Genomic DNA, 56998 nt, shown 5'->3' with positions numbered 1-56998 from the left:
GACGATATCCGCGCTTACTGCAACCACTGCCGGGCGCACGACCAGCTGCCCGACCTGCTTGCCACGCTGCACAACATCGACGCCGCATATCTCGAGTACCGGCGGTTGCTCAGCGCGGGCGTCAAGCGCGGACAGCAGTTGTATGCCAAGCTCGAAGCGGAAGCAAAGCTGATTCGCACGTACGATCCGCAGATCATTCCAGGCCTGCTGCAAACCGCCGAGTACGCCGAGGCCAAGCTGCGCAGTGTCATCGAGTTCTATCACTTGCCCAACGACATCGACGCTGGCGTGTCCAAACGCATCGAACGGCAGCAAGTCCTGTACCGCAGAGATCACCGGTTCCACTTCGTCATCAGTGAGCGATCCCTCTACACAACCGTTGGCGACGACGATGTGATGCGCGGCCAACTCGATCGACTGCACTCGATTATCGGCATGCCGCGAGTCACGTTGGGGATCGTGCCGCTGACAGCTGAGGCCAAGGTGGTCTTGGAGAATTTCACCATGTTCGACAATCGGATGGTCAAAGTCGAAGGGCACACGGCAGAGTTGACCATCAAGCAGCCGAGGGAAGTCGCACTGTATGGGCGCGCATTCGACGTCTTGTCCAATCAGTCCGTGACCGGCAAACAGGCGCGCGATCTGATCACCGCAGCCCATGAACGACGTACGGGAGCTGTCTGAGCGGGTAGCGAGACAATGACGACCAGCAAGATCAGGAGGACGTTCTAAGGTGCTCTACCTTCAGCATGAGCCGCCGAACTGGTCCGCCCTGTTCCGCGATTGCAAGGCCGAAGCATTCCACCTCGAGGTTCGGGATGCTTACGCCGTGCCGACCGAGTCGGACCGGTTTCGCCGATTTCTGGCCGGAGAGCCCGCATTGTCGGACGAGCACAAGAATCGTTGGAACGATCTCATCCGGGAGACGACCGGCCGGGGTGTGACCGTCAGCCGCGTGCGTGTGGTCACGGTCCCTCACACCGATTATCACCGGTGGTTGTTGTCGGTGACCGATACGAATACAGCGGCAGGTGAGGACATCCGGTACCTGCCGCGGCATCTCGCCGGAGAAGTCTCCCCGGATGACTGGTGGCTCATCGACAACGAGCGCGTTGTCTACAACCTTGTGAACGAACAAGGGAAGCCAGCAGGTCTGGCTATCACCACTGACCCACGCATCGTCGGCCACGCCCGGAGCGTGAAAGAACGACTGTGGGAGCTTGCTACCCCTTACGCGGAGTACGTCAGCCAGTGAGCACTGTCCACGGTGGAGGACTGTTGCCTCGACTCGACCAGCTACAATCTATGTTCGAGTATCTGCCCGAATAAACTGCGGGTCGTGAATCCCTACACGATTTTCGCCGATATCGTCGCCGGGCGAGCGCCGTCGAGCAAGGTCTACGAGGACGACGATGTGCTGGCGTTCATGGACATTCGGCCGATGACGCCGGGGCATCTGCTGGTGGTGCCGAAGGTGGCGGCGCGCAGTCTCGCCGAGCTCGATCCGGTCGTCGGGGGGAAGCTGTTCCAGGTGGGACAGCGGTTGGCGGCGGCGTTGCGGGCCAGCGAGGTGGCGTGCGACGGAGTCAATTTCTTCCTGGCGGACGGGGTGACGGCCGGGCAGGAGGTCTTTCACGTGCATCTGCACGTCATACCGCGCACCCCGGGCGACGGGTTCGGTTTGCGCGGGCGGCCGACCAGTCCTCGGCGGCCCGATCTGGACTATCTCGCCGCCTCGATTCGGGGTGCACTGGACTGAGCTGATCGATGGGCCTGCGGTACCGTCCTGGCCCCGGCCATCCCTCGGGGTCGGCTCATCCTCCGGCAGGAAGTCACCGATCGGCGTGCTGGCCGAGCAGGGTACGCAGAATCGGCTCGGCGTGTACCCAGAGCAGTGCGCCGCCTACATCCGCGACCACGTGGCGGCGTGCACCGGGTATCCGGGTGGACAAGAATGCGCCGCGATCCGGGGAGTGGCTGGTATCCAGTTCGCCGTACCAGATGTCCACCGGCACCGCGATCTTCTCGAGGTCGAACGGCCAGCGGCGCATCGCGAGCAGGGTGTCGTGCACGTATCCCCCGGGCCCTGGCGCGAACGCTTCGGCCAGCGCACAGCGATAGGACGCCGCGAACGCGGCGCTTCGATAGACCGCGACATCGGACGGCGCACTCGCGGCGATCACCATATCCCACATCGCGTCCGCGTCGAACGCCGCGAGATGACGTGCGGCGGCCTCCGGGGCGTGCGCGGCACCGTGTACGAGAGCTCGCACTCCCTCGGGCAGCGCGTCTGCGAATTCGGGGGCGGCGAGCTCGTCCGCGGCGGAGACCAGGGACACCGCCCCGGCCACGCCGGCCACCGCGCACGCGAGCGCGAACGGCGCACCTTGCGAGTTACCTACGACCGCTGGTCTGCCCAGCCCGCGGCGCGCGGACAGCTCGCGGATATCGTCGGCGAACGAGGCGAATGTTCGGTCCGGAGCAGGTGTCGAAGCGCCCAACCCGGGGCGGTCGACGGAGACCAGGCGCACCCCGAGCCCGTCGACGGAGTCGGCGCCGAAGCCGAGCCGACGACTCGTCGCCGCTCCCGGGCACAGCAGCACCGGAGTGCCGTCCGGCGGACCCCATTCGGCCCAGCCCAGCGCCCGTCCGTCCGTGAGGCGTGTGGTCCCGATCCGGTCGGGATCGCGAATCGACACTGACACGCCGATCATCCTGGCGCGCACCGGCCGCGGCCGCAGCTGATTTTCGCTGCTTCCCGGAGCGACGAGTCAGTCGCGCACCAATTCGGCCGCCGACCAGTGGGGATAGTCGCTGTAGCCCTCGGCGGTGCGGCCGTACAGGAGTTCTTCGCGAATGGGCGCAAGCGGGAGGTCGTAGCGGATGCGGTGCACCAGATCGGGATTGGCGATGAACGCCCTGCCGAAGGAGACCAGGTCGGCCAGACCCGCGCGCAGCACCTGTTCGGCGCCCGCCGCCGTGGTGGGCTCGCGGTTCTCGCCGATGTTCGCCATGAGCGTGCCGTGCCAGAGCGGCCGCAAGTCGCGCAGCGCCGGGTAGCGGTCGTTGTCGGTGAGGTGCAGGTAGGCCAGACCGCGCCCATCGAGTTCGGCGACGAGCGCCCGATAGAGCGGGGCCGGGTCGGCTTCGTACATGTTGAACTGCGGGTTGCCCGGCGAGAGCCGGACAGCTGTGCGCTCGGCGCCGATCGCCTCGGTCACCGCGTCCACCACCGCGAGGGGCAACCGCATGCGGTTGGCGATCGATCCGCCGTACTCGTCGTCACGCAAATTGGTGTTGTCGGCGAGGAACTGGTGCAGGAAATAGCTATTGGCCCCGTGGATCTCGACCCCGTCGAAGCCCGCGGCCATGGCGTTGCGCGCCGCGGCGGCATAGTGCCGTACGGCGGCCTCGATACCGGCGCGATCGAGCGCGGCGGGCGTGATGGGATCGGCCTTGCCGCCGTCGATCAGGTGCACCCGATCGTCGTCCAGCACCGCCGACGGTCCGGCGGGCCAGGACCCATCGATCCGCGCCAGCGGGTGGCCCTTGCGTCCGCCGTGCATGAGCTGCGCGAAGATCCGGCCGCCGCGCGCGTGCACCGCCTCGGTGACGCGCCGCCACGCCGAAACGTGCGCGGGCGTCTGCAATCCGGGCACCCAGGCCTCGCTCTGTCCGGTGGAGTGCGGCCAGATGCCCTCGGTGACGATGAGCCCGGCCGTCGCGCGCTGGGCGTAGTAGTCGACGACATCGCCGGTCGGCGATCCGTCGGGCAGCGAGCGCAACCGCGTCATCGGAGACATGACGATCCGGTTGGGCAGGTCGAGCGGAGGGTTGCGGTATTCGGTCAACAGCAGCATGGCTGTACCGTAAAACCTGACATTGATGTTAGGTCAAGGAGCGAATGTGCGGATCGGTGAACTGGCCGAGCGGACCGGTGTGAGCGTCCGGTCGCTGCGGTACTACGAAACCAAAGGTTTGCTGGCCTCGGAGCGGACCTCCGGGGGGCAGCGGGAGTATCCCGAGGCGGCGGTCGATCGGGTCCGTCGCATCCAGGAGATGTTCGCCGCCGGCCTGCACAGCGACACGATCGGCGAACTGCTGCCGTGCATCCACGACGTCGACGGCACCCCCAATGCCCGAGCGACGCCGTTCCTGGTGGAAAGGCTGACCGAGGAACGCGCCAGGATCGATCAGGCGATGTGCGATCTACGCCGGACCAGCGACGTGCTCGACGGCATCATCCGAGCGGCGGGCGCGGGCGCCTCCGAACAGTAGGGTGGACGCCATGGCTCTCGACAGCGGAACGATCTCCGAACCCGGTAGCGGCGCGGTGGCGCCGCCGGTCGCCAAGACGGTGCCCACCGAGCGGGTCCATCACGGCGACGTCTTCGTCGACGAGTACGAATGGCTGCGGGAGAAGGAGAACCCCGACGTCATCGCCTATCTGGAGGCGGAGAACGCCTACACCGAGGCACAGACCGAGCATCTGAGCACGTTGCGCGAGCGAATCTTCGACGAGATCAAAGCGCGCACGCAGGAGACCGACCTCTCGGTGCCGACCCGACTGGGCGACTACTGGTACTACTCGCGCAGCTTCGAGGGCAAGCAGTACGGCGTGCACTGCCGGTGCCCGATCGCCGCGGGCGCCGAGGGCATCGACGCGTGGACGCCGCCGCGGTTGGAGGCCGAGACCGAGGTCCCGGGCGAAGAGGTGCTGCTGGACAGCAACGAGCTGGCCGAAGGGCACGATTTCTTCGCGCTCGGCGCGTTCTCGATCAGTCACGACGGCGATCTGCTCGCCTACTCGGTCGACAACGTGGGCGACGAACGGTACGTGCTGCGTTTCAAGGACCTGCGCACCGGTGAACTGCTCGGCGACGAGATCGAGGGCACCGCGCCGGGCGCGACCTGGTCGCTGGACGGTAGCCACGTCTTCTATCAGACCGTCGACGAGTCGTGGCGGCCGGACACGGTGTGGCGGCACCGGCTCGGCAGCACCGATCCCGACGTCAAGGTGTTCCACGAGCCCGACGAGCGCTATTGGGTGAGCATCGGCGCCAGCCGGTCGGAGAAATACCTCATGATCTGGGTCGGCTCCAAGATCACCAGCGAGGGCTGGGTGCTGGAATCCGACGACCCCGAGGGCGAGTTCCGGGTACTGCTGCCGCGCCGCGAGGGTGTCGAGTACTCGGCCGAGCACGCGGTGATCGGCGGGGCGGACCGGTTCCTGATCCTGCACAACGACGTGGTGGATGGCGTCAAGGCGGAGAACTTCGTGCTCGCCGAAGCGCCGGTCGACGACCCGTCGAACCTGACGCAGCTGATCGGGCACCGCGACGACGTGCGACTCGAGGACATCGACGCGTTCCGCGACCACCTCGTGCTCAGCTACCGGCGCGAGGCGCTCACTCGGATCGCGGTGTGGCCGCTGACCGACTCCGGCTACGGCGAGCGGCGCGAACTCGACATCGACCTGGAACTCTTCGCGGTCGGCGTCGGATCCAACCCGGAGTGGGACCAGCCGACCCTGCGCATCGGGCTGACCTCGTTCATCACGCCGATGCAGGTATTCGACTACGTTCCGGCCACCGGCGAGCTGCTGTTGCGCAAGGAACAGCCCGTGCTCGGCGGCTACGACGCGAACGACTACGAACAGCACCGGGACTGGGCGGTCGCCGAGGACGGCACGCGGATCCCCATCTCGCTGGTGCGGAAGAAGACGACGGCCGTCGACGGCCCGCAGCCGTTGCTGCTCTACGGCTACGGCTCCTACGAGGCGAGCATCGATCCGGCGTTCTCGGTCGCCCGGCTGTCGTTGCTGGATCGCGGCATGGTCTTCGCGGTCGCGCACGTGCGCGGCGGCGGCGAGATGGGCAGGCTCTGGTACGAGCACGGCAAGACGCTCACCAAGAAGAACACCTTCACCGACTTCGTCGCCGCCGCGCGGCGCCTCATCGAGACCGGGGTCACCGCCGCCGACCGGATGATCGCCGACGGCGGCAGCGCGGGCGGCTTGCTGGTCGGCGCGGTCGCCAACCTGGCCCCCGAGCTGTTCGCGGGCATCCTCGCCAACGTCCCGTTCGTCGACCCGCTCACCTCCATCCTCGACCCGTCGCTTCCGCTGACCGTGATCGAGTGGGACGAGTGGGGCAACCCGCTGACGGACAAGGACGTCTACGAGTACATGAAGTCCTACTCGCCCTATGAGAACGTCGAGGCCAGGGACTACCCGGCGATCCTGGCCATCACCAGCCTGAACGACACCCGCGTGTTGTACGTCGAGCCCGCGAAGTGGATCGCCAAGCTGCGCGCCACCGCGACCGGAGACGCGCCGCTGCTGCTGAAGACGGAGATGAGCGCGGGCCACGGCGGGGTGAGCGGGCGCTACGAGAAGTGGCGGGAAGTGGCCTTCGAGCACGCCTGGGTACTCGACACGGTCGGTCTCGCCGACGCGTAGTCCCACCGTCCGGCCGCCCGCGCGAACCGGCGGCCGGACGGTAGCGGCGCGCCGTCAGCGGGGTGAGCGCTCGATACACCCGTGACGGAGTGTTCGCCGCCCCGTCATGCCGCCTGCACGTCGAGGACATGTGCGGCTGGCACCGTAAGTTCATGAACGCTGAGCTGATCGTATCGATTTCCGGGATCAGGGACACCACCCGGGACACAGCGATGGGATTCGCCGAGGAGATGGATCGGCGCGGCGTACCTCTCTCGCTGCTGGTCGCCCCGCGGTTGAAGGGCAAGTACCGGCTGCTCGACGACCCGGCGACGCAGGCCTGGCTGCGCGGGCGGCGGGCGCGCGGCGACGCCATCGTGCTGCACGGCTACGACCAGGCGGCCACCAAGCGGCGGCGCGCCGAGTTCGCCGCGCTGCCCCGGCACGAAGCGCGGTTGCGGTTGACCGCCGCGGATCGGGTGCTCGAACAGGTCGACCTGCGCACCCGCCTGTTCGCGGCCCCGCGCTGGGATGCTTCGGCGGGCGCGCTGGACGCGCTGCCGGAAGTCGGTTTCCGGTTGGCGCTCGGCTCGACCGCGATCATCGACCTGGAGCGCAATATGGCGCAGAAGTCCAGGGTGTACGGCATCGGCGAAGGCTTCCGCGCGGAGCCGTGGTGGTGCCGCGCCCTGATCATGGGCGCCTCGCGCACCGCCCGCCGCGGCGGTGTGCTGCGGCTTGCCGTGTCCGCCGTCCAGTTGGCGCGATCCGGCCCGCGCCAGGCCATGCTCGACGCCGTCGACCTCGCGCTGTTCCACGGCGCGGTCGGCGCCACCTACCGGTGGGAATCCTTCCCGGCCCTGCGCGCCGCATGACTGACGTCGCGGGCGGCGATGCGCCGGCGCCGTCGCCCGCGGCCGGTCGGGACCGCGCTCGCGCGACCGATCGGCGCCGCCGCCCGCGAATGGCGTAGCCGGGCGGCGGCGCTGTCCTGATCAGGACGGCGCGATTTCCGTCTCCGGCACGGCGGGCGTGGCGTTATGCGTGAATCCGCCTGCCTCCTCGTGCGTGAGCGAAGTCGAGAACGGTCGCCGCCGTAGTTGTCCGATGCACCGGTCGAGATCGGCGATCAGCAGGTCGGCCATGTCGATGGTGAAGCCGTGGCGCAGGACCGCGCGCATCACCGTCTCGCCGTCCCGCTCCGAGGGCAGCGGATAGGCCGCGATCAGCCAGCCTCTGGAACGCAGCCGGTCGGACAGGTCGTAGAGGTTGAAGCCGGGATCGCCGGTCAGCCGCCAGCACACCGCGGTGATGCCGCGCTGCGGGTCGCCGTCGTGGATCAGTTCGAAGACCCCGAGCCCGCGCAGCCCCGCGGCCAAGTGCTGCGCCACCCGGTAGATCGCGGCCTGCACCCTGGCGTAACCGGCACGGCCCAAGCGGATGAATTCGTAGTACTGGGTGATCGCCTGTCCGCCCGGGCGGGAGAAGTTCAAGTTGAAGGTGGCCATGCTGCCGCCGAGGTAGTCCACGTCGAAGATCAACTCCTCCGGCAGGTCGCCTGCCTCCCGCCAGATCGCCCAGCCCGCGCCGAGCGGAGCCAGCCCGGTCTTGTGCCCGGAGGCGTTGATCGACTTCACCCTGGGCAACCGGAAGTCCCAGATGAGGTCCGGGGCGGCGAACGGGGCGAGAAAGCCGCCGCTGGCCGCGTCCACGTGGATCGGAATGTCCCAGCCGCGCTCGCGCTCCAGCGTGTCCAGCGCCGCGCTGACCCCGGCGACGTCTTCGAACAGACCGGTGTAGGTCTGGCCGAAGGTGGGCACGACCATCATGGTGTTCGCGTCGCAATGTTCCGCGACATCGTCGGGGTGCATGGTGAGCCGGTCCCCGCGCAGCGGAATCCGGCGGATCTCCACGTCGAAGTAGCGCGCGAATTTCTCCCAGCAAACCTGGACAGGCCCGCAGACGAAATTGGGTGTGCCGGTGCCGCCACGCTTGCGCCAGCGGAATTTGGCCGCGAGTCCGCCGAGCATGGCCGCCTCGCTGGACCCGATGGTCGAGGTGCCGTGCGTGGTGGCCGGGTCCGGCGCGTGCCACAGGTCCGCGACCATCCGCATGGCGCGGCGCTCCAGCTCGGCCGTCTGCGGGTACTCGTCCTTGTCGACGATGTTCTTGTCCAGGCATTCGGACATCAGCCTGCGGGCCTGGTCGTCCACCCAGGTGGTGCAGAAGGTGGCCAGGTTCATCCTGGAGACGCCGTCGAGCATCAGCTCGTCGTGCACGATTTCGTAAGCGACCTGCGGAAACATCTCGTGCGCCGGGAATCCGGATCGCGGCGCGGATCGGCTCAACCCCGGTAGGGCGAACAGATCATCGGCTCCTTCGGACATGAGTACGGCCTCCCGATTCGACAGGTGTGCGGGTATGCCTCGTCTCTCCTGGAGGATGCCACTCGATTGCCGGCATCCTCCCCGCCCACCTTGACACACGGCGACCGACTTCTGGACGCACTTCGTACTCGCCTGGGAATCGCCCCGGATCACAGGCCGCGCCCGGACACCCGACTCGTTGCACGACCTCCTGTTCCAGGGCGGGAGATAAGGTTGGGGAATGACGGAGGATGTGCGTGTCGCGGCGCTGCGCGGTGCGGTGGCAGGCTTGATGGAGCAGGCGAAAACCGATCTGGCGCAACTTGTCTCGTTCAAGTCGGTAGCCGATCCGCGGCAGTTCCCTCCCGAGGAGTGCGATCGTGCGGCGCAGTGGGTGGCCGACGCGTTCGCCGCCGCGGGGCTCACCACGGTCGGCCTGCACGAAACGCCGGACGGCACCAAGGCAGTCGTCGCCTCACGGGCCGCTCCCGAGGGCGCGCCGACGGTGTTGCTCTACTGTCACTACGACGTCCAGCCGCCGATGGACGAGGCCGCGTGGCGTACCTCGCCGTGGGAGCTGACGGAGCGCGACGGCCGCTGGTACGGGCGCGGCAGCGCGGATTGCAAGGGCAACATCGTCATGCACCTGACGGCTTTGCGTGCGCTCGGCCCGGACCTGCCGCTGGGTGTCACCGTGGTCGCGGAGGGCTCCGAGGAGCAGAGCACCGGGGGACTGGAGCGGTTCGTCGAAGCCCACCCGGACCTGCTGCGCGCGGACGCGATCGTGATCGGCGACTGCGGTAATTTCGCCGCGGGCCTGCCGACGCTGACCGAGACGCTGCGCGGTGGCGTGAACGTCGTGGTCACCGTCGAAACGCTCGCGAGCCCTTTGCATTCCGGCATGTTCGGCGGCCCGGCCCCCGACGCGCTGGCCGCGCTGATCCAGCTGCTGGCCTCGCTGCGCGACGAGCGAGGCAACACCACGATCGACGGCTTGGCCAACGATCAGGTTTGGCCGGGCGTGCGGTACCCGCGCGAGCAGTTCCACGCCGACGCGGGCGTCCTGCGCGATGTCGAACTCATCGGTGACGGCGACGTCGCCGATCTGCTCTGGGCGCGACCGGCGCTGACGGTGCTGGGCATCGACGCGCCGCCGGTGGTGGGATCCGCGGCCGCGATTCCGCCGATCGCGCGGGCCCGCCTGAATCTGCGGATTCCGCCGGGCACCGATCCGGATCAGGCGCACCGGGCTCTCGTGGCGCATCTGCAGGCGCATACGCCGTGGCGCGCCCAGCTGACCGTGGAACTGGAAGGCATCGCCGCGCCGTTCCGGTCTCCCGCCGGGGGACCGGCGCGCGCGGCGATGGAGGCGGCGCTGGCCGCATCCTATGGACGCGCGCCGACCACCCAGGGGCAGGGCGGCTCGATCCCGCTGTGCAACGTCTTCGCCGCCACCTACCCGGACGCGGAGATCATGCTGCTCGGAGTCGAAGAACCGAAATCTCTGATCCACGCGCCCAATGAGAGCGTCGATCCCGAGGAGATCGAGCACATGGCGCTGGCCGAAGCGCTGTTCCTCGCGACCTATACCGGCTAGACCTACAGCTCGGTGGCGTCCTCCGGTGCGAGCACCCGGAATTCGGTCCCCTCGGGCGCCATCTCGTTCAGCCGGCCGAAGTAGATGCCCTGTGCCTCGGGCCGGATGATGCCGAAGTGGATGGGCAGCGCTACCCGCGGCGCGACGGCGCGCAGGTAATCGACGGCCTCGCTGATCCGCATCCACGGTGCGACCGCCGGAGCGGCCAGCACGCCGACCGGGACCGGCGGCACCCACAGCGAATCACCGGGGTGTACCAGCTGCGCCGGGTCGGCCGGGGTGCCCAGCAGGAAGACCGTGTTGTCGATCACGGGAATCTCCGGGTGGATGACGGCGTGCCTGCCGCCGCCGCCGGTGATCTGGAGACCGTCGAGCGTCAGGATGTTGCCCGCGCGCACCGGTTCCCACGGCTCGCCGCGCTGCTGGGCGGTCTGCGGATCCGACAGCAACCGTGCGCCGGGGTTCGCCTCGATCAGCGCCTCGATCCGGTCCGGGTCGATGTGGTCGGGATGCTGATGGGTGACCGCGATCGCGTCCAGGCCGGTGAGGCCCTCGAAGCCGTGCGAGAAGGTGCCCGGGTCGAACAGGATCTTCTTGCCGTGCAGCTCGACGAGGAGGCAGGAATGACCGAAGTGGGCTATGCGCATGCCGTCATGCTATCCACGCCCGGTGTGTTCTCCGTGACATCGCCGATGTCTTGGCCGACCCCGCGGATGCCGTGCCCGACCTGCACAACTACGCTGCTGAGGTAACCCCCCAACCACATGAGGAGCAACGCGTGGCACGAGTCGTGGTCGAGGTGATGCCGAAGGCCGAAATCCTGGATCCGCAGGGGCAGGCCATCGTCGGCGCACTCCCGCGCCTGGGATTCGAGGGCGTCTCGGACGTTCGGCAGGGCAAGCGATTCGAACTCGACGTCGACGACAGCGTCGATGACGCGGCGCTCGAGCAGATCGCCGAATCGCTGCTGTGCAACACGGTGATCGAGGAGTGGAAGGTGGTCCGCGTTTCATGACCGCGCGCATCGGGGTCATCACGTTTCCCGGCACGCTCGACGACGTCGACGCGGCCCGGGCGGTGCGCCTGGCCGGCGCCGAGGCGGTCAGCCTGTGGCACGCCGACGCCGACCTGAAGGGCGTCGACGCGGTGATCGTGCCCGGCGGCTTCTCCTACGGCGACTACCTGCGTGCCGGCGCCATCGCCCGGTTCGCCCCGGTGATGGGCGAAGTCGTGCGCGCGGCGGGCGCCGGACTGCCGGTGCTGGGTATCTGCAACGGTTTCCAGGTGCTGTGCGAGGCCGGGTTGCTGCCCGGCGCGCTGACCCGCAACGAGGGCCTGCACTTCATCTGCCGCGACGAGTGGCTCACCGTGGATTCGGTGTCCACCGTGTGGACCTCCCGCTTCGAGCCGGGCGCTCAGATCCTCATCCCGCTCAAGTCCGGTGAGGGGCGCTACCAGGCGTCGGAGGCCGTGCTGGACCAACTCGAAGGCGAGGGCAGGGTCGTCTTCCGCTACTCGAGCGACAACCCGAACGGCTCGCAGCGCGGCATCGCGGGCATCGCCTCGGCCAACGGTCGCGTCGTCGGCTTGATGCCGCACCCGGAGCACGCCACCGAGCCGCTGACCGGACCCAGCGACGACGGCCTGGGCCTGTTCCTCTCCGTGCTGGACACCCTGGTCGCTGTGTGATCCGGCCGCCGGGCCACGAACGGACGACGCTCGGTCTCGGCGTTTGTCGACTTCAGCTGATGCGGTCGATGATGTCGAAGTCGACGCCTTTCGCGCGGGCGATATATCCGCGTTGAATCGCCTGGTTGCCGCGGAAACCCCGCACCCCGGCGGGGGTTTCGAGGAACAGGCCGTGATCGAGGGCATCGAGTATCTCGGGCACTTCCAATGATCCGACCGCCCGTGCGAGCGCGCCCAGCGTGTGGATGGCTTCGTAGGTGGCGTTGCTGAAGCTGGTCAGCGCGGGGGCGAACGCGCCGTGGCGCGCGGTGTAGCGGGTCATCCGGTCGCGTCCGTCGGGCGTGCGGTCGTCGAGGAAGAAGCTGGACGCCACGAAGAAGTCGCGGTTGGCCTCGGGGCCCGCCGCCAGCAGCACGTTCTCGTCGGCGGCCGGGCTGACCCGCAGCTGACTCGCGGCGCGGCCGGTGGCCGCGTACTGCCGGTTGAAGCGGGCGACGTCGGCGCCGACCATCAGGATCACCACCGCGTCGGCCAGGTCGAGTGCTGGATGATCGAGGAAGCCGGAGAAACTCGGCGACCCCAGCGGCACGAACTGTTCCAGCACGATCGCCGCCGGATCGGACAGGCTCGCGCGGATCGCGGCGGCGGAACGGCGCGGCCAGATGTAGTCGTTGCCGATGACGGCCCAGCGCCGCACGCCGTACTCGCGTTCGAGCCAGTGCACGGCGGCCACGGTCTGCCCGGCCGGGTGCTCGCCGAGCATCAGCACGCCTGGCAGTTCGTCGGTCAGGCCCTCATGGCTGGTGGCGTACAGGTATGGCACCCGGCCCGCGCCCGCTCGCGCCACAGCCCGCCGGACCGCGGAGGTGTGCCACCCGGTGATGGCGTGCACCATGCCGGTGGACAGCAGCGCGGAGACCTCGGCGGCGACCTCGTGTGGCGGGCGGCCCCCGTCGATATTCGTGGTACGAATTTCCCGCCCCAGAATTCCCGCACTCCGGTTGATTTCGTCGACCGCGAGCGTTACCGCCGCATCGCAGGACGGCGCGACGATACCGCCCGGTCCCTGCCGCGGAACTATGTTGAGGACCTCGATTGTGCCCTCGGGGCTCTCGAACGGCGTCGACATTCGGTACTCTTCTTCTCGTTCGAGCGAAATTCATGGCAGGCAGGGAATAATGACGTCCATTGTAAGCGGAAATTCGACGCTGCATGGCGCGCTGCGTGCCGCGGAGCGCGGTTGGGTGCGGCACTTGGACACGGCGTTGTGCGCCAGGCAACTCTCCCCGGATCAGTGGTCGATGCTGTCGAATCTGTGTGGTGACACGGGTATCACGATGACCGAGCTGGCAGCCAAATCGCAGCTCGCGCCGTCCTCGGCCACCCGGCACGCCGACTATCTGGCCGAGCGCGGCCTGATCTTCCGGCTCGCCGCACAGGACGATCGGCGCCGCATCCTGATCGGCCTCAGCAGGCTCGGAGCCGATCTGGTCGCGGAGGTGCGTGCGGAGGAGGCGCGCGCCGAGCAGGAGTTGCGCGGACGAATCGGCGCGCGCCGATATACCGAACTCATGCGATTGCTCGACCTGGTTTCCATCGCCTCGGAGTAATACTCCGCAGTACCGGACATTCATCCGATGAATGCCCCGAACGTCCGATTTGTGATCGTCCGGCAAACCATTCTTGCCGTCATGTTCCACTGTGAATAGCCCGCGCGGCGGGGCCCCGCGCGAGCGAATTCTCCGCGATAACAGCAAGGCTCGTACCGTCTCGACCGATATCAGGCGCACGCGCGCGCCGACCGGGACACTACGGTCGCGGCTCACTTGCCTAGGATCGCAGGCATGCCCGTCTCCTCCACCGCTGCCACGGCCGCCGGGCTGTGCGCGTTCATCGATGCGTCTCCGTCGCCGTTCCACGTCTGCCGCACGGTCGCCGCGGAATTGGACGCGCGCGGGTTCACCCGGCTCGCCGAATCGGAGACCTGGCCCTCGGACGGTCCGGGTAGGCACTACGTGGTTCGCGGCGGGTCACTGGTCGCCTGGGCTGCCGGAGACGCCGCGGGCGCGACCCCGTTCCGCGTGGTAGGGGCGCACACCGACAGTCCCAACCTGCGCGTCAAGCAGCATCCCGATCTCACCTCGGCGGGCTGGCAGCTCGTCGGGTTGGAGCCGTACGGCGGCGCGTGGCTGAACTCTTGGCTGGACCGGGAACTCGGTGTCTCGGGGCGGCTGAGCGTACGCGAGGCGAACACGGTGCGTGAGCGGCTGGTTCGCATCGATGAGCCGATCCTGCGGGTGCCGCAGCTGGCCATCCACCTGTCCGAGGACCGCAGGGGCGTCACGCTGGATCCGCAGCGGCACGTCAACGCGGTGTGGGGCGTCGGGTACGAAGCGGCGGCGTTCATCGATTTCGTGGCCGACCGGGCCGGGGTCGATCCCGGCGAGGTGCTCGGCTGGGAACTGATGACCCACGACCTGGCCCCGAGCAGGCTGATCGGTCGCGACCACGACCTGGTCAGCGCGCCGCGCCTGGACAACCAGGGCACCTGTTTCGCGGGTTTGCACGCGTTCCTGGCCGCGATCGACGATCCGGGCGCGGCGATCCCGGTGCTGGCCATGTTCGACCACGAGGAGGTCGGCAGCCAATCCGACCGTGGCGCGCAGTCGGATCTGCTGCCCGCGGTGCTGGAACGCATCGTGCTCGCGCGCGGTGGTGGGCGCGTCGATTACCTTGCCGCGCTGGCCGGTTCGGTGTGCGCGTCCGGTGACATGGCGCACGCGACGCACCCGAATTATCCGGAGCGGCACGAGCCCGCGCACCGGATCGAGGTCAACGGCGGGCCGGTGCTGAAGGTCAACCAGAATCTGCGCTACGCCACCGACGCCACCGGCGCCGGGGCGTTCGCGCTGGCCTGTGCTCAGGCCGGAGTCGCGTTGCAGCGCTACGTGCATCGCGCAGACCTGCCCTGCGGCTCCACGATCGGCCCGATGACCGCCGCGCGCACCGGCATGCCCACCGTCGACGTCGGCGCGCCGCAGCTGGCGATGCATTCGGCGCGCGAGCTGATGGGCGCGTTCGACGTTCCGGCTTATGCCGCGGCGCTGGCCGCCTTCCTCACACCCGAGACCGCCGGGCGGTAGGTGACCACCGCGACGACGAGGACGGCGAAAGTGGCCAGAACGTAGCTGCTTCCGATGATCTGCTGCCACCAGGACCACTCCAGCTCGCGGTCGCGCGAGTGCGGCAGCAGCCAGTGCGGACCGATCAGGAACAGCACGGTGGCCGCCGCGACCGCGCCGATCACCCGCGGGCTGCGCGCGCCGCGCACCACGAGATCGGCGGTGACCACCAGCGCGGGCGCGATCCACACCCAGTGATGCGACCAGGACACCGGCGAGACCAAGAGCACCACCGCGGCGTTCACCAGCAACGCCGCCACGGTCGCGCCCGCGTCGATCAGCCTGCGCATCCATACCGCGGCGAGCGCGACGGCCAGCGCCGACAGCGCGATCCACAGCACGGTGGCCACCGTGTCGTCGACGCCCAAGCGGAAGGCCATGCCCTTGATGGACTGGTTGCCCGCGAAGTAAGGGGGGCCGATCCTGCCGGTGTCGGCGAGGGTGTGGAACCAGTAGTTTACGGAATCGCCGGGGAACAGCAGGAATCCGAGGCCCACCGCAGCGATGGCGGAGATGACCAGCGTGCCCGCGGCCTTCCAGTCCTTGCGCAGCAGGAAGTACAGCAGGTAACCGGCCGGGATCAATTTCACCGACACCGCGATGCCGATCAGCATGCCGCGCGGCCAGAACGGCTTGCGCACCAGGCAGTCCAGTGTGATCGCGGCCATCAGCACCAGGTTGATCTGTCCGAAACCGAAGGTCTGGCGGATCGGTTCGAAGAACTGCGCCACCGCGACCGCGCCGACGACCAGGGTGAGCACGGCCGGGCGGGAAAGCTCCGGACGCGGGCGCGCAAGCACCAGCCACAGCGAGATGCCCAGGCTCGCCACGGAGGTGACGACCACCAGCACCTCGGCGACCACCAGCGGCATCAGGGCCAGCGGCGCGAAGAACAACGCGGCAAGAGGCGGATAGGTGAACGGAAGTCCGATGCCCTCGACCGGCGGCATCGGGCCGTAGAGATCGCCGCCGTCCAGCCAGACCCGGGCGCCGTTGCGATACACCTGGAGGTCGATGTAGCCGTGCCACCAGTGCACCAGCAGCGACACGAGCACCGACACCGCGAACAACGCGATAGCAGCAATCAGCCAGCGCACTTTCGGTTCCGGCAGGTTCGGCGACGCGGCGCCGGGCGCGGTTCCCGAGTCTCCGCCCGAGGCGAGCGCGGCGTCCGTGGCGATCGATCGCCCACCCGGATTCGCGACCCCCGATCCTTCGTTCACCGGCTCAGAGTAGCCGGTGCGTGGGGCCCCTACCCACTGCCTCTAGACTTGAACCCAGGCATCTCGCCGCCACCCAGTGACAACGCTCGTCGCTTCACAATGCCCGGCCGAAAGGACCCTGGTACTCCGTGACTCCGCAGGTCGACACCGTCAGCGCAGCCGCAGCAAACCCCGACGTGCCGCAACCCTACAAAGAACTCGGCCTCAAAGACGACGAGTACGCGCGCATCAAGGAGATCCTCGGTCGCAGGCCGACCGACGCCGAACTGGCGATGTACTCCGTGATGTGGAGCGAACACTGCTCCTACAAGTCCTCGAAGGTGCACCTGCGCTACTTCGGCCAGACCACCACCGACGAGATGCGCGAGTCCATGCTCGCGGGCATCGGTGAGAACGCGGGCGTCGTCGACGTCGGCGACGGCTGGGCGGTCACCTTCAAGGTGGAAAGCCACAACCACCCCTCCTACGTCGAGCCCTACCAGGGTGCGGCCACCGGCGTCGGCGGCATCGTGCGCGACATCATGGCGATGGGCGCGCGTCCGATCGCGGTGATGGACCAGTTGCGCTTCGGCGCGGCGGACGCGGCCGACACCCGTCGCGTGGTGGACGGCGTGGTGCGCGGCGTCGGCGGGTACGGCAACTCGCTCGGCCTGCCGAACGTCGGCGGCGAGACCGTGTTCGACCCCTCCTACCAGGGCAACCCGCTGGTGAACGCGTTGTGCGCCGGTGTGATGCGGGTCGAGGACCTGCACCTGGCCTTCGCCTCCGGCACCGGCAACAAGATCGTGCTGTTCGGCGCGCGCACCGGCCTCGACGGCATCGGCGGCGTCTCGGTGCTGGCCTCGGACACCTTCTCCGGTGACGAGTCCGGCTCCGGCCGCAAGAAGCTGCCCTCGGTGCAGGTCGGCGACCCGTTCACCGAGAAGGTGCTCATCGAGTGCTGTCTCGAGCTGTACGCGGCGAAGCTGGTGGTGGGCATCCAGGACCTCGGCGGCGCCGGATTGTCCTGCGCCACCTCCGAGCTCGCGGCCGCCGGGGACGGCGGCATGCACATCGAGCTGGACAAGGTGCCGCTGCGCGCGGCCAACATGACGCCCGCCGAGGTGCTCTCCAGCGAGTCACAGGAGCGCATGTGCGCGGTCGTCACGCCCGAGAACGTGGACGCGTTCATGGCCGTGTGCCGCAAGTGGGACGTACTGGCCACGGTGATCGGCGAGGTCACCGACGGTGACCGGCTGGTGGTCACCTGGCACGGCGACACCGTGGTCGATGTGCCTCCGCGCACCGTCGCGCACGAGGGCCCGGTGTACGAGCGCCCGGTCGCGCGTCCCGACGGGCAGGACGCGCTGATCGCCGACACCCCCGACCGGCTCACCCGGCCGAAGACCGCCGACGAACTGCGCGACACGCTGCTGCGGATGATCTCCAGCCCGCAGCTGTGCAGTCGCAAGTGGATCACCGAGCAGTACGACCGCTACGTGCGCGGCAACACGGTGCTCGCCGATCAGGCCGACGCGGGCGTCATCCGGATCGACGAAGCGACCGGCCGTGGCATCGCGCTGGCCACCGACGCGTCCGGCCGCTATACCAAGCTGGACCCCTACACCGGTGCGCAGCTGGCGCTGGCCGAGGCCTACCGCAACGTGGCGACCACCGGTGCGACCCCGAAGGCGGTCACCAACTGCCTGAACTTCGGTTCGCCGGAGGACCCCGGTGTGATGTGGCAGTTCCAGCAGGCGGTGCGGGGCCTGGCGGACGGTTGCGTGGCGCTCGGCATCCCCGTCACCGGCGGCAACGTCAGCTTCTACAACCAGACCGGCCAGACCGCGATCCTGCCGACCCCGGTGGTCGGCGTGCTGGGCGTGCTCGACGACGTGCACCGTCGCATCCCGACCGGCCTCGGCCTGGAACCGGGTGAGACGCTGATCCTGCTCGGCGATACCCGCGACGAGTTCGGCGGTTCGATCTGGTCCCAGGTGGTGCACGACCACCTCGGCGGCGTCCCGCCGCAGGTCGATTTCGCCCGCGAGCAGTTGCTCGCGGAGGTGCTGACCGCCGGGTCGCGCGACGGCATGATCAGCGCCGCCCACGACCTCTCCGAGGGCGGCCTCGCTCAGGCCGTCGTCGAAGCCGCGCTCGCCGGTGAGACCGGGTGCCGCGTCCTGCTCCCCGAGGACGCCGACCCGTTCGTCATGCTGTTCTCCGAGTCGGCCGGCCGCGTGCTGGTCGCCGTTCCCCGCTCGGAGGAGACCAGGTTCACCCGCATGTGCACCGCCCGCGAACTGCCGTGGGTGCGCATCGGCGTGGTCGACCAGGGCTCGGATTCGGTCGAGGTGCAGGGCCAGTTCTCGGTCACTCTCGAGGAGCTGCGGGCCGCGCACGAGGGCACGCTGCCGAGGCTGTTCGGCGCGGGCGCCGTCTGACGAAAACGCCCACCTGGGCGGGCCTGAACCCCTCGTTACCGGGCCCGCCCAGGTGCGCGTGTTCAGGCGACGGAATGGAATGGATCGTGCTCGGAGAGCAGCTTCTCCATCCGCGCCTGATCGATGCGACCGTGTATGGTCGCCGCCTCGTGCTGGTCGCGCACCACTTTCGCGAGCGTGAACGTGCTGGTGACCAGGAAGAGCACGGACATCCCGAGGAATCCGCGCTGCCAGGCGTCCAATGGCAACGCGTAGACCCCGATGCCCACTCCGACGAAACTGACGCCGAAGGCGATCGCCGCCTGCGCGACATAGGCGGCGCTGGCCTTCGGCCGCGCGGTCGATGTGCTCATGGGTGTCAAGTCTGCGGATCACGCCGACCACGCACCCGTGTACAACTACTCGAGCGAAATGGGTAGTTGCCATAGCGGTGTGATCTGCGTCGAGCGGGCCCGCGTGGCGCCGGGCAACGCGCCGGGTCGTCGGTGGCGACCGCCATACTGGTCGAATGCTGGAGACCGCCGGAGCCATGCGGAAGCTGCGTAGACGCGCAGTCGCGGTGACCCGGCGCGCCGAGGACGTTATCGACCTCAACTACGTCGGCTTGGTGATCGCGACGGTGTTCTTCGCCCTGTCGGTGACGCCTTCTCTGCTGCCGCGCGACTGGTTGTTCCAGGGGCTGATCAGCGGGATCAACGCCGCGATCGGGTACGGCGTCGGCTGCCTGCTGGAGTGGCTTTTCCGGCTCTGGGTGCGGCCGCGGCTGAAGATCTCGGCGCCGCCGACCTGGGTGCGATACGCGGTCAAGTCCGCCGTGCTCTTCACCGCCGCGCTGAGTGCCGCCTTGATGCTGGTGCAGTCGGCGCGCTGGCAGCGCGAGATCACCGCGCTGATGGGCATGGAGGGCACCACCACGCCCGCCTACCTGCGCACCGGTCTGCTGAGCCTTTTGGTCGGCGCCGCGGTGGTCGCGGTGTACCGGACGTTGCGGGAGATCATCCTGTTCCTGGCCCGCCTGCTCAACCGGTGGGTGCGAGTGCCCCGGGAACTCGCACCGGCCGCCGGGTTCCTGGTGCTGGTGGTGCTGGCCGTGACGATCTTCAACGGCGTCGCCACGCAGGCGTTCTTCGCGGTGGCCAACTCGGCCTTCAGCGTGCGCAACGACCACACCTCTGTGAACGCCGTCCAGCCGCGACAACCGGAGCGCTCCGGCAGCCCGACCTCGTTGGCGAAATGGGAGACCCTCGGGTTCGAGGGACGCTGGTTCGTCTCGCACGGTCCCACGGCCAGCCGCATCACCTCGGTCACCGGCCGCCCCGCCAAAGAGCCGATCCGGGCCTACGTCGGCTTGGAGTCGGTCGAAGGCGGCGTGGAACCGGCCGATCTGGCAGTGTCCGAGCTGGAGCGGACCGGGGCGTTCGACCGGAAGGCGCTCGTGGTGGTCACCACCACCGGCACCGGGTGGGTGAACTCGCTGGCCGCGGGGGCGATCGAGTACATGTACGACGGCGACACCGCGATCGTCGCCACGCAGTACTCGTACCTGCCGAGCGTGCTGTCGTTCCTGGCCGACCGCACCAAGGCCGCCGCGGCGGGCAGGGACTTGTTCGACGCGGTGTACGAGCACTGGACCGCGCGCCCGCCGCAAGCGCGTCCCAAGCTGCTGGTGTACGGGGAGAGCCTGGGCTCACAGGGGTCCGAAGCGGCGTTCGACGGCTTGGCCGACCTGCGCGCCAAGGTCGACGGCGCGCTGTGGGTCGGCCCGCCCAACTCCAACCGGCTGTGGCAGCAATTCGTCGCACGCCGCGATCCGGGCTCCCGTGAGGTGCAGCCGTTGTACGCGGACGGACTGGTGGTCCGGTTCGCCTCCGACAGCGCCGATTTGGCGCGGCCGTCCTCGGAGTGGCGTGCGCCGCGCATCGCCTATCTGCAGCACGCGTCCGACCCGATCGTCTGGTGGTCGACGGATCTGATCTTCTCGCAACCGGATTGGTTGTCCGAGCCGCGCGGCTCGGACGTCTCCTCCCAGATGCGCTGGTGGCCGTTCGTCACGTTCTGGCAGGTGGCCGCCGACCTGACCAACGCCCAAGGCGTCACCGATGGGCACGGACATCGTTACGGCACTTTAGTGCTCGACGGCTGGGCGGCCATCGCCGCGCCGCCGGACTGGACCGCGGCGCGTTCCGAACGGATCCGGGCCGAAGTGGAGACGGCGGAGGATTTCGAGCGGACGACCAAGTGAACTCACGGCGCGCCGTGCGAACGATGGCGGCCATGGCGTTTCCGCTCCTCTGGAACAACGCGGTTCTGCCCCGGCTCGGTCTCGGCATCCGCGGCCGGACCGCCGCCAACGCCGGTTTCGCCACCGCGTACGCGCTCGCGCTGCGCGACGAGGCGGGCCGCTGCTCGGTTCGCGGCCTGCGCTGGGGGGTGTTCGCCGCCTCGATCACCGGCACCGGATACGTCGTGGCTCTTGCCGTTCCATCGCTGCGGTGGCAGCTGGCCGCGCTGCCCGATCGCGCGCCTGAAGTGCCCACGAGGGAGTGGGTGGCCGTGCACATCCCGCTCGGCACCGTCTACAGCGAGGAACTCGTCTTCCGCGGGACGCTGGATCCTTTGCTGGACACCGCGGTGGGTTCGCGGGCGGGGACGCTGCTCGGCGCGGCCACGTTCGGTCTCTGGCACATCGCTCCCGCGCGAGCCGTTGGCGACAGCGTTGCGGCGACCGTCGCCGTGACCGCCGCGGGCGGCGTCGTGTTCGGGTGGCTGCGCCGGCGTACCGCAGGCGCCATCGCGCCGGCGCTGCTGCACCTCACCCTGAATGCGGGCGGCGCGATCGCACCGCGGCTGGCCTGTCGCGTCGAGGGATTGTTGCGCAAGCGCTGAACGGCTCGGCTCACCTCGAGACGAGTGTGGATGGTTGAGCCGTGCGGGTCTCTGCGGGACGCGGCTGACAGTCGCGTAGCGGACAGCAACGCCCCGACGGAGCCGCCGAACCAGGCGCCGCGCCGATCGGTCACCTACAGGAAAGCCCCCGCTGCCTGGTCGATCTCGGTCCTCACGGTCGTCGGCACGGCGGCGTTCCCGAGCCGAATGGGCCTTTGCCGCAATCGAAGCCGGACAGTCGCTGCAACCACACAGTTGCGCACGTCGTTTCGATATAGGTACAGTGTTCGCATAACGCGCACAGTGTGCGCAACGCGAAGAGTCTGGGAGAAGAAATGTCGAACACGGTGAACTGGGACGAGACGGGCGCGTGGCAGGTACGCGGAGACTGGGGGAGCACGGCCTCGACCGGGCGCAGGTTCTCCGTGGCCCGCTGGCATGCACGGTTGGACGAGCTGCGCGCCGAGCATCACGTGCCGGGCGCGTCGCTGGCGGTCCTGGTGGACGGACAGGTTTACGAGATCGCCAGCGGTGTCCTGCACCGGGGGACGGGAGTGCCGGTGACCACCGACTCGGTGTTCCTCTGCGGCTCGATCGCCAAGGTGTACACCGCGACGCTGATCATGCGGCTCGTCGACGCGGGCAAGCTCGACCTCGACGCGCCGGTGGTGGACGTCCTGCCGGAATTCGCCACTCCCGACGAGCGGGCGACGGCGACGATCACCATCAGGCAGCTGCTCAGCCATACCGGAGGTGTCACAAACGATTTCAACCACGACGCCGGGCGGGGTGACGATTGCCTCGCCGGATACGTCGCCGCGGCACGGAATGTGGCGTTGGATTGCGCCCCGGGCACGGCGATGTCCTACGGCAGCCTCGGCTATGTGGTGCTCGGTCGCGTCGTCGAAGTGCTCACCGGCATGACCTGGGACGAGGCCGTGCGGGACATGCTCGCCGGCCCGCTGGGACTCGACCACCTGGTGACGCTGCCCGAGCAGGCGCTGCGTTTCCGCGTCGCGATGAGCCACCTCGGGGCGGCGGGCGTCGACCCGGAGCCCGCTCCGGAATGGGACGCGATGCCCCGCAGTGTCGGGCCGGCGGCCCGGGTGATCACGACGGCGGGTGACATGGTCCGCTTCGCCCGCATGCATCTCGACGGCGGACGCGCCGCCGACGGCACCGCGGTCCTCTCCGCGGCGTCGGTCGCCGCGATGCGGCGGCGGGAGGTCGACGTCCCGGACAAGTGGACCGTCAGCGCCGACGGCTGGGGGCTCGGGTGGACCCTCTACGACTGGGACGGCATCAAGGGATTCGGCCACGACGGTGCCGCGATCGGCCAGTACGCGTATCTGCGGGCGGTGCCGGAAGCGGGCGTCGCGGTTGCGCTGCTCACCAACGGTGGCGGCGCGCGGCCGCTCTACGCGGCCCTGTTCCGCGAGCTGCTCGCCGAATTGGCGGACGTTCGGGTGCCGGAGGTGTTCGGCCCGGCCGACCCGCCGGCCGCGGTGGACATCGCCCCGTTCGTCGGCACCTACCGGCGGGCGGGAGTGGTGATCACCGTCACCAAGCGGGACGACGGCACCGGCCACATGCTCTACGAGTTCGTCGACGGTATGGCGGGCATGTCACCCGCGCTGAGCATGGACCTGACCCCCGTCGGTCCCACCGTCTTCGCCGCGTCCGGCGCGGGCCCGTCCTTCAGCGAGGACTACATGCCCGTCGTCTTCGACACCCTCACCGACGGCACCGAATGCTGCTACGTCGGAATGCGCGCCACCCCCAAGGCGTGACCGCCTGGCTGCCCGGTGCCTCGCACCGTTCGCGGGCGAGAGGCAGCGGGCGACCACACAGGCCAACGGGGGCAGGGAAGTAGGGTCGGAACCGTGGCAGGACGAGGGACGGTCGACCCCGCCCAGATGCGGGCAGCGGTCGCGGCGGTGAGCGAGTGGTTGCGCGACGAGTCCGAGAACGCGCCTACGCGTGCGACACTCGCGGCGGCGGTGCGGACCACTGCGCGCTCGCTGGCAGCCTCCGCGCCCGGTCACTCGGTGGAGATCCGGGTGCCGCCATTCGTCGCGGTGCAGTGCGTCGAGGGGCCCCGGCACACCAGGGGCACCCCACCGAACGTCATCGAGACCGACCCGCGTACCTGGCTGCTGCTGGCCACCGGGCTGCTGGACTTCGACGCCGCCGTGACCTCCGGCGCAGTCAGCGCCTCGGGCACCCGTGCGGCCGAGATAGCCTACTGGCTGCCGATCGTGCGGGCCACGACTGCCTGACGCGGACCGCGCACCCGCGATCGAGGAGCGTGTCCGGCTCCGGAGCTCGCCGTGGCTTCGAGATGACCCTCGGGGCGGGTGCGGCCGCACGCAATGCCGAGTATTCCGACGCGCCGGGTCACGCCCGGAGGATGTTGCGGCGCTCCAGCCCCTTGCGGTCGTAGAAACGGGTGACCGCCGCACCGAAGATGAGCCCGATCGCCAAGCCGAGGACCGCCATCCACACTCCGCGGGTGAGTCCCGCCTCGAAACTCGCGTCGAAGTACAGGATCGAGCGCACCCCGAGGAACACCTGGTGCATGGGCTCGAAGGAGGCGAGCCAGCCGAAGTACTGCGGTGTCGCCTCGATCGGCACCGTTCCTCCGGAGGACGGCAAGCCGAGGATGACGAACAGGATCAGGTTCACCAGCAGGCCCGCCGAGCCGATCGCCGCCAGCATGGACAGACCGGTCACGCCCACGGCGGTCATGGCGAGCGCGCTGTAGAGGTAGAGGGCGAGCGGATTGCCGATCGGCATGTCCAGCAGCTTGCCGACGACCAGGAACACCGCGGCGACGATGTTCGCCGCGAGCACGAACACGCCCCACTTGAGCAGCAGGGTCCGGAACCGGGAGATCGGCGTCGGCGGATAGTGCACATACCAGGGGCCGTATTCGGTGGGCACGAAGCCGAGCTGGGCATCGATCATGGTGTGGATCACCATCGCGCCGACCACACCGGCCAACAGCAGCAACAGGGCGTAGAAGAACGCGGTCAGTCCCTGGCCGCTGCCGTGCGGAAGCGGATGATACTGCTGCTCGACCACCTGGATCGGCGACGCCAGCGCGACCTTGGTCGCACCCGTGAGTTCGGGCGCGGGGGGACCTCCGGGCGGCGGGGCGAGTTGCGCGGTCACCTGATCGAGCAACTGCTTGCCGACCTGCTTGTTCACCTCGGCCAGCGCCTCGTTGCCGACCCGCAGCACGATTTGGGTGCCGAACGCGCCGGTGCGCGGGTTGGTCTGCAACGTGATGATCGGCCGCTGGATATCGCCGGGTATGACACTGCCCACACCCAAGTTGCCGAGCCGCTTGCTGAAATCGCTCGGGATGACGATCGCGCCGTAGACCTGCCCGGACTGCATCTGCCGCTCGGATTCGTTGATGCTGATCACACGCAGGTCGACCTTGTCGGACGGCACCCCGGCGGACAGCGCTTCGGTGATCTGGTTGCCGAAATCGACCTGCCGCTTGTCCGCGCCGCTGCCGATGGTGTCGCCGACGTCCTGATTGACCAGGGCGATCGGGAAATCGTGCAGGTTCTTCTCCGGATCGACGACATAGTCGAGGTACATGATGCCCAGCAGCGCGGTGAGCAGGCTCAGCACCGCGAGCGGAAAGAGCACCATCCGAGGCCATGGCCTGCGCGCCGGGGCCGCGCCCGACTCCGTCTTGCCCGCATCGTCCGTAGTCGTCACGGTGCGCACCGTAACAGCTGGCGCTACCGGAAATGCCGCGCTTCGCAGCACCTGGATTGCTGTTCGGATGCGGCAGGCGTGCGACTGCGCCGCCGACCACCCGTAGAATGAAATTCGCCCCCAGCCCGCCCGAACAGGGAGCAAACGGTGACCAACGCCGAACTGCCGGTCGACAGCATTTCCGCCCCCTCGTATTCCGCTCCGGACGTCGATGAGAACGAGCCGCGCGAGGAGTGCGGAGTGTTCGGAGTCTGGGCGCCGAGCGAAGAAGTGGCCAAGCTCACGTATTACGGTCTCTATGCTTTGCAGCACCGTGGGCAGGAGGCGGCGGGCATCGCGGTCTCGGACGGTTCGCAGATCCTCGTCTTCAAGGACCTGGGTCTGGTCAGCCAGGTTTTCGACGAGCAGACGCTGGCGGCCATGCCGGGGCACATCGCCGTCGGTCACTGTCGCTACTCCACCACGGGCGGAGTGACCTGGGAAAACGCCCAGCCCATCTTCCGTACCACCGCGGTCGGCTCCGGCCTTGCCCTGGGACACAACGGCAATCTGGTCAACACCGCCGAATTGGCGAGTCGCGCACGCGAATACGGCTTGCTCGGCGCCTCCGTTCGCGGCGGCCGCCCGCAACCCGCGGCCGCGACCTCCGACTCCGATGTGGTCACCGCGCTGCTCGCGCACGCCGCCGCCGACTCCAGCATCGAGCAGGCCGCGATGGAACTGCTGCCCACTTTGAAGGGCGCGTTCTGCCTGACCTTCATGGACGAGCACACGCTCTACGCCGCGCGCGACCCGCACGGCGTACGTCCGCTGTGCCTGGGCAGGCTCGAGCGTGGCTGGGTCGTTGCCAGTGAGACCGCCGCGCTGGACATCGTCGGCGCCGCCTTCGTCCGCGAGATCGAACCCGGCGAACTGCTGGCGATCGACGCCGAGGGCGTGCGCTCGATGCGCTTCGCCAACCCCGAGCCCAAGGGCTGCGTCTTCGAGTACGTGTACCTGGCCCGGCCGGACAGCACCATCGCCGGCCGGTCGGTGCACGCCACCCGGGTGGAGATCGGCCGTCGCCTGGCCAAGGAGCATCCCGTCGATGCCGACCTGGTGATCCCGGTGCCCGAATCCGGCACACCGGCGGCCGTCGGCTACGCCCAGGGGTCGGGGGTGCCCTACGGCCAAGGCCTGATGAAGAACGCCTACGTCGGGCGCACGTTCATCCAGCCGAGCCAGACCATCCGGCAGCTGGGCATCCGGCTCAAGCTCAATCCGCTGCGCGAGGTCATCCGGGGCAAGCGCCTGATCGTCGTGGACGATTCGATCGTGCGCGGCAACACCCAGCGCGCGCTGATCCGGATGTTGCGGGAGGCGGGCGCGTTGGAGATCCACGTGCGGATCGCCTCGCCGCCGGTGAAATGGCCGTGCTTCTACGGTATCGACTTCGCCTCACGCGCGGAGCTGATCGCCAACGGCGCGGGGACCGAGGGCGACGTCGCGGACATGGTCGAGGGCGTGCGCCGGTCCATCGGCGCCGACACGCTCGGCTACATCTCCCTCGACGGCATGATCGCCGCGACCGAGCAGCCGCGCTCGCGGCTGTGCGCCGCGTGCTTCGACGGCAACTATCCCATCCCGCTACCCACCGAGGCGGCCATCGGGAAGAACGTGCTCGAGGGCATGCTCACCGGCCAGTCCGAGGCCGCACTGCTCGGGGACAACGCGAATGCGAGCGCGCTGAGCCGTCCCTGAGCCTGGTTCGCCACGGCACGCAGGTTCGATTTCGTCCGAGGCATTCTCGCGGATCGTGTTCGTTTGTCGCGCACCGCGAGCTGGCGTGCTCGAGACATCGCGCGGTCCGTTCTCCACCGATCCTGGACGTACGACCGGTTTTCCGGCGGTCGTAGTCGCGGCACATAACACTGCTGACGTCGCCGCGAGTTTTCTTCGAAAACGTAACGTGCCGAAAATGCTTCATAGGTACGGTGCCGATCAGATCGGAAGTTCACCCGGTCCGCACCGGGCCTGCGATTCAGGGGGAACGCGGTGCGGCGCTCGAGAAGTGGGGCCGTGATGAGGAATTCGAGGTTCGGTCGCTCGGCGGGGACGCGCGCCGTCGCGGTCGTCGGCTTGGTGACGTTGGCCGGGTCGGCGCTGGCGGGCTGTGGTTCCGGACGAACCGGTGCGGGCGGTGACGGCCTGGTGACGGGCACCACCGACAAGATCTTCTCCCTCGATCCGGCGGCGGCCTACGACAACGGGTCGCTGGTCGCCGAGACGCAGATCTACCAGTACCTGCTCAACTTCGCCCCCGGCGACGCGACGCCTCGGCCGGACGCGGCGCACAAGTGCGAGTTCACCGCGCCGACGGTGTACACCTGCACGCTGAAGGACAACCTGAAGTTCGCCAACGGCAACCCGCTGACGGCGACCAGCGTCAAGTTCTCCTTCGACCGGATGCTGCGGATCAACGACCCGAACGGGCCCGCGTCCCTGCTCGGCAACCTGGAGAAGACCGACGTGGTGGACGCGCGCACGGTCGCGTTCACATTGAAGGTGGCCAACGACCAGACCTTCCCCGCGATCCTGCCCACCCAGGCGGGGCCGATCGTCGACGAGAGGGTGTACGCGCCGGACAAGGTCATGCCGGACGAGGACGTGGTGCGTGCCAAGGGCTACTCCGGTCCGTACACCATCGCCGGTTACGACAAGAACAAGCTGGTCGAGTACCGAGCGTTCGCCGATTACAACGGCATCCTCGGTACCCCGAAGACCGAGACGGTAGCGACGAAGTACTACGCCACCACCGACAACATGAAGCTCGACCTGCAGAACGGGTCGCTGGACGTCGGATATCGATCGTTCACACCCACCGACATCGAATCGCTGCGGGCCGACAGCGAGGTCACCGTCCACGAGGGGCCCGGCGGCGAATTGCGCTACATCGTGTTCAACCTGAACACCATGCCGGGCGGCACGCCGGAGCAGAAACTGGCCGTGCGCAAGGCCGTCGCGTCCACCGTCGACCGGGCGGCGCTGGCCGACGGTGTCTACAAGAACACCTATCTGCCCGCGTATTCCTCGGTGCCCCAGGGCATGCCGGGCGCGGCGGAGCCGTTCAAGGATCTCTACGGTGCCCAGCCGAACAAGGACCAGGCGGCGAAGTTCCTCGCCGACGCCGGGGTGGCGACGCCGGTAGAGCTGAATCTCCAGTACAACCCCGACCACTACGGCTCCAGCAGCTCCGAGGAGTACGCCGCGATCAAGTCGCAGATGGAGGCCACCGGCTTGTTCCGGGTGAACCTGCAATCCACCGAGTGGGTGACCTACCAGCGGGAACGAGCCCGCGACAGCTATCCGCTCTACCAGTTCGGCTGGTTCCCGGACTTCCCGGACCCGGACAACTACCTCTCTCCGTTCTTCGGTCCGAACAATTTCTTGCAGTCGCATTTCGAGGACCCGGGCATCTCCGCGCAGTTGATCGCCCAGGCGACCCAACCCGACAAGGACAAGCGATTCCAGCAGATCCAGCAGATCCAGCGTGACCTCGCGCGGAACTTCCTGCCGATCGTTCCGCTGCTGTCCGGCAAACAGATCGCGGTCGCGGCCGCGGGCGTGCAAGGCGTGGAGCAGACGCTCGACGCGTCGTTCAAGTTCCGCTACGCGGTGCTGAGCAAGTGAGTTCCGGCGACACAGCCGGGCCCGGAACGACTATTTCGGCGGACATCGAACCGAAACCGGTCCGGACCCGGCGCTTCGGCCCGCGGCGAACGGGCAGGGGTGGCGAGCAGTCCCGTCCTCTCGCGTTGGCGCGCTACCTCGGCGTGCGCCTGCTGCTGATTCCGGTGACCGCGTGGATCCTGGTGACGGTCGTGTTCTTCCTGATGCGCGTGGTCGGCGACCCGATCAGCGCGGCGATGGGCGGGCGCATGACCCAGCAACAGATCGAAGCGCGCAAGGAGGCGGCCGGGCTGAACCGGCCGATCCTGGCCCAGTACCGGGACTACCTCTCCGGGCTCTTGCACGGGGACCTCGGGCGCTCTCAGGACAACCGGGAGATCAGCGAGGTGGTCGTCACCTACGGCGCGGCGTCGCTGGAACTGGTGTGCTGGGCCCTGGTCGTCGCGTTCGCGATCGGCATCCCGCTGGGCAGATACGCCGCGACCCATCGGGATTCGACCGCCGACACCGGGCTGCGGTTGCTGGCGATCCTGTTCTACGCCGCACCGGTCTTCTTCGTCGGGCTGCTGCTGAAGCTGGTGTTCGCGGTGCGGCTGGGCTGGCTGCCGGTGGCGGGCCGGGCGAGCACCAACGTGGAGTTGCGATTGCAGCACGTGTCGCCGAAAACGAACATCATGGTGATCGACGCGATCCGCTACGGCGACTCCCGATACCTGCTCGACGTGCTGGCACATGCCGTGCTGCCCGCCGTCGCGCTGGGCCTGCTCACGGCGGGCATCTTCCTGCGGCTGGTGCGGATCAACCTGATCCAGACCCTCCGCGCCGACTACGTGGAGGCGGCGCGGGCGCGTGGCCTGTCCCGGCGGGTGGTGACCGGCCGGCATGCCTTCCGCAACGCGATGATCCCGATCGTCACGGTGATGGGCATGCAGATCGCGATGATGCTCGGCGCGTCGGTGCTCACCGAGACCACGTTCGAGTGGAAGGGCCTCGGCTACCAGCTCACGCAGTACCTGTCGGCACGCGATTTCGTCGCCGTGCAAGGCATCGCCGCGTTCATCGCACTGATCGTGGCCGTGATGAGCTTCGTGGTGGACGTGCTGGTAGCGCTGATCGATCCAAGGGTGAGGTTCTGATGAGCGCTCCGGAACTGTTGACCGAAACGCTGGTCACGCCGCCCGCGGCGCGCCGGGGTGTGCCGGGCTTGCGGTTGTTCTCGCTGACGGCGGGTTTACAGCGAGCGACGTTGATCCTCGGGCTGGGCTCGATCGGCGTCTTCGTGGTCGCCGCCCTCTTCGCTCCGCTGATCGCGCCGTACGGATTCGCCCAGAGCGCCGCCGACGGCGTCGATTTCGTCCGTCAGCAAGCGCCGTCGGCCGAGCACTGGTTCGGCACCTCGGTGCGCGGGGAAGACGTGTTCTCCCGGGTGCTCTACGGTGCGCGCACCGCATTGTGGGTGATCACGATCTCGCTGGTGCTCTCGCTGCTGATCGGCGTGCCGCTCGGGCTGCTGTCCGGCTATATCGGCCGCTGGCCGGACCGGCTGCTGGTGTTGTTCATGGACGCGATGTACGCGTTCCCGACGCTCCTGCTGGCGATCGTGGTGTCCATCGTGGTCGCGGGCGGTCGCTCGACCAGCCTGGGAGGTGTGCTGTCGGCGGCGGTGGCCATCACGGCGGTGTTCGTGCCGCAGTACTTCCGTGTGGTGCGCAACGCGACCGTGGCCGTGAAGCAGGAGCCCTACGTCGACGCGGCCAGGGTGACCGGCGCGTCGACCACGCGAATCCTGTTCCGGCACATCCTCGCCAACGTCACCCAGTCGCTGCCGGTGATCGTCACGCTCAACGGGTCGGAGGCCATCCTCACCCTGGCCGGCCTGGGTTTCCTCGGTTTCGGCATCGAACCGACCCAGGCCGCGGAGTGGGGCTTCGACCTGAACAAGGCGTTGTCGGACGTGTCCAACGGCATCTGGTGGACCGGCGTCTTCCCCGGCGTAGCCATCGTGTTCGTCGTGCTCGGCATGACTTTGGTCGGCGAGAGCCTCAACGAAGTGCTCAACCCGATGCTGCGCACCCGTCGCGCCGCGGCGGTGATCCGGGCCGACGTCGCCGAGCCCGAGGGTGCGTCCCACGAGCGGGGCACAACGGGTGCGAGAGCAAAGGACGCGACCGATGGCTGAGTCCTTCGCAGCCGACCGTAGGCGGCCCGCCCTGTCCATCGAATCGCTGTCGGTCACCTTCGCCACCGACGCGGGGCCGGTGCACGCGGTCACCGACGTCACCTACGAGGTCGATCCGGGGGAAGTGCTGGCCATCGTCGGGGAATCCGGTTCGGGCAAGTCGGTGAGCTCGCGCACGGCGATGGGTCTGCTGCCGGAGACGGCGACCGTGCGCGGCCTGGTCACCCTGGGCGGCCAGCAGGTCACCGCGATGAGCGAGAAGCAGCTCACCGCACTGCGCGGCGGCGCGATCTCGATGGTGTTCCAGGAACCGGGCCTGGCGCTGGACCCCTTGTTCACCGTCGGCTTCCAGATCGGCGAGGCGCTGCGGGCGCATACCGATCTGACCAGGAAGGCCGCGAAGGCACGCGCCGTGGAGTTGTTGCGCCTGGTCGGCTTGCCCGACCCCGAGTACCGGGTGGACTACTACCCACACCAGCTCTCCGGCGGCCAGAAACAACGCGTGATGATCGCCATCGCCATCGCCTGCGAGCCGAAGGTGATCATCGCAGACGAGCCCACCACGGCGCTGGACGTCACCGTGCAGGCCGAGATCCTCGCCCTGCTGCGGGACCTGCGCGACCGGATCGGCAGTGCGATCGTGCTGATCACGCACAACATGGGCGTGGTCGCCGATATCGCCGACCGCGTGGTGGTGATGCGAGACGGCATGGTGGTCGAGCAGGCCGCGGTGGACGAACTGTTCGCGCGTCCGGCGGCGGAGTACACCCGCACCCTGCTGGCCGCGGTGCCCCATCTGGGCGCCGAGCAGATCGCGCACCGCCCGGCGGCCGCCGTCGACAGCCAGGACGATCCGGTACTCGAGGTCCGCGATCTGGTGGTCGAATTCCCCGGCCCGTTCGGCAGGCCGCGTTTCCGCGCCGTGGACGGGGTGAGCCTGCGCATCGGTCCCGGCGAGACGCTCGGCCTGGTCGGCGAGTCCGGATCGGGCAAGTCGACCATCGGCCGCTGCGTCGCGGCACTGCAACGGCCGACCTCGGGAACGGTGCGGGTGCGCGGCCAGGACATCGCGGGACTGTCGCAGCGCAAGCTGCGGCCCCTCCGGCGGCGCTTCGGATTCGTCTTCCAGGACCCGGCCAGTTCGCTGAATCCCCGGCTCACCGTGGGCGAGTGCGTGGCCGAACCGCTGATCGTGCACAAGGCCGCGAGTTCCGCGGATATCCGGACCACAGTGCGCGGACTGCTCGATGACGTGCGGTTGCCCGCGGGCATCGAACGCCGGTATCCGCATGAGCTGTCCGGGGGACAGCGGCAGCGCGCCAGCCTGGCTCGCGCCCTGGTACTCGGTCCGGACCTGCTGGTCGCCGACGAGCCGACCAGCGCGCTCGACGTCTCGGTGCAGGCGGCGGTGCTGGAGCTGTTCGGTCAGCTCCAGCGTGAGTTCGGCTGGGCGTGCCTGTTCATCAGCCACGATCTGGCGGTGGTCGATCAGCTCGCCGACCACATCGTGGTGTTACGCGGCGGCGCGGTGGTCGAAGAGGGTGATCGAGATCACATCCTGCGCACACCGCGGGAGGAGTACACCCGGCGTCTGGTCGAGGCGGTACCGGTGCCCGACCCGGTACGGCAGCGCCGACGCCGCACACGGCCGGCCGGGCGGTTCGCCGAGGGTGAGATGGACTGATGATCCGCTGTACGGCCCGCGCTGCCCTATTGTCAAGAGGGCGAGCCAACACCGGTGCGGGGTCGTTATCCGGCTCCGGTAGCGTGAGCAGGCATCTATCCGGCGATTCGGTTTGGAGCTTTCCCCGAAAATGACTGAACAGACCCCCAGTGGTGGTGCCTCGTACGCCGCGGCAGGCGTGGACATCGAGGCAGGTGACCGCGCCGTCGAGTTGTTCGGGCCATTGGCGAAGAAGGCGACCCGGCCGGAGGTCCAAGGCGGCCTCGGTGGTTTCGCCGGGCTGTTCGCGCTCAAGGGCGGCTACCGGGAACCGCTGCTGGCGGCCTCCACCGACGGCGTCGGCACCAAGATCGCGGTGGCGCAGGCGATGGACAAACACGACACGGTCGGCCTCGACCTGGTCGCCATGGTGGTGGACGACCTCGTGGTCTGCGGTGCGGAACCGCTGTTCCTGCAGGATTACATCGCCATCGGCAAGGTCGTCCCGGAGAAGGTCGCCGAACTCGTCTCCGGCATCGCCGAGGGCTGCGTGCGCGCCGGGTGCGCGCTGCTGGGCGGCGAGACCGCCGAGCACCCCGGCCTGATGGACCCGGACGACTACGACCTGTCCGCCACCGGCATCGGCGTGGTCGAAGCCGACGCGGTGCTCGGGCCGGACCGGGTCCGTCCCGGCGACGTGGTGATCGCCATGGGGTCCTCCGGTCTGCACTCCAACGGCTACAGCCTGGCTCGCAAGGTGCTGCTCGACATCGATCGCATGTCGCTCACCGGGCATGTCGAGGAATTCGGCCGCACCTTGGGCGAGGAGCTACTCGAGCCGACCAGGATCTACGCCAAGGACTGCCTAGCGCTGATCGCCGAGACCGATGTGCGCACCTTCGCTCACGTCACCGGCGGCGGTTTGGCGGCCAATCTCGCCAGGGTGCTGCCGCCGGGCATGGTGGCCGAGCTGGATCGCGGCACGTGGAACCCGGCGCCGGTGTTCAAGATGATCGCCCAGCGCGGCCGGGTGGAGCGGGCCGAGATGGAGAAGACGTTCAACATGGGCGTCGGCATGGTCGCCGTGGTCGCTCCGGAGGACGTGGACCGGGCGCTGGCGGTGTTGACCGCGCGGCACATCGAGTGCTGGACACTCGGCACGGTCAAGAAGGCCAAGGACGCCGACGCCGTGCGCGCCGTGCTGATCGGTGAGCATCCGCGGTTCTGACCGCGGCGAAGACACGTCAGAGTCCCGCATCCGGTTCGATGCGGGACTCCAGTGTGTTGCAAGCCTTTTCGGCGCCAGTGACGTCGACCCGCGGCAACGTTCGAAGGGGGAGGCCCGTCGGCCTCCCCCTTCACACGTAAATCCGAGTCAGCGGCGCCAGTCGTCGTAGTCGTCCTCATCCCAGCGGGACAAGGAGTCGTCCGCGTCGTGCTCATCGGACAGCACACCACTCCGCTGGGAGGTGGGGCTTCCCGAAAGCTCGCGCTGAAGGCTCGCGAAGTCGGTCGGCGTCGAGCTGTACTTCAGCTCGCGTGCGACCTTGGTCTGCTTTGCCTTAGCCCGGCCACGGCCCATGGCTGACCCCCTCGCGTCACAGCGGGGCGGCCTGGGGTTTGGTGGCGGCCCCGTTCGAATTAATACTCTTCCTGACAGACACTTTAGCGTGTGTCCGGCGGTCTCGCTTCCAGGAGTGGGTGAAGAACTCCGGAACCGGTGCCGTTTGCCCGCTTGTCGCCCGCCGTGGAATAGCTAGAGTACGCCCGGTATAGCGCGAATCACACCGACTCGAGCGCCCCCACCGAGCACCGCGGGGGCCGCCAGCTCCGCGTGCGCATCGGTCCACTCGATCCCCATCCGATGCAGAATGGCCAGCGTCAACGGCATTCGAGCGCGATCGTGGCCGTCATCGATCTTGTACGCGAAAGCCGATCCGTCCGGTAGCGCCCCAGCGTGCACGCCGTCCGCGCCGATCTTGCACACCAGCCCCGGCGTGGCCCGCATGGCGAGCAGGTCGGGGCCGTTGGTGCCGCAAATCACTCGCGGATGGGCACGGATCGCGTCGGCGACCCGGCGTTCCGGGGTGCCGGTCTCGGCGGTCGCCATGGTCGCGAACACCCGTGCGAGGTTGACCAGCGAGACCGGGATGATCGGTAGCCCACAGCCGTCGATGCCCAGATCGGCTTCCGGCTCGCCGGTCAGATCGGCCACCGTGGCGAGCACCGCCCGCTGCAGCGGATGCGCCTGGTCCTGGTAGCCCTCGGTGGGCCAGCCGTTGACCGCGCAGGTCGCGAGCATCGCCGCGTGCTTGCCGGAGCAGTTCATGTAGATGGGATGCGGCTGCCGCCCGTCGGCCAGCGCCGCGGCGCGGGCGCGCTCGTCGTAGGGCAGATCGGCCGGGCAGGCCAGGGACGAGTCGGGGAAGCCGAAGCGGTCCAGCAGCCTGCGCACCAGCGCGACGTGGTCCGGTTCGCCGAAGTGCGAGGCGGTGGCGATGGCCAGTTCGGCGTCGTCGAGCGGTTGGAAACCGTTGCGCAGCATGGTGATCGCCTGCATCGGCTTGTTCGTCGAGCGAGGGAAGATCGGCAGATGCACCTCACCCAGCTCGAGGGTCGGCTCGCCCGCGGCGTCGAGCACCACCACCGAGCCGCGGTGCACGCATTCTCGGAAACCCGAGCGGACGACTTCGACCAGTTCCACACTCACAGTCGCGCTCCCGTGCCCAGGTCGCCGGCGTCGGCCGCCGTATCCCGCTGCGCGGCGGCGCGCGCGGCGTTGGCATGTCTGCGCGCGTGCCGCTCGACCTGCATGCGCACTTCGTCGGAGACGGTCGGCTCCTCGGCCAGCAGGATCGCGAGCAGGTCGAGATCGGCGCCGGTGAACACGTCGCGGACGGTGATGCCGTGGTCGGGGACGTGCACGACCGAGATCGGGTCGCCGGCCCCGATCGTTCCCTCGGTGAGCACCCGCAGGTAGGCGCCGGTGTCGCTGCGCAGCGTGAACCGCTTCACCCACTGCTTCTCGCCACTCCAGTGCTGGAACGTCGCGCACGGCACGCGCGGTGCGGTGACCTCCAGCAAGGTGTCGCCGACCGACCAGCGCGCGCCGATCACCGAATCGCTGACCGGAAGCCCACTGACCCGCAAGTTTTCGCCGAACCACCCGGCGGGCAGCTCACGGCCGAGTTCCTCGCCCCAGCGGCGGGCATCCTCGTCGGCGTAGGCGTAGACGGCCTGGTGCACGCCACCGTGGTATTTGGTGTCGCAGACGTAGTCGCCGTCCAAACCGCGTGCGCGCACCGCGACCCGCCCGGCAACCGGCCGCTTGTCGATGGCGGTGCGGCCGACCCGCCCCGGCATCTCGAGTTCGGCGTGCACGACGCAGGCGGCGAGGACCTCGCCGGTGTCACCGACGCGCATGGGCAGCGCTCCTCTCGTCAAAGAGGTCAGGGATGGGGAACTCGGCGCTGAGCAAGGGTGGAGACGTCGGCTCGGGAAGGACCCACGCCGGCTGGTGCTCGGTCAACAGGTCAGCGCCCGCGCAGTCGGTCGATCGCGGCCCGGCCTGCCTGCGGCGCGTCGTCGGAGGGCACCGAATCGGGATCGATGGACGCCGCGACCGGTCCCGCGGCCAGCGCGGTGTCGGCCGGAACCGCGCGCTTGACCAGGGCAAGGGCGATCGGGCCGAGTTCGTGATGGTCGACCACCGTGCCGAGCCTGCCGACCGTGCGTCCACCCGCGGTGACATCGTCGCCGGTGACCGGGCGCTCGTCCGCCGAACCGTCGAGGTGCAGCAGCAGTAGATGCCGCGGCGGCTTGCCGAGATTGTGCACCCTGGCCACGGTTTCCTGGCCGCGATAGCAGCCCTTGTCCAGGTGCACCGCGCCCTGTTCGGCGACACCGCCGATCCAGCGGGCCTCGTGCGGGATGGTCCGCTCGTCGGTGTCCAGTCCGATCCGCGGGCGAACGGCCGCGACGCGCAGCGCCTCGAAGGCCCACATCCCGGCGGGGGCGGCCCCGGCGGCGGTGAGCCGGGCCCACAGGTCGGTCAGCTGATCGCGGGGGACGACCAGGTCGAAGGAGTCGGGCGTCGGCCACGGCATCCGGCGCACGAAACCGCCGCCGGGCAGGGGCGCCGCCTCGTACACGCCGGGAAGAGCGGTGACGCCGAGCGCTTCGGTCAGGCCGGTGACGCCTGGCCCGAGCAGGCTCAGCACCGCGTGGTCGGTGGCTTCGACCGGCTTGGCGTCGGCCCAGAAGACCATGCGCTGCAGGAACGCGAGCAGGTCGGGACCGCGCTCGGCCTCGGTGTCGATCCAGACGGTGCCGTCCAGCTCGGTGAGCACGAAGTGGTGCAGCACCCGGCCGTTCAGATCGAGGTCGAGATTCTCCGCGGACTGCCCGTCACCGAGGTCGGCGACATGCTGACTCGAGATGGTGTGCAACCAGGTGAGCCGCTCCGCGCCGGTGATGCGCAGGACGTAACGATGCGAACGGTCGACGATAGCGGCGCGCTGCGCCGCCGCGCGCTGTTCGCCGAACGGATCGCCGTAGTGCCAGGCGACGGCGGCGTCGGGTGAACCCACCGCTCCCGCGACGGCTCCCGACACACTGAGGATGGGGCTGGGCGCAACGACCACGGACACCTCTCCCACTCTAGGCGGGGCCGCTCGGTGGTGCGCGAACCGGGCCGCCGCGCCGGAGTCCGGCATAGCGGATCGGCATTGTGCGAGCATTGTGGCCGGGGTTGCGGGGAACCTCGACAAAAGGTCTTCCGAAAGCGGCCGTGACGTAGGCATTGTCCGCTCTCAGCGCCTACGCTCGTCGCATGGTGGATCGAGTTCTGGTAACTCTTGATGGCGCTGTCCGGGATGCGGATGCGCCGTTGTTGTTTGCGGACGATATTGGCGTATTGCGTGGCGATGGTGTCTTCGAAACGGTTCTCGTGCGCGCGGGCGTCGCGTGCGCGATCGAATTTCATCTAGGCAGATTGCGCCGTTCCGCACAGGCGCTCGATCTGCCCGAGCCGGAGCTTGGCCGATGGCGCGAGGCGGTGGAGACCGCCGCCAAGGAGTGGGGCAGCGAACGCGAAGGCGTGATGCGGCTGGTGCTGACCCGCGGCCGCGACTCCGAGCTGGCAGGCACGCCCGACAAGGTCAAGACCGGTGACCTCGCCGCCGCCGTGCCGGTGCCGACGGCTTTCGTGCTCGTGGTGCCGGTGCCCGAGCGCGTGGAGAAGGCCCGCACCGAAGGCGTCGCCGTGGTGAGCCTGTCGCGTGGCATCTCGGTCGACCTCGCGCAGGCGGCGCCGTGGCAGTTGCTCGGAGCCAAAACGCTGTCCTACGCCACCAACATGGCCGCCCTGCGATTCGCCGCGCGGATGGGCGCGGACGACGTGATCTTCACCAGTACGGAGAACCGGGTGCTGGAGGGGCCGCGGTCCACCGTGGTGATCGCGCGCGACAAGCAGCTGATCACCCCGCCCGCCAAGAACGGCGTGCTGCCCGGCGTCACCCAGCGCGCGCTGTTCGCCGAGGCCGAGAAGGCGGGCTGGCAGTGCCGGTATCACTCGCTGTTCACCGCCGACCTGCTCACCTGCGACAGCATCTGGATGTTGTCGAGCATCTCGCTTGCGGCGCGGGTCAATTCGCTGGACGGCCTGCGGATGTCCGCGCCGGACAACGCCGCGGAGATCATCGAGCTGGTCGACCGCGGCATCGAGCGGGCGGGCGCCATCGGCGACTGGTGACTGCCCGCCTCTGGCGGGAAGTCGGGCCGTACCGGCCGGTTGCCGCGGCGGGGCGGGAGTGCTCGCGGAATCGGTTATGGGTAGGCGGGGCGTCCTGGTGATCAGCGCTGCCCCGTGATCTCCGTCCTATTCGGCGGGGAGCGGGGTGGCGATGAGCACGCGAAACCCGCCGAATGGGCGGTAACTGCGCTGCTCTCGTGGTCTAGGCCGCATTGTCGGCAGTCGCCTCCGGCGTAGTCTTACTACGACATGTCGTAGACAGGTAGGAGGCCGGCTTGAACGCCTTGGACATCTCGCGATGGCAGTTCGGCATCACGACGGTCTATCACTTCCTCCTGGTGCCGCTGACCATCGGACTCGCCCCGCTGGTGGCTGCCATGCAGACGGCATGGGTGATCACCGGCAGACAGCATTGGCTGCGGCTGACCAAGTTCTTCGGCAAGCTGTTCCTGATCAACTTCGCGCTCGGTGTCGCGACCGGCATCGTGCAGGAGTTCCAGTTCGGCATGAACTGGAGCGAGTACTCCCGGTTCGTCGGCGATGTGTTCGGCGCCCCGCTCGCGCTGGAAGGCTTGGTCGCCTTCTTCATGGAGTCGACCTTCCTCGGACTGTGGATCTTCGGCTGGACCCGGCTGCCGAAACTGCTGCACCTCGGCGCGATCTGGATGGTCGCGATCGGCGTGAACGCCTCGGCGTACTTCATCGTCGCGGCCAACTCGTTCATGCAGCATCCGGTCGGGGCCCGCTACAACCCGGAGACCGGTCGCGCGGAGCTGGAGAGCATCGTGGCGGTGCTCACCAACAACACCTTGCTGGCGGCTTTCCCGCACGTGGTCGCCGGATCCTTCCTTACGGCGGGCACGTTCGTCGCGGGCATCGCGGGCTGGTGGATGGTGCGCAACGCACGCAGCGGCGATGAGGCGAAACTCGCCGACGCGCGCGCGATGTGGCGGCCGGCCGCGCGGGCGGGCATCGTCGTGACCGTGGTGTCGCTGGCCGCGCTGATCTACACCGGTGACGTGCAAGGCAAGCTGATGTTCGAGCAGCAGCCGATGAAGATGGCCTCGGCGGAATCGTTGTGCCACACCGCGACCGATCCCCATTTCTCCGTCCTCACCGTCGGCACGCACAACAACTGCGACAGCGTCACACACGTGCTCGAAGTGCCGTACGTGCTGCCCTGGCTGGCGGAGGGGGAGTTCACCGGCGTGACGCTGGACGGCGTCGTCGACCTGCAGAAGGCATACAACGAACAGTTCGGAGTCGGCGACTACCGGCCGAACCTGTTCGTCACCTACTGGTCGTTCCGCGCCATGATCGGCCTGTCGGCGGGTTCGGCGTTGCTCGCGCTGGCCGGGCTGTGGCTGACCCGCCGCGGCCGGGTACCCGACCAGCGCTGGTTCTCCTGGCTGAGCCTGCTGGTCATCCCGACGCCGTTCCTGGCCAACAGCGCGGGATGGGTGTTCACCGAGATGGGGCGCCAGCCCTGGGTGGTCGTGCCCAATCCCACCGGCGACCCGAACGTGCGTCTCACCGTCGCGCAGGGCGTCTCGAACCACTCGGCCGGCGTCGTGCTGTTCTCGCTGATCACCTTCACGCTGCTGTACGGCGCGCTCGCGATCGTGTGGTTCTACCTGATGCGCCGGTACGTGATCCACGGGCCCGACCCGGCCGCACGCTTCGCCCACGACAAGGACGACACGGACGCGTCCTCGGGCGACCGGCGTGCCGAAGAATCTGCCGTCGAACAACTTTCGTTCGCCTACTAGGAGCCGGCGATGAGTCTGCAAGAGTTCTGGTTCGTCTTGATCGGCGTGCTGTTCACCGGCTACTTCGTGCTGGAGGGCTTCGATTTCGGCGTCGGCATGCTCATGCCGATCCTCGGCAAGGGATCCGACGTGCGCAGGCGCGCGGTGCTCAACACGATCGGACCGGTGTGGGATGCCAACGAGGTCTGGCTGATCACCGCGGGCGCCGCGATGTTCGCCGCGTTCCCGGAGTGGTACGCCAGCCTGTTCTCGGGTTTCTATCTGGCGTTGCTGCTGGTGCTCGTCGCGCTGATCCTGCGGATCTGCGCCATCGAGTACCGCGGCAAGATCGACGACCCACGCTGGCGGGCCCGCTGCGATGTCGGCATCGGCATCGGTTCCTGGGTTCCGGCGCTGGCCTGGGGCTGGGTGTTCGCCAACGTGGTGCACGGGGTTCCGCTGAACGAGAAGAAGCAGTTCGCGGGTTCGGTGGCGGACCTGTTCGGGCCCTACGCCCTGCTGGGCGGTTCGGCGACCGGACTGCTGTTCGCGCTGCACGGAGCGATGTTCCTGGTGCTGAAGACCGCCGGTGAGATACGCGACGACGCGCGGCGCACGGCCCGGCTGCTGTTGATCCCGACCGTGCTGGTGGTCGGCGGATTCGGCGTGTGGACCCAGCTGTCCCACGGGACCGGCTGGACATGGATCCCGCTGGGGCTGGCCGTGCTCGGACTCGTCGTCGCGGCGGCCGCCGACTTCGCGCACCGCGACGGGTGGGCGTTCACCGGCACGACGGTGACCGTCGCCGCGGCGACCGCGCTGCTGTTCGGGTCGCTCTTCCCCAACGTGCTTCCCTCGACGATAGATGCGGCATTCGATCTGACGATCCACAACGCGTCCTCGACCCCGTACACGCTGAAGGTGATGAGCTGGGCCGCGGCACTGGTCACGCCGGTCGTGCTGGTGTACCAGGGTTGGACGTACTGGGTGTTCCGCAAGCGGATCACCGTCGAGCAGATCCCGCCACCGGTCGGTCTGTCCTTGCAGCCCGCGAAGGATTGACGCCATGGCCCGTCCGCCGATCGATCCGCGCCTGTGGCGGTATGCCCGCTCGGCCCGCGGCTACCTGGCGCTGAGCGTGCTGCTGTCGCTGGTCGTCACCGCGGCGATCGTGGCGACGGCGGTGATGATCGGACGGGTGCTGGCCGGGGTGGTCACCGACCCTGGCCAGCGTTCCCTCGGTGCGTGGACGATCGAACTGGTCGTGCTCGCGCTCGCGATCACGGGCCGGGTGCTCGCCACTTGGTGGCAGTCCCGGCTGGCGCACCGAGCGGGCGCGAGCGTGGTGGCGGAGCTGGAAAGCGCGGTGCTCGCCACAGGCGCGCGACTGTCCCCCCGCGAACTCGACACGCGCCGGACGGAATTGGCGGTGGTCGTCGGCACGGGGTTGTCCGGGTTGCGCGGCTATCTCGTCGGTTACCTGCCCGCTCTGCTGCTGGCGGTGCTGGTTCCGCCCATCGTGCTCACGGTCATCGCGGCGCACGATGTGACGTCCGGAGTGATCGTGGTGATCACGTTGCCGCTCATCCCGATATTCATGATCCTCATCGGGCTGCTGACCCAGGGGCGCGCCGAAGCCACGCTCGCGGCCACCACCCGGCTGTCGGACCAATTGCTCGACCTGTTCGCGGGCATGCCGACGTTGCGTGCGCTCGGCCGGGAAACCGGCGCCGAGCAACCCCTTCCGGCGCGACATGCCGCGCGGGCACGGCAGGAGGACCCCGACGCCGGCCATGCGAGCACCATGCGGCACCGCGTACGCGATCTCGGTGACACGCTGCGGCAGCGCACCATGCGGGCGCTGCGCGTGGCCTTCCTGTCCTCGATGGTGCTGGAACTGCTCGCGACCCTGAGCGTGGCGCTGATCGCGGTGTCCATCGGGCTGCGCCTGGTCTTCGGTGACATGAGCCTGTACGCGGGCTTGGTGGCGCTGGTGCTCGCGCCCGAGGTGTACCTGCCGCTGCGGATGGTCGGTGAACGGTTCCATGCCGCACAGGACGGTATGGCAGCCGCGGACAAGGCGTTCGCGATCCTCGAATCCACGCCTGCCGAGCGGGCCGGCATCACGGGTACGGCACCGGACGAGTCGATGGCAGTCCACAAGGGCGGCGGCATCGAGGGGTGGAAACCCGCCGTGACGACGTTCGGCCGCGGCATCTCCGCAGGGGGTGCTGCGACGATCGCTCTGCGCGACCTCTCGGTGCGGGCCCGGGACGGGTTCGCACCCGCGGATTTGTCGGCGACCTTGCGGCCCGGCTCCCTCACGGTGCTGGCCGGTCCCAACGGAAGCGGCAAAACAACTGCCGTGCAGGCGATCCTGGGGCTGCTCAGCCCTGACCGAGGCGCTGCGACCGTCGACGGCGTGGACGTACGTGAGCTGGACGCGGACCATTGGTGGGCGCGGGTGGCGTGGTTGCCGCAGCGTCCGGTCCTGGTGCCGGGCACCTTGCGGGACAACCTGGACCTGCTCGGCGTGCACACGGCCGACCACACCGCGCCCGGTCCCGCGCGAGTCGTCGGCGATCTCGAAGCGGCATGTCTGGCGACCGGTTTCGACGCCGTGCTGGACGAACTGCCCGACCGCTGGAATACCCTCGTCGGGCCCGGCGGTGTGGGTCTGTCGCTCGGCCAGCGCCAACGTCTCGCGCTGACCAGGGTGCTGGCCACCGACCGCCCGATCCTGCTGCTCGATGAGCCGACCGCGCACCTCGATGCGGTCGCCGAAGCCACCGTGCTGGCCGCCCTCCAGGGAAGGGCCCGCGCGGGAGCGACAGTCGTCGTGATCGGGCATCGTCCCACCCTGCTCGCCGCGGCCGACCATGTCGTGCGGGTACGAGCCGACCGAGCGGAGGCCCTCCGATGAGCACGCGAATAGCCGCTCGTCCGCGCGGTGCGGGCGCTCTGCTCGATGATCTGCGCCGGATGTGGGCGCTGCTCGCATTGTCTCGCCTGCGGGTCGCGGTGGCGATCGGGTGGGGTGTGCTGGCGCTGGGCAGTGGGCTCGGGCTCGCGGCGCTGGCGGCGTGGTTGATCGCGCGAGCCTGGCAGATGCCGCCGGTACTCGACCTGAGCATCGCCGTGGTCACGGTGCGCGCGCTCGGGCTCTCCCGTGGTCTGTGCCGGTATCTGGAACGACTCGCCACCCACGACGTCGCCCTGCGAGCCATGACGACGGCGCGTACGACGGTCTATCGAACGCTCGCACGCTCGGATTTCTGGCTGCGCCGACCGGAGACCTCGGGCGGCCGCGTGGACACCGGGACTTCCGGCCCGCCGCGCCGCGGCGACCTGCTCGTCCGTATCGGCAGCGACATCGACGATCTGGGGGCGGTGGTGGTGCGTGCGTTCGTGCCGGTCGCGGTGGCCGTCGTCCTCGCGGTCGCGGCCGTCGCGCTCCTGGCGACGATCTCGCCTGCCGCTGCCGCGATCCTGGCCGGCGCGCTGGCCCTGTCGGGCATCGTCGCACCGTGGCTGTCGGCCGAGGCGGCGTCCGCGGCCGAACGCGCCGTGCGCGCCGACCGGGCGGAGTTCACCGCGCAGGCTCTGACGGTCCTCGACCATGCCGCCGAACTGCGCGTCGCCGGACGCCTCGACGCCGCCCTCGCCGCGGCGGGAGAAGCGTCACGCCGGGCGGTCGCCGCCGAGGACCGGGCTGCCGCGCGCAGCGCTTGGTCGGCCGCGGCCACCCCGCTGTCGATCGGCGTCACCGTGCTGGCCGCTCTCCTCATCGGCATCACGGTCTACGGTCCCGACGGCGGCACACCGGGTGCGATGACACCCATGGCGCTCGTCGTCTTGGTCCTGTTGCCGCTGTCGGCCTTCGAAGCGGTCGGCCCGCTGCCCGCCGCGGCGCAGGCCCTGACCACCGCCCGCGCGGCCCTGCGTCGCCTGACCGAATTCGAATCCCCTGATGGTGGGTCGGTGAGCCCCGCGGCTGAACTCGTTTCGGGCGCGACCGACTCCGGTGACGCCTCACCCGGGTGGGTAGCAGAGCTGGGACAAGGACAAAGGCGGACTGTCGCATCCGCCCGGCCCGGCGAGGTGCATGTGCCGGAGCTGCCCCCGGGACGACGCATCGCCGTGGTCGGCCCGAGCGGCGCCGGGAAGACGACACTGCTGATGACATGGGCGGGGTTGTTCGGCACACCCCGCCCCGGCGTCACCTTCTTCGCCGAAGACGCGCACCTCTTCGGCACCTCCGTACTGGAGAATCTGCGGGTCGCCCGCGGCGATCTCACCGCAGGGCAAGCCGAGAAGGCGCTGCGCGCCGTCGGTCTCGGGGACTGGTTGGACGGGCTGCCGGAGGGAATCCATACCGACCTGGTCGGCGGAGCGGCGGCCGTCTCGGGCGGCCAGCGCCGTCGGATCCTGCTCGCCCGCGCCCTGGTGTCGCCCGCGCGGGTGTTGCTGCTCGACGAGCCGACCGAGCACCTGGAGGCCGAGGCCGGCGCGAAGCTGCTGCGCGACTTGCTGGATGCCGACAGCGGGCTCGTCGAGCCCGACCGCATCGTGGTCGTCGTCACCCACCAATTGCCGGACGACCAGCGGGCCGACACGGTGCTGCGCATAGCGGCGTCGGGCCAGGTCACGACCGATTACGCGCGCCGTGAACCGGCTTGTGGCGCCACCGTTTCCGCCCACCGAGAAATTCCGTTGCCGAGCCGCTGACGCATCGCTAGATTCGTTCGTACACGAGGAAGGAGGTGGTTCGAAGAATGGATATTCATAGGACACGTGAGGTGGCTGTCCGCTAGCGCCACCGCTGCAGGTGGATTTCGCCCGCGCGAGCGCTGAGCGAATTCCAGGCAGTCACCCGGCCCCCGAGCCCCGGTCTGTCCGACCGGACCTGTGCCACGCGAGTAGCACCGGTATGGCTCGGGGGCTGTTCCATTTCGTCTGTCCGGGAACAGTGGCTTGCGCTCCTCGGAAGACTGAACTCCGGTGGTGGTGGAGAACCTAGCCGATGTAGCGCTGAAGGCGGGCCGAGAGGCGGGGTTCGAGCGGGCCGTCGGCTACGACGCGTTCCTCGACGTAAGCCAGGTCGCCGCCTTCGACGATGCCGTAGAGGCGCTTGGCGCCGCCCACGACGACGCCGGACTGGCTGCGGATCACCACGTCGGTGGCCAGTTCCCAGGACGACTGGGTCAGCGCCTGCCCGTAGAACAGCTCCACGATGCCGCTGCTGTGCGAGAGCAGCAATTCGATGACCTCGTCGTTGCCGTCGATGCCGACTCGCCAGAAGCCGCTCTCCCGAAGGTCGGGGCCGTCGTAGCTGCCGTCGGCGCCGATCACCCAGGACCGGGACTCCCAGGCCAGGTAGTCACCGCCGTCGTGCGAGACGACGATCTGCTGGCCGAATCGGTAGTCACCGCGCTCGGGATCGTTGCCTTCCCCCTCGCCGCGCCATACGCCCACCAGCGGGAGTAGCGCGAGCATCGAGGCGCTCAGATCCGGTCCCAAGCGCAGGTTGGCGGTGTCCTCGGGCAGCGGAAGATCCGGCAGGACCGGGATATTGCGGGCGCCGGTCGATTTCGCCCGTTCGGCAGCGTCGGCCACAGCCTGGTCGCCGCTACGGCGACCGGCGAAATCGGCCGGAGCGTCGCCGTTCAGTTGTTCACTCGCTCGCTCGGCCGGGTTGGAACCTTCGCTCGCGAGTTCGCTCATGATTCGGTGAAGAGCCGGTAGAAGACGTAGAGGCCGAACCAGCCGATCAGAACGGCCACGGCCACCAGCAGAATCTCGAAGAAGAGGACCACGTTCCCGAGTTTAACGACCCCCCTTCCGCGGTACGCAAACGGCCCCGGTGCTTCCGCGGGGCGGAAACGACCGGAGCCGTTCGACGAGTGCGATGTATTACTCGGCGAGGTCTTACTTGGCGACCGCGACGTCGACCGAGTGGATGCCCGCGCCTTCGGGGCGCACCTCGGCGGAGCCGTTGCCCGCCGAGGACAGCGCGCGGACGGTCCACAAGCCGGGGGCCGCGAAGAACCGGAAGTCACCGGTGCCGGACGCGACGACCTCGGCGGTGAAATCACCGTTGCCGTCGAGCAGGCGCACGAACGCACCGCCCACCGGCTGACCGTCGGTGCTCACGACACGGCCGGTGATGACCGTCTCCTTCTCCACGTCGACGCCGGCCGGGATGGCCTGACCCTGAGTAGGTGCTGCACACATATCGATTACTCTCCCAACTCGATCGGGGCTCCGACGAGGGAGCCGTACTCGGTCCAGCTCCCGTCGTAGTTCTTGACGTTCTGGTGGCCGAGCAGTTCCTGCAGCACGAACCAGGTGTGCGAGGAGCGCTCGCCGATCCGGCAGTAGGCGATGGTCTCCTTCTCGCCGTCCAGGCCGGCTTCCTTGTAGATCTCGGCCAGTTCCGCGTCGGACTTGAAGGTGCCGTCCTCGTTCGCGGCCTTGCTCCACGGCACGTTGATGGCGCCGGGGATGTGGCCGGGACGCTGGCTCTGCTCCTGCGGCAGGTGCGCGGGCGCGAGGATCTTGCCGGTGAACTCGTCGGGCGAACGCACGTCGACCAGGTTCTTGGTGCCGATGGCCGCGATGACCTCGTCGCGGAAGGCGCGGATGGACAGATCGGGCGCGGCGGCCTTGTACTGGGTGGCGGGCCGGTTCACCGGTGCGGTGGACAGCGGACGGCCGTCCAGCTCCCACTTCTTGCGGCCACCGTCGAGCAACTTGACGTTGTTGTGGCCGTACAGCTTGAAGTACCAGTAGGCGTACGCGGCGAACCAGTTGTTGTTGCCGCCGTACAGGATGACCTCGTCGTCGTTGGAGATGCCGCGCGCCGAGAGCAGATCGGAGAACTGCTCCTGGTTCACGAAGTCGCGACGAACCTGATCCTGCAGGTCCTTCTTCCAGTCGAGCCGGACGGCACCCTCGATGTGACCACCGTCGTAGGCGGAGGTGTCCTCGTCGACCTCGACGAAGACGACGCCGGGGGCGTTGAGGTTCTCTTCGGCCCAGTCAACGGAGACCAGGACATCGGAGCGAGCCATTGTTTTCCTTTCAGAGATGACTTGCAGGGTCAGTTCGATGCCGGTGACCCGGCGGTGTGCGCGTCCCGCCCGGGGACGGAAGCTCGCGTGGCCACGGAGGGCTCGCGAACACCGCTGTCCGGAACGGTCCTGCGGAGGCGGGTCACCAGCGGATAGATCCGGCAACCCAGGCAGATCCCGAACGCCGCGTTCAGGAACGCCGCGAACAGGGCGAAGCCGGCGAACACCGCGCCGACGACTGTGGAGCCGAGCGCGAAGCCCAGCAGGCTGACGGCCGCGAAGACGAAACCGAGCAGCTGAGCGAACCGCAGCGGGGCCGCGGGCTCGGTCTCGCCGGTCGGCGCCAGGCGCGGCGCGACGAAGGCGGCGTAGATCCGCCCGTACGGGTGGCGGCGCGGACCGAGGGCCGCGCCGACCGCGAAGACAACCGCCTGCGCGCCGATCAATACCGCGGCGGCCACCGTCGAGAACGCGGCGGCGATCAGGACGAGGACCAGGGCGGCGGTGGTCACCCATGCGGCGAATCGGGGGCCGCGAACATCCACCTGGCCGGTGGGAGTAACAGCGGTTTCGGAATTGTTTCGGATCTCGGTGGACATTGTGCGTACTCCTGCGCTGAATTAGTCCGATCACTGAAGGATTGCCAATTCGCCGGGGGATCGTGAGATCACTCGCGCGGCGGACAGAGGTCGGCGTCAGGAAACCCGGGAAAGCCGACCGATCAGCGGCACAGGCAGCAACAACCACCGAGCCGACACAGATCCACTGTGCGGCGTCGGGTGAGCATCAGCTCGTGGTTGGAAAGCACGACAGCAGTTTACCCAATTCGGCGGGGGAATAGGACCCGGGGTGGATCACAACCGTCGAGGGGCCTTGTCGTCGCAGCTCAGGCGGCTGCGGTGAGCGGCTCGAGCGCGGAGTGCAGGTCCGTGACCTTCGGGACGCCGGAGATGCGGAACCGTTCCCGGCCCTCGACGTCGAAGACGAACGTGGTGGGCAGCGAGAGCACGTTCAACTCTCGGGCGAGCGCGGGCTCGGCGTCGATGTCCACCTCGATGTCCTGCGGCGGCTGTGGCGATCCCGCGAGCTGGTCGGCGACATTGGCAACCACCCGGCGAACCGCGTCGCACGGTCCGCACCATTCGGCGGAGAAATGCAGGACCGCGGGACCGGCGCCGGTCACGCCGACGGCCGCCAGCAGTTCGGCGCGGGCTGAATCGGAGACTTCGATGCTTTCGGCCGCGCGGACCTTGCCTTCGCGCCTGCGCAGCAGGACGCCCACCGCCAGCGCGGCGAGCAGTGCCACTGCGAGGATGGTGATCTGGATCATCATGGTCGCTGCAATCGGTCGAGGTCGATCGTGACGTTCACGCCCTTGCCCTCCACGACGATCTGACCGCCCTGGGCGGAGACCTTGGTGGGCCGGACACCGAACGGCAACTCCTTCGTGTCGATGGTACGGGTGAACCGGGCGAGCACGGCAGGGCGATCGGCTTCGGTGATCACCGCCACCGGAGTGGTCTCGGTACCGGGGCCGCCGCGATAGAAGCCGGTCGCCACGATCTTGACCTGATCGCCGTCGAGCAGGAGGTCGGCCTGCACGCTGACCTTCTCGCCGCCGTACTGCGCGCCGGGGGTCTCCGGCAGGGTGCCGGTGAGCACGAGCGCGCCGGTGGTGGTCATACCGGAACCGCCCGATCCGCCGGTCCCGTCGGACTTGTCCGCGGGCCGCGAATGCACTTGCAGATCGGGGATCGTGAACAGTCGGCCGAGCTCGGTGGGCTCCACCCGCAACCTGCTGTCCACCCGCTCCACGGGCACGCCGCGCAGGCTGCCGTCGACCAGTTCGCCGACCGGCAGCCGCACTCCGGTCAGCGTCGCCTCCAACGCGATCTCGCCCGGGATGTCCTCCCGCTTCGCGCGCGCACGGATCTCCACGTGGTCGTAGCGGCTGTCCCAGGCCTGGCCGAGAAACGGGAAACCGTGGATCGTCACCTCCGGATCGGCGGTGAGATCGGCGCCGTCGCGCAGCGCCCTGGACACGCGATACTCCGAATAGGCCGCGGTACTGAAGTCGGCGACGACGGCGAATCCCGCCAGACACAGCAGGCCGATGATCAGCTTGCGCATGCTCCCCCGTCTCTCCGGGTCTCGGGCCGCGGCGACCGGGAGCCGCGCGGCGCGCGTTCGATTGCCGTATCGGGCGCCCCGCCGGTGGCGGGCATGCCCGATACGTAACCCATGTACGCACCATATCGGTTGGCTCGCGCCCGGCCGCCGGGTGTCCTCCGGTGCGGCCGCGGACCCGGAATGCGTGGTCATGCCTTGTTACGCGCTAATCTTGCATCCGATTACCTGTGATTAGCGACGTGGCCGCGGCAGTGCTGCCGTATCCGCGTGGCTACGAGATGGGAGGAGGGCCTGTGGAGCTGCTCCTGCTTACCTCCGACCCCAACCCCGAGTCGGTGTTGCCCTCACTGGCGTTGCTGGCGCACAACGTGCGCCCGGCGCCGACGGAAGTGGCCTCGCTGCTCGAGGCAGGCACCGCGGACGTCGCCCTGGTCGACGCCAGGACCGACCTCGCCGCCGCTCGCGGGCTGTGCCGCCTGCTCGGCAGCACCGGGTCCTCCGTGCCGGTCGTCGCCGTGCTCACCGAGGGCGGCCTGGTCGCGGTGAACGCCGACTGGGGACTCGACGACATCCTGCTGCCCGGAACCGGCCCCGCCGAACTCGACGCCAGGCTGCGGCTGCTGGTCGGGCGCAACGGCGGCGTCGCCAGCCCGGAGAACACCGGCAAGATCACCCTCGGTGAGCTGGTGATCGATGAGGGCACCTACACCGCGCGGTTGCGCGGTCGTCCGCTCGATCTCACCTACAAGGAGTTCGAGCTGCTGAAGTATCTGGCGCAGCACGCGGGCCGGGTCTTCACCCGCGCGCAGCTGCTGCAAGAAGTGTGGGGTTACGACTTCTTCGGCGGCACCCGCACCGTGGACGTGCACGTGCGTCGTCTGCGCGCCAAGCTCGGCACCGAGTACGAGTCGCTCATCGGCACGGTGCGCAATGTCGGTTACAAGGCCGTGCGCCCGTCGCGCGCGGCGGTCAAGGGTGAGCCGGTGAGCTTCCACGACGACGACAACGAGGGCACCGACGACTCCCCGCTCACGCCGGTCAACGGCTCCGCACCGTGAGTTCCGCCGGGCGGGCGCTTCGATGATGCCGTCGTCGTGGCAGGCCGAGGTCGAAATGCCGCCCGCTTGCACGACGTTGCCAGGAGCGGACTCCTGAGCGGGGTCCGCTGGCTCGATGAACGGAGGCCGATGAGCGGCGCGACGACACAGTGGATCGACCGTCCCGATGCGGACACGGCACAGGGGATCACCGCTTTGCTGGCACGGGCCACCGCGGCAGACGGGGTCGCCCCCGTTTCGGAACAGGCGGTGCTGTCGCTGACTTCCGGCGCCGACACGGGGGCGCGTCATCTGCTCGCGCGCCGCGACGGCGCGCTCGCGGGCTACGCGAATCTCGTTCCAGCGCATGGCGGACATCCCGCCATGGCAGAGGTGGCGGTCGATCCGGCCCAGCGCGGCCACGGTGTGGGTACCGAGTTGGTCACGGCCGCCTTGGCCGCGGGCGGACCGGGCGCGCGGGTCTGGGCGCACGGTGACCGGCCCGCGGCCAAGGCTGTCGCTGCGCATCTGGGGCTGCGGACGGCGCGCGAGTTGTGGCAGATGCGGCGGTCGCTGGCAACACCTGAGCTACCAGAATTGGCCGTGCCGGACGGCATCGCGTTGCGCACCTACGCCGGTCGCGCCGACGACGCGGAATTGCTGCGGGTGAACGGCGCCGCCTTCGCCTGGCACCCCGAACAGGGTGGGTGGACCGCACGCGACCTCGAGGTCCGCCGCAACGAGTCGTGGTTCGATCCGGCGGGCCTGTTCCTGGCATTCGACACCGCCGTCCCCGATCGTCTGCTCGGATTCCACTGGACCAAGGTGCACCCGGGAGAGGATCCGCCGCTCGGTGAGGTCTACGTGGTCGGCATCGACCCCGCGGCGCAGGGTCGCGGGCTCGGCCGTCTGCTCACGCTGGCAGGTCTGCGCTACTTGCGGGACCGTGGATCGACCGAGGTGTTGCTCTACACCGAGGCGGACAACGCCGCCGCGGTGCGCACTTATACCCGGCTCGGGTTCGCTCCGGCGCACGTCGACGTCGCCTACGCCGCGGCGGAGTCTGAATAGGAGGCGGCAGACCGGGTGTCCGGGAGTAAAACTGGGGCAAACGTCACATCTCCCGGGAGCAATCGCGCCGGCCTGTTCACTCTCCGTTCACTCAGTTCGGTCCAACTGTCAACCACGTGACTTTAGGTTGAGTGAGGGCAGCACACTGCTGCCTGGTGCGCAAGTTCCCCGCGAACAGCACCACGGCACCCGTCCGGGCCGGTGAGGGACCGGACGAGTAGGACGCGATTCCGGAGGAATTAGTGAATCTCAAGCGCAGCAGCGCCCTCGTCGGTGTGCTGGCCGTCGGCGCGATGACGCTCGCCGCCTGTGGCAGCGACGACAACACCTCTTCCGACAGCGGCGATGTGGCCAAGGTCGACGTGGCGTGCGGCGGTAAGGAGGCCCTCAAGGCCAGTGGCGCTTCCTCGCAGAAGAACGCGATGGAGCGCTTCATCGCCGCCTACGAGAAGAACTGCGACGGCGCCACGCTCAACTACACCTCGAGTGGCTCGGGCGCGGGTGTGAGCGAGTTCATCGGCGGCCAGACCGATTTCGGTGGCTCCGACTCCCCGCTGAGCTCGAAGAAGGACGAGCCGAAGAAGGCCGCCGACCGCTGCGGGTCGCCCGCGTGGAACCTGCCCACCGTGTTCGGCCCGGTGGCGATCACCTACAACATCGACGGCGTGACCGATCTCGCGCTGGACGGCCCGACCGCCGCCAAGATCTTCAACGGCACCGTGACCACGTGGGACGCTCCCGAGATCAAGGCGCTGAACCCGAGCGCCAAGCTGCCGTCCGAGCCGATCGCGGTGATCTTCCGCAGCGACGAGTCGGGCACCACGGACAACTTCCAGCTCTACCTGGACGCCGCTTCCGACGGCGCCTGGGGCAAGGGTGCGGGCAAGGCGTTCGTCGGCGGCGTCGGCGCGGGCTCGAAGGGCAACGAGGGCACCTCCGCCGCGGTGAAGAGCACCAAGAACTCGATCACCTACAACGAGTGGTCCTTCGCGAAGGCGCAGAACCTGTCGGTCGCGCGCATCGTCACCTCGGCGAGCAAGGACCCGGTGACGCTGAGCGTCGAGTCGGCGGGCAAGGCGATCGAGTCGGCGAAGATCTCCGGTCAGGGCAATGACCTGATCATCGACACCTCCTCGTTCTACAAGCCGGCCGCGGCGGGCGCGTACCCGATCGTGATGCCGACCTACGAGATCGTGTGCTCGAAGTACGCCGACGCCGCGACGGCCACGGCGGTGAAGGCCTTCCTCACCTCCGCGGTCACCAACGGCCAGCAGGGCTTGGACGAGGCCGGGTACATCCCGATCCCGGAGCAGTTCAAGACCAAGCTGACCACCGCCATCAACGCCATCTCCTGATAGCAGCCCCACATGACCGTTCACGACGAGGTCGCCGCCGCGGGTCAGTCGGATTCGACCGACCAGCGGACAGGCGGAGATACTGCGCTCATGCCGAGTAAGCCGAGCAACGAACCGGCCGCGAGGAGCCGTCGCCCGCACAGCCCGCGCGCGGAGATCATCTTCCGCTCGCTGGCCACGGCGGCGGGTGCGATCATCGTCGCGTCCATCGCGTTGATCGCGCTGTTCCTGCTCATCCGAGCGGTGCCGTCGGTGCTGGAGAACGACGCGAACTTCTTCACCAGCGCCGATTTCAACACCTCCGATGCCAACAACCTACGGTTCGGCATCCGGGACCTGTTCATGGTCACGGTGTTGAGTTCGATCTTCGCTCTGGTGCTTGCCGTTCCCATCGGCATCGGCATCGCGCTGTTCCTGACGCACTACGCGCCGAAGACGCTGGCGCGGCCGTTCTCGGTGCTCGTCGATCTGCTCGCCGCGGTGCCCTCGATCGTGTTCGGTCTCTGGGGAATCCTGGTGCTGGCTCCGCAGCTGGAGCCGGTCCAGACCTTCTTCAACGACAACCTGGGATGGTTGTTCCTCTTCTCGGACGGCAACATCCCGCTGGCCAGCGGCGGCACGATCTTCACCGCGGGCGTCGTGCTCGCGGTGATGATCCTGCCGATCATCACGTCGGTCAGCCGCGAGGTGTTCAACCTCACCCCCCGTGCGCACATCGAGGCGGCGCAGGCGCTCGGTGCGACGAAATGGGAAGTCGTCCGGATGACGGTGCTGCCGTACGGCCGCAGCGGCATGATCGCCGGCGCCATGCTCGGCCTCGGGCGCGCTCTGGGTGAAACGATCGCCGTGCTGATCGTGCTGAAGACGGCCGCCCAGCCGGGGCAGTGGTCGGTGTTCGACGGCGGCTACACCTTCGCCTCCAAAATCGCCTCGGCGGCCGCGGAATTCAGTGACCCGCTGCCGACCGGCGCGTACATCGCGGCAGGCTTCGTGCTGTTCGCGCTGACCTTCGTCGTGAATGCGCTGGCTCGACTCGCCGCGGGCGGAAGGGTGAACGGGTGATGACCACCTCGACTCTGGACCGGCCGATCAAGCCGCCCACTTTCCGGGACGTGAGCCTGGCGCGCCGGATTCGCAACAACCTCGCCACCGGTCTGGTCTGGACGGCGTTCGGTATCGCGCTCGTGCCGCTGGCATGGGTGCTGATCATGGTGGTCACCAAGGGTTTCAACGCCGTGGTCCGGGCGAACTGGTGGCAGAACTCCCTGAAGGGCGTGCTGCCCAATCAGGTCGCGGGCGGCGTTTACCACGCCATCTACGGCACCGTCGTACAGTCGTTGGTCGCGACCGTGATCGCGGTGCCGCTCGGCATCATGGCCGCGGTCTATCTGGTCGAGTACGGCCGCGGCGTGCTGGCCAAGACCACGACGTTCATGGTCGACATCCTGGCCGGTGTGCCGTCGATCGTCGCCGCCCTGTTCATCTTCGCGCTCTGGATCGCGACGCTCGGGTTCCCGCAGAGCTCGCTGGCGGTATCGCTGGCGTTGGTGCTGCTGATGTTGCCGGTGGTCGTCCGCAGCACGGAGGAAATGCTCAAACTCGTGCCGGACGAACTGCGCGAAGCGTCCTACGCACTCGGCATCCCGAAGTGGAAGACCATCGTGCGGATCGTGGTACCCACCGCACTGCCCGGCATGATCAGCGGCATCCTGCTGGCCATCGCCAGGGTGATGGGTGAGACCGCTCCGGTGCTGGTGCTGGTCGGCTACAGCAAGTCGATCAACACGAACATCTTCGACGGCAACATGGCATCGCTGCCGCTGTTGATCTACCAGGAGCTGGCCAACCCCGAAGCTGCCGGACGCGAGCGGGTCTGGGGCGCGGCTTTGACCCTCATTCTCATCATCGCCCTCCTGTACCTGGCGGCTGCGGTCCTCAACCGCCTGCTCACCCGGAACCGATAGAAGCGGAACGGATTACCGAAAATGGCCAAGCGGATCGACGTCAAAGATCTGAACATCTACTACGGCAAGTTCCATGCCGTGTCCGATGTCTCGCTGACCGTGCTGCCGCGCAGCGTGACCGCCTTCATCGGTCCCTCGGGTTGTGGCAAGTCCACCGTGCTGCGGTCGCTCAACCGCATGCACGAGGTAACTCCGAACGCTCACGTCGAGGGCGCGGTAATGCTGGATGGCGAGGACATCTACGGCACCCAGATCGACCCGGTGGGCGTGCGCCGCACGATCGGCATGGTCTTCCAGCGACCGAACCCGTTCCCCACCATGTCCATCAAGGACAATGTGGTCGCGGGCCTGAAGCTGCAGGGTGTGCGCAGCAAGAAGGAACTCGACGAGGTCGCCGAACGCTCGTTGCGCGGGGCCAACCTGTGGAACGAGGTGAAGGACCGCCTGGACAAGCCGGGCGGCGGCCTCTCCGGCGGTCAGCAGCAGCGTCTGTGCATCGCGCGTGCCATCGCCGTATCGCCCGACGTGCTGCTCATGGACGAGCCCTGCTCGGCGCTGGACCCGATCTCCACCCTGGCGATCGAGGACCTGATCACCGAGCTGAAGAAGGAATTCACCATCGTCATCGTCACCCACAACATGCAGCAGGCCGCGCGCGTGAGTGACCAGACCGGTTTCTTCAACCTGGAGGCCCAGGGCAAGCCGGGCAAGCTGATCGAGATCGACGACACCGAGAAGATCTTCTCCAACCCGTCCCAGAAGGCCACGGAAGACTACATCTCCGGCCGCTTCGGCTGATCCCGATTGCCGAGCGGTTGTGCACCGAGGCTGCGACCGGCAAAGTGAAGGCCCTGGTCGCGGATCCCGCGTGGGGCCTTTGCCTGCCGCCGCGTTCGGTCCACTGACGGAAAAACTGTCCCCTTTCGAATCGGCGGTTGCGAACGGCAACAAGCTCGCCGACCGCAAATTCGGCGACTGCAATCGGTTACGCCGAACCCGGGCCGGACTTGCCGACCCGATCGACGCGGCCCAACTCGCACTGCGGGCACTCGCCCAACGCGTCTCCGATTGCCTGACCCACTCCGACCACCTGAAGACGCACCTCGGCGAACTCCTCGAACGGCTGGCGCCCGGTGACAACGCAGGTATTCGCCCGTGGGCCGGATACCGCTGCCGCGCTGATAATTTGGATCGGCGACAAACCCGATGGCTGATCGCCGAAGCCGTGTTCGCGTGGGTGTGGCGTCGCACCTATCCCGGCCGAGGATTCCTTGCGAACGGGTGCGGAAGGTGCGCTCGAGTCATTGTGACTTCGAGCATGATTCGGTAGCCTGTGGAACAGGGGGGTTCGAATTGCGCAACCTCTGTGAATTCTATTGAAGCGAAAGAGGTTTCGTGATGGCAGTACGCTTGCTCTCCGGTGCGTTGGTCGGTGTGGCCACGATCTTGGCCGCGACGATGCCGCAAGCTGCGGCTGCGCCAACAGCGCCTTGCGATGCGTATACCGTTGGCAACATTCGCTATGAGGGCTCGACGAAGTGGATATGTTACTCATTCGGCGGGGGCAAGTACGGATGGGTCACCGTTTCCGGATAGTGATACCGGCGCCTGGTGCAATCTATGCCGTCGACAACTGGCAAGCCGTCGGCGCATAACCTTACAGTCCAACGATCGGCCCCGCCCGCTACGGGGCGGATTCGAGGGGTCGTCGCAACACTCGTTGTCGTGTTAGGCGGCGATTAGCGTAGCCAGACGCTCGGCTGGGGTATCCCAGTCGAGCGTTTTGCGTGGTCGGCCGTTGAGTTCGGCGGCGACGG

General features: G+C 68.5%; 51 protein-coding genes (1 of these 51 cut by a window edge). 33 read left to right on the top strand and 18 right to left on the bottom strand.

Annotated features, from left to right (window positions below; genetic code table 11):
• From GVY39_RS28705 to GVY39_RS28695, 3 genes are all read left to right on the top strand, one after another.
• Positions 1–684, top strand: partial view of a helix-turn-helix transcriptional regulator gene (locus GVY39_RS28705; RefSeq protein WP_159930031.1) — the 3' portion only. Its footprint begins 159 nt before the window's first position; the window shows 684 of its 843 coding nt (coding positions 160–843); the start codon falls outside the window, past its left edge; its stop codon occupies positions 682–684.
• A 49-nt stretch (positions 685–733) separates the two neighbouring features.
• On the top strand, positions 734–1255 hold the full coding sequence (locus tag GVY39_RS28700) for a DUF6879 family protein (protein WP_236565725.1): 522 nt from the start codon (positions 734–736) through the stop codon (positions 1253–1255).
• 84 nt (positions 1256–1339) lie between these two features.
• Complete coding sequence (locus GVY39_RS28695) at positions 1340–1759, top strand: HIT family protein (RefSeq protein ID WP_159930030.1); 420 nt, start codon at positions 1340–1342, stop codon at positions 1757–1759.
• Positions 1760–1832: 73 nt separating this feature from the next.
• Here GVY39_RS28695 and GVY39_RS28690 read toward each other — a convergent pair whose 3' ends face one another.
• Positions 1833–2705 (bottom strand): alpha/beta fold hydrolase, encoded by an 873-nt coding sequence (locus GVY39_RS28690; RefSeq protein WP_201295385.1) that lies wholly within the window; start codon positions 2703–2705, stop codon positions 1833–1835.
• A 66-nt stretch (positions 2706–2771) separates the two neighbouring features.
• Complete coding sequence (locus GVY39_RS28685) at positions 2772–3860, bottom strand: alkene reductase (protein WP_159930029.1); 1089 nt, start codon at positions 3858–3860, stop codon at positions 2772–2774.
• 46 nt (positions 3861–3906) lie between these two features.
• Between GVY39_RS28685 and GVY39_RS28680 the strand changes: the two genes are divergently transcribed.
• The 3 genes from GVY39_RS28680 (at position 3907) to GVY39_RS28670 (ending at position 7314) form a co-directional block, all read left to right on the top strand.
• Positions 3907–4278, top strand: a complete 372-nt coding sequence (locus GVY39_RS28680; RefSeq protein ID WP_159930028.1) for a MerR family transcriptional regulator — start codon at positions 3907–3909, stop codon at positions 4276–4278.
• 10 nt (positions 4279–4288) lie between these two features.
• The gene (locus tag GVY39_RS28675; protein ID WP_201295384.1) at positions 4289–6460 is read left to right on the top strand and encodes a S9 family peptidase; all 2172 of its coding nucleotides are present in this window, start codon (positions 4289–4291) and stop codon (positions 6458–6460) included.
• 152 nt (positions 6461–6612) lie between these two features.
• Positions 6613–7314, top strand: coding sequence for a DUF2334 domain-containing protein (locus tag GVY39_RS28670; protein WP_159930026.1), 702 nt, complete (start codon positions 6613–6615; stop codon positions 7312–7314).
• Between the two features lie 120 nt (positions 7315–7434).
• Here GVY39_RS28670 and GVY39_RS28665 read toward each other — a convergent pair whose 3' ends face one another.
• On the bottom strand, positions 7435–8826 hold the full coding sequence (locus GVY39_RS28665; RefSeq protein WP_159930024.1) for a glutamate decarboxylase: 1392 nt from the start codon (positions 8824–8826) through the stop codon (positions 7435–7437).
• Between the two features lie 220 nt (positions 8827–9046).
• Here GVY39_RS28665 and GVY39_RS28660 point away from each other — a divergent pair, with 220 nt between their 5' ends.
• The gene (locus GVY39_RS28660) at positions 9047–10402 is read left to right on the top strand and encodes a dipeptidase (protein WP_159930022.1); all 1356 of its coding nucleotides are present in this window, start codon (positions 9047–9049) and stop codon (positions 10400–10402) included.
• 2 nt (positions 10403–10404) lie between these two features.
• Here the strand turns inward: GVY39_RS28660 and GVY39_RS28655 are convergent, their stop codons facing one another.
• Complete coding sequence (locus GVY39_RS28655) at positions 10405–11049, bottom strand: MBL fold metallo-hydrolase (RefSeq protein WP_159930020.1); 645 nt, start codon at positions 11047–11049, stop codon at positions 10405–10407.
• 131 nt (positions 11050–11180) lie between these two features.
• On the opposite strand from GVY39_RS28655, the gene purS reads away from it, so the two are divergent.
• Positions 11181–11417, top strand: coding sequence for a phosphoribosylformylglycinamidine synthase subunit PurS (gene purS / locus GVY39_RS28650; protein ID WP_039794963.1), 237 nt, complete (start codon positions 11181–11183; stop codon positions 11415–11417).
• Positions 11414–12091 (top strand): phosphoribosylformylglycinamidine synthase subunit PurQ, encoded by a 678-nt coding sequence (purQ, locus tag GVY39_RS28645; RefSeq protein ID WP_159930018.1) that lies wholly within the window; start codon positions 11414–11416, stop codon positions 12089–12091. The genes purS and purQ overlap by 4 nt, the downstream gene beginning before the upstream one ends.
• A 52-nt stretch (positions 12092–12143) precedes the next feature.
• Here purQ and GVY39_RS28640 read toward each other — a convergent pair whose 3' ends face one another.
• Entirely contained in the window at positions 12144–13220 is a 1077-nt protein-coding gene (locus GVY39_RS28640) for a substrate-binding domain-containing protein (protein ID WP_159930016.1), read from the bottom strand.
• A gap of 49 nt (positions 13221–13269) precedes the next feature.
• Here GVY39_RS28640 and GVY39_RS28635 point away from each other — a divergent pair, with 49 nt between their 5' ends.
• Together GVY39_RS28635 and GVY39_RS28630 are read left to right on the top strand one after the other, a co-directional pair.
• Positions 13270–13701, top strand: coding sequence for a MarR family winged helix-turn-helix transcriptional regulator (locus GVY39_RS28635; protein ID WP_159930014.1), 432 nt, complete (start codon positions 13270–13272; stop codon positions 13699–13701).
• A gap of 234 nt (positions 13702–13935) precedes the next feature.
• Entirely contained in the window at positions 13936–15234 is a 1299-nt protein-coding gene (locus tag GVY39_RS28630; RefSeq protein WP_159930012.1) for a M18 family aminopeptidase, read from the top strand.
• Here GVY39_RS28630 and GVY39_RS28625 read toward each other — a convergent pair.
• The gene (locus GVY39_RS28625; protein ID WP_236565724.1) at positions 15183–16496 is read right to left on the bottom strand and encodes a glycosyltransferase 87 family protein; all 1314 of its coding nucleotides are present in this window, start codon (positions 16494–16496) and stop codon (positions 15183–15185) included. The two genes, GVY39_RS28630 and GVY39_RS28625, sit on opposite strands and share 52 nt — an antisense overlap.
• Before the next feature lie 128 nt (positions 16497–16624).
• Here GVY39_RS28625 and purL point away from each other — a divergent pair, with 128 nt between their 5' ends.
• On the top strand, positions 16625–18919 hold the full coding sequence (gene purL / locus GVY39_RS28620) for a phosphoribosylformylglycinamidine synthase subunit PurL (RefSeq protein WP_159930010.1): 2295 nt from the start codon (positions 16625–16627) through the stop codon (positions 18917–18919).
• A gap of 62 nt (positions 18920–18981) precedes the next feature.
• Here purL and GVY39_RS28615 read toward each other — a convergent pair whose 3' ends face one another.
• Entirely contained in the window at positions 18982–19272 is a 291-nt protein-coding gene (locus GVY39_RS28615) for a YiaA/YiaB family inner membrane protein (RefSeq protein ID WP_159930008.1), read from the bottom strand.
• A gap of 155 nt (positions 19273–19427) precedes the next feature.
• On the opposite strand from GVY39_RS28615, the gene GVY39_RS28610 reads away from it, so the two are divergent.
• The 4 genes from GVY39_RS28610 to GVY39_RS28595 all read left to right on the top strand — a co-directional run bounded on the left by GVY39_RS28610 (position 19428) and on the right by GVY39_RS28595 (position 24084).
• Positions 19428–21161 (top strand): alpha/beta-hydrolase family protein, encoded by a 1734-nt coding sequence (locus tag GVY39_RS28610; RefSeq protein ID WP_159930006.1) that lies wholly within the window; start codon positions 19428–19430, stop codon positions 21159–21161.
• A 32-nt stretch (positions 21162–21193) separates the two neighbouring features.
• Complete coding sequence (locus GVY39_RS28605) at positions 21194–21805, top strand: CPBP family intramembrane glutamic endopeptidase (RefSeq protein ID WP_236565723.1); 612 nt, start codon at positions 21194–21196, stop codon at positions 21803–21805.
• Between the two features lie 335 nt (positions 21806–22140).
• Entirely contained in the window at positions 22141–23595 is a 1455-nt protein-coding gene (locus tag GVY39_RS28600; RefSeq protein WP_159930004.1) for a serine hydrolase, read from the top strand.
• A 93-nt stretch (positions 23596–23688) separates the two neighbouring features.
• Positions 23689–24084 (top strand): sterol carrier family protein, encoded by a 396-nt coding sequence (locus tag GVY39_RS28595; protein ID WP_370523833.1) that lies wholly within the window; start codon positions 23689–23691, stop codon positions 24082–24084.
• 118 nt (positions 24085–24202) lie between these two features.
• Here the strand turns inward: GVY39_RS28595 and GVY39_RS28590 are convergent, their stop codons facing one another.
• Entirely contained in the window at positions 24203–25471 is a 1269-nt protein-coding gene (locus GVY39_RS28590; protein ID WP_159930036.1) for a YhgE/Pip domain-containing protein, read from the bottom strand.
• Positions 25472–25687: 216 nt separating this feature from the next.
• Here GVY39_RS28590 and purF point away from each other — a divergent pair, with 216 nt between their 5' ends.
• The 6 genes from purF to purM all read left to right on the top strand — a co-directional run bounded on the left by purF (position 25688) and on the right by purM (position 34279).
• Positions 25688–27280: an amidophosphoribosyltransferase gene (gene purF, locus GVY39_RS28585; RefSeq protein ID WP_159930002.1), complete on the top strand. Its 1593-nt coding sequence runs from the start codon at positions 25688–25690 to the stop codon at positions 27278–27280.
• 321 nt (positions 27281–27601) lie between these two features.
• Entirely contained in the window at positions 27602–29209 is a 1608-nt protein-coding gene (locus GVY39_RS28580) for an ABC transporter substrate-binding protein (protein WP_159930000.1), read from the top strand.
• 125 nt (positions 29210–29334) lie between these two features.
• Positions 29335–30345 (top strand): ABC transporter permease, encoded by a 1011-nt coding sequence (locus GVY39_RS28575; RefSeq protein ID WP_236565728.1) that lies wholly within the window; start codon positions 29335–29337, stop codon positions 30343–30345.
• Positions 30345–31388: an ABC transporter permease gene (locus GVY39_RS28570; protein ID WP_159929998.1), complete on the top strand. Its 1044-nt coding sequence runs from the start codon at positions 30345–30347 to the stop codon at positions 31386–31388. Before GVY39_RS28575 ends, GVY39_RS28570 begins: the two co-directional genes overlap by 1 nt.
• Positions 31381–33072 (top strand): ABC transporter ATP-binding protein, encoded by a 1692-nt coding sequence (locus GVY39_RS28565; protein ID WP_159929996.1) that lies wholly within the window; start codon positions 31381–31383, stop codon positions 33070–33072. Before GVY39_RS28570 ends, GVY39_RS28565 begins: the two co-directional genes overlap by 8 nt.
• A 130-nt stretch (positions 33073–33202) precedes the next feature.
• Positions 33203–34279, top strand: coding sequence for a phosphoribosylformylglycinamidine cyclo-ligase (gene purM / locus GVY39_RS28560; protein ID WP_159929994.1), 1077 nt, complete (start codon positions 33203–33205; stop codon positions 34277–34279).
• Positions 34280–34426: 147 nt separating this feature from the next.
• On the opposite strand, the gene GVY39_RS28555 is transcribed toward purM, so the two are convergent.
• The 4 genes from GVY39_RS28555 to GVY39_RS28540 all read right to left on the bottom strand — a co-directional run bounded on the left by GVY39_RS28555 (position 34427) and on the right by GVY39_RS28540 (position 37700).
• Complete coding sequence (locus tag GVY39_RS28555) at positions 34427–34633, bottom strand: DUF3073 domain-containing protein (RefSeq protein ID WP_062968610.1); 207 nt, start codon at positions 34631–34633, stop codon at positions 34427–34429.
• Between the two features lie 174 nt (positions 34634–34807).
• Positions 34808–35761: an asparaginase gene (locus GVY39_RS28550; protein ID WP_159929992.1), complete on the bottom strand. Its 954-nt coding sequence runs from the start codon at positions 35759–35761 to the stop codon at positions 34808–34810.
• Positions 35758–36474: an MOSC domain-containing protein gene (locus GVY39_RS28545; RefSeq protein WP_159929991.1), complete on the bottom strand. Its 717-nt coding sequence runs from the start codon at positions 36472–36474 to the stop codon at positions 35758–35760. The genes GVY39_RS28550 and GVY39_RS28545 overlap by 4 nt, the downstream gene beginning before the upstream one ends.
• Before the next feature lie 110 nt (positions 36475–36584).
• Positions 36585–37700, bottom strand: coding sequence for a folate-binding protein YgfZ (locus tag GVY39_RS28540; protein WP_236565722.1), 1116 nt, complete (start codon positions 37698–37700; stop codon positions 36585–36587).
• A gap of 182 nt (positions 37701–37882) precedes the next feature.
• On the opposite strand from GVY39_RS28540, the gene GVY39_RS28535 reads away from it, so the two are divergent.
• From GVY39_RS28535 to cydC, 5 genes are all read left to right on the top strand, one after another.
• Entirely contained in the window at positions 37883–38803 is a 921-nt protein-coding gene (locus tag GVY39_RS28535) for an aminodeoxychorismate lyase (protein ID WP_159929987.1), read from the top strand.
• A gap of 275 nt (positions 38804–39078) precedes the next feature.
• On the top strand, positions 39079–40572 hold the full coding sequence (locus tag GVY39_RS28530; RefSeq protein ID WP_159929985.1) for a cytochrome ubiquinol oxidase subunit I: 1494 nt from the start codon (positions 39079–39081) through the stop codon (positions 40570–40572).
• Positions 40573–40581: 9 nt separating this feature from the next.
• Positions 40582–41613: a cytochrome d ubiquinol oxidase subunit II gene (cydB, locus tag GVY39_RS28525; RefSeq protein WP_159929983.1), complete on the top strand. Its 1032-nt coding sequence runs from the start codon at positions 40582–40584 to the stop codon at positions 41611–41613.
• Between the two features lie 4 nt (positions 41614–41617).
• Positions 41618–43474 carry an ABC transporter ATP-binding protein/permease gene (locus GVY39_RS28520; protein ID WP_159929981.1) on the top strand — a complete coding sequence of 619 codons (1857 nt, stop codon included), beginning with the start codon at positions 41618–41620 and terminating at the stop codon, positions 43472–43474.
• Positions 43471–45279, top strand: a complete 1809-nt coding sequence (gene cydC, locus GVY39_RS28515) for a thiol reductant ABC exporter subunit CydC (protein WP_159929979.1) — start codon at positions 43471–43473, stop codon at positions 45277–45279. The genes GVY39_RS28520 and cydC overlap by 4 nt, the downstream gene beginning before the upstream one ends.
• Positions 45280–45567: 288 nt before the next feature.
• Here cydC and GVY39_RS28510 read toward each other — a convergent pair whose 3' ends face one another.
• The 6 genes from GVY39_RS28510 to GVY39_RS28485 form a co-directional block, all read right to left on the bottom strand.
• On the bottom strand, positions 45568–46275 hold the full coding sequence (locus GVY39_RS28510) for an FABP family protein (protein WP_159929977.1): 708 nt from the start codon (positions 46273–46275) through the stop codon (positions 45568–45570).
• Between the two features lie 204 nt (positions 46276–46479).
• Positions 46480–46785, bottom strand: a complete 306-nt coding sequence (locus GVY39_RS28505; protein WP_159929975.1) for a DUF1416 domain-containing protein — start codon at positions 46783–46785, stop codon at positions 46480–46482.
• Between the two features lie 5 nt (positions 46786–46790).
• Positions 46791–47624: a sulfurtransferase gene (locus GVY39_RS28500; protein ID WP_159929973.1), complete on the bottom strand. Its 834-nt coding sequence runs from the start codon at positions 47622–47624 to the stop codon at positions 46791–46793.
• 29 nt (positions 47625–47653) lie between these two features.
• Complete coding sequence (locus tag GVY39_RS28495; protein WP_159929971.1) at positions 47654–48223, bottom strand: DUF4395 domain-containing protein; 570 nt, start codon at positions 48221–48223, stop codon at positions 47654–47656.
• Between the two features lie 287 nt (positions 48224–48510).
• Positions 48511–48954, bottom strand: coding sequence for a thioredoxin family protein (locus GVY39_RS28490; RefSeq protein ID WP_159930034.1), 444 nt, complete (start codon positions 48952–48954; stop codon positions 48511–48513).
• Positions 48954–49754, bottom strand: coding sequence for an LmeA family phospholipid-binding protein (locus tag GVY39_RS28485; RefSeq protein ID WP_159929969.1), 801 nt, complete (start codon positions 49752–49754; stop codon positions 48954–48956). The genes GVY39_RS28490 and GVY39_RS28485 overlap by 1 nt, the downstream gene beginning before the upstream one ends.
• A gap of 293 nt (positions 49755–50047) precedes the next feature.
• Between GVY39_RS28485 and GVY39_RS28480 the strand changes: the two genes are divergently transcribed.
• From GVY39_RS28480 to pstB, 6 genes are all read left to right on the top strand, one after another.
• Positions 50048–50812, top strand: coding sequence for a response regulator transcription factor (locus GVY39_RS28480; RefSeq protein ID WP_159929967.1), 765 nt, complete (start codon positions 50048–50050; stop codon positions 50810–50812).
• Positions 50813–50941: 129 nt separating this feature from the next.
• Positions 50942–51862, top strand: coding sequence for a mycothiol synthase (gene mshD, locus GVY39_RS28475; RefSeq protein ID WP_159929965.1), 921 nt, complete (start codon positions 50942–50944; stop codon positions 51860–51862).
• 242 nt (positions 51863–52104) lie between these two features.
• Complete coding sequence (gene pstS / locus GVY39_RS28470; protein ID WP_159929963.1) at positions 52105–53217, top strand: phosphate ABC transporter substrate-binding protein PstS; 1113 nt, start codon at positions 52105–52107, stop codon at positions 53215–53217.
• A 90-nt stretch (positions 53218–53307) separates the two neighbouring features.
• A complete protein-coding gene (pstC, locus tag GVY39_RS28465; RefSeq protein ID WP_159930033.1) occupies positions 53308–54279 on the top strand; it encodes a phosphate ABC transporter permease subunit PstC in 972 nt (323 codons plus the stop codon).
• On the top strand, positions 54279–55181 hold the full coding sequence (pstA, locus tag GVY39_RS28460) for a phosphate ABC transporter permease PstA (RefSeq protein WP_159929961.1): 903 nt from the start codon (positions 54279–54281) through the stop codon (positions 55179–55181). The genes pstC and pstA overlap by 1 nt, the downstream gene beginning before the upstream one ends.
• 21 nt (positions 55182–55202) lie before the next feature.
• Positions 55203–55979: a phosphate ABC transporter ATP-binding protein PstB gene (gene pstB / locus GVY39_RS28455; RefSeq protein ID WP_159929959.1), complete on the top strand. Its 777-nt coding sequence runs from the start codon at positions 55203–55205 to the stop codon at positions 55977–55979.
• Positions 55980–56998 lie beyond the last annotated feature (1019 nt).

It is taken from the genome of Nocardia sp. CY15 (assembly GCF_009829295.1).
Classification (GTDB): domain Bacteria; phylum Actinomycetota; class Actinomycetes; order Mycobacteriales; family Mycobacteriaceae; genus Nocardia; species Nocardia sputi.
This window is presented reverse-complemented; position numbering and strand designations above follow the sequence as displayed.

Bases quoted from the DNA above. Each gene is read 5' to 3' on its own strand.
- GVY39_RS28565 (WP_159929996.1), top strand. From the start codon at position 31,381: ATGGCTGAGTCCTTCGCAGCCGACCGTAGGCGGCCCGCCCTGTCCATC.
- GVY39_RS28505 (WP_159929975.1), bottom strand. From the start codon at position 46,785: ATGTGTGCAGCACCTACTCAGGGTCAGGCCATCCCGGCCGGCGTCGAC.
- GVY39_RS28555 (WP_062968610.1), bottom strand. From the start codon at position 34,633: ATGGGCCGTGGCCGGGCTAAGGCAAAGCAGACCAAGGTCGCACGCGAG.
- purM (WP_159929994.1), top strand. From the start codon at position 33,203: ATGACTGAACAGACCCCCAGTGGTGGTGCCTCGTACGCCGCGGCAGGC.
- GVY39_RS28485 (WP_159929969.1), bottom strand. From the start codon at position 49,754: ATGCGCAAGCTGATCATCGGCCTGCTGTGTCTGGCGGGATTCGCCGTC.
- GVY39_RS28670 (WP_159930026.1), top strand. From the start codon at position 6,613: ATGAACGCTGAGCTGATCGTATCGATTTCCGGGATCAGGGACACCACC.
- GVY39_RS28535 (WP_159929987.1), top strand. From the start codon at position 37,883: ATGGTGGATCGAGTTCTGGTAACTCTTGATGGCGCTGTCCGGGATGCG.
- GVY39_RS28580 (WP_159930000.1), top strand. From the start codon at position 27,602: ATGAGGAATTCGAGGTTCGGTCGCTCGGCGGGGACGCGCGCCGTCGCG.
- cydB (WP_159929983.1), top strand. From the start codon at position 40,582: ATGAGTCTGCAAGAGTTCTGGTTCGTCTTGATCGGCGTGCTGTTCACC.
- pstA (WP_159929961.1), top strand. From the start codon at position 54,279: ATGACCACCTCGACTCTGGACCGGCCGATCAAGCCGCCCACTTTCCGG.
- GVY39_RS28570 (WP_159929998.1), top strand. From the start codon at position 30,345: ATGAGCGCTCCGGAACTGTTGACCGAAACGCTGGTCACGCCGCCCGCG.
- GVY39_RS28520 (WP_159929981.1), top strand. From the start codon at position 41,618: ATGGCCCGTCCGCCGATCGATCCGCGCCTGTGGCGGTATGCCCGCTCG.
- GVY39_RS28495 (WP_159929971.1), bottom strand. From the start codon at position 48,223: ATGTCCACCGAGATCCGAAACAATTCCGAAACCGCTGTTACTCCCACC.
- purQ (WP_159930018.1), top strand. From the start codon at position 11,414: ATGACCGCGCGCATCGGGGTCATCACGTTTCCCGGCACGCTCGACGAC.
- cydC (WP_159929979.1), top strand. From the start codon at position 43,471: ATGAGCACGCGAATAGCCGCTCGTCCGCGCGGTGCGGGCGCTCTGCTC.
- pstB (WP_159929959.1), top strand. From the start codon at position 55,203: ATGGCCAAGCGGATCGACGTCAAAGATCTGAACATCTACTACGGCAAG.
- mshD (WP_159929965.1), top strand. From the start codon at position 50,942: ATGAGCGGCGCGACGACACAGTGGATCGACCGTCCCGATGCGGACACG.
- GVY39_RS28600 (WP_159930004.1), top strand. From the start codon at position 22,141: ATGTCGAACACGGTGAACTGGGACGAGACGGGCGCGTGGCAGGTACGC.
- GVY39_RS28665 (WP_159930024.1), bottom strand. From the start codon at position 8,826: ATGTCCGAAGGAGCCGATGATCTGTTCGCCCTACCGGGGTTGAGCCGA.
- GVY39_RS28685 (WP_159930029.1), bottom strand. From the start codon at position 3,860: ATGCTGCTGTTGACCGAATACCGCAACCCTCCGCTCGACCTGCCCAAC.
- GVY39_RS28615 (WP_159930008.1), bottom strand. From the start codon at position 19,272: ATGAGCACATCGACCGCGCGGCCGAAGGCCAGCGCCGCCTATGTCGCG.
- GVY39_RS28660 (WP_159930022.1), top strand. From the start codon at position 9,047: ATGACGGAGGATGTGCGTGTCGCGGCGCTGCGCGGTGCGGTGGCAGGC.
- GVY39_RS28640 (WP_159930016.1), bottom strand. From the start codon at position 13,220: ATGTCGACGCCGTTCGAGAGCCCCGAGGGCACAATCGAGGTCCTCAAC.
- GVY39_RS28605 (WP_236565723.1), top strand. From the start codon at position 21,194: ATGGCGTTTCCGCTCCTCTGGAACAACGCGGTTCTGCCCCGGCTCGGT.
- GVY39_RS28590 (WP_159930036.1), bottom strand. From the start codon at position 25,471: ATGGTGCTCTTTCCGCTCGCGGTGCTGAGCCTGCTCACCGCGCTGCTG.
- GVY39_RS28630 (WP_159930012.1), top strand. From the start codon at position 13,936: ATGCCCGTCTCCTCCACCGCTGCCACGGCCGCCGGGCTGTGCGCGTTC.
- GVY39_RS28610 (WP_159930006.1), top strand. From the start codon at position 19,428: ATGCTGGAGACCGCCGGAGCCATGCGGAAGCTGCGTAGACGCGCAGTC.
- GVY39_RS28545 (WP_159929991.1), bottom strand. From the start codon at position 36,474: ATGCGCGTCGGTGACACCGGCGAGGTCCTCGCCGCCTGCGTCGTGCAC.
- GVY39_RS28510 (WP_159929977.1), bottom strand. From the start codon at position 46,275: ATGAGCGAACTCGCGAGCGAAGGTTCCAACCCGGCCGAGCGAGCGAGT.
- GVY39_RS28635 (WP_159930014.1), top strand. From the start codon at position 13,270: ATGACGTCCATTGTAAGCGGAAATTCGACGCTGCATGGCGCGCTGCGT.
- GVY39_RS28490 (WP_159930034.1), bottom strand. From the start codon at position 48,954: ATGATCCAGATCACCATCCTCGCAGTGGCACTGCTCGCCGCGCTGGCG.
- GVY39_RS28500 (WP_159929973.1), bottom strand. From the start codon at position 47,624: ATGGCTCGCTCCGATGTCCTGGTCTCCGTTGACTGGGCCGAAGAGAAC.
- pstC (WP_159930033.1), top strand. From the start codon at position 53,308: ATGCCGAGTAAGCCGAGCAACGAACCGGCCGCGAGGAGCCGTCGCCCG.
- GVY39_RS28675 (WP_201295384.1), top strand. From the start codon at position 4,289: ATGGCTCTCGACAGCGGAACGATCTCCGAACCCGGTAGCGGCGCGGTG.
- GVY39_RS28655 (WP_159930020.1), bottom strand. From the start codon at position 11,049: ATGCGCATAGCCCACTTCGGTCATTCCTGCCTCCTCGTCGAGCTGCAC.